47 protein-coding genes and 2 pseudogenes (1 of these 49 cut by a window edge) are annotated in these 56,792 nt (G+C 74.0%); 31 read left to right on the top strand and 18 right to left on the bottom strand.

Translation table 11 applies throughout. The features are described from left to right. Nucleotides 1-406: 406 nt before the first annotated feature. A complete protein-coding gene (locus ACIQE0_RS05800) occupies nucleotides 407-2,008 on the bottom strand; it encodes an MFS transporter (RefSeq protein WP_402329351.1) in 1,602 nt (533 codons plus the stop codon). 116 nt (nucleotides 2,009-2,124) lie between these two features. On the opposite strand from ACIQE0_RS05800, the gene ACIQE0_RS05805 reads away from it, so the two are divergent. The 7 genes from ACIQE0_RS05805 to ACIQE0_RS05835 all read left to right on the top strand — a co-directional run bounded on the left by ACIQE0_RS05805 (nucleotide 2,125) and on the right by ACIQE0_RS05835 (nucleotide 10,395). Continuing rightward, nucleotides 2,125-2,826: a TetR family transcriptional regulator gene (locus tag ACIQE0_RS05805; protein ID WP_366335732.1), complete on the top strand. Its 702-nt coding sequence runs from the start codon at nucleotides 2,125-2,127 to the stop codon at nucleotides 2,824-2,826. Between the two features lie 172 nt (nucleotides 2,827-2,998). Continuing rightward, nucleotides 2,999-4,213: an alpha/beta hydrolase gene (locus ACIQE0_RS05810; RefSeq protein WP_366335734.1), complete on the top strand. Its 1,215-nt coding sequence runs from the start codon at nucleotides 2,999-3,001 to the stop codon at nucleotides 4,211-4,213. Nucleotides 4,214-4,364: 151 nt separating this feature from the next. Beyond that, a complete protein-coding gene (locus tag ACIQE0_RS05815) occupies nucleotides 4,365-5,243 on the top strand; it encodes a DUF4429 domain-containing protein (protein ID WP_402329354.1) in 879 nt (292 codons plus the stop codon). A 94-nt stretch (nucleotides 5,244-5,337) separates the two neighbouring features. After that, nucleotides 5,338-6,753, top strand: coding sequence for a sensor histidine kinase (locus ACIQE0_RS05820; protein WP_366335738.1), 1,416 nt, complete (start codon nucleotides 5,338-5,340; stop codon nucleotides 6,751-6,753). Then, nucleotides 6,750-7,430, top strand: a complete 681-nt coding sequence (locus ACIQE0_RS05825; RefSeq protein ID WP_366335740.1) for a response regulator transcription factor — start codon at nucleotides 6,750-6,752, stop codon at nucleotides 7,428-7,430. Before ACIQE0_RS05820 ends, ACIQE0_RS05825 begins: the two co-directional genes overlap by 4 nt. A 213-nt stretch (nucleotides 7,431-7,643) precedes the next feature. Beyond that, on the top strand, nucleotides 7,644-8,810 hold the full coding sequence (locus ACIQE0_RS05830) for an alpha/beta hydrolase (RefSeq protein WP_402329356.1): 1,167 nt from the start codon (nucleotides 7,644-7,646) through the stop codon (nucleotides 8,808-8,810). 253 nt (nucleotides 8,811-9,063) lie between these two features. Next, nucleotides 9,064-10,395 carry an acyltransferase gene (locus ACIQE0_RS05835; RefSeq protein ID WP_402329358.1) on the top strand — a complete coding sequence of 444 codons (1,332 nt, stop codon included), beginning with the start codon at nucleotides 9,064-9,066 and terminating at the stop codon, nucleotides 10,393-10,395. A gap of 163 nt (nucleotides 10,396-10,558) precedes the next feature. Here the strand turns inward: ACIQE0_RS05835 and ACIQE0_RS05840 are convergent, their stop codons facing one another. Together ACIQE0_RS05840 and ACIQE0_RS05845 are read right to left on the bottom strand one after the other, a co-directional pair. Beyond that, nucleotides 10,559-11,587 carry an aldo/keto reductase gene (locus ACIQE0_RS05840; protein ID WP_402329360.1) on the bottom strand — a complete coding sequence of 343 codons (1,029 nt, stop codon included), beginning with the start codon at nucleotides 11,585-11,587 and terminating at the stop codon, nucleotides 10,559-10,561. A 6-nt stretch (nucleotides 11,588-11,593) separates the two neighbouring features. Further along, the gene (locus ACIQE0_RS05845) at nucleotides 11,594-12,106 is read right to left on the bottom strand and encodes a MerR family transcriptional regulator (RefSeq protein ID WP_402329362.1); all 513 of its coding nucleotides are present in this window, start codon (nucleotides 12,104-12,106) and stop codon (nucleotides 11,594-11,596) included. Between the two features lie 190 nt (nucleotides 12,107-12,296). Here ACIQE0_RS05845 and ACIQE0_RS05850 point away from each other — a divergent pair, with 190 nt between their 5' ends. Then, nucleotides 12,297-13,118: a serine hydrolase domain-containing protein gene (locus tag ACIQE0_RS05850; protein WP_366335750.1), complete on the top strand. Its 822-nt coding sequence runs from the start codon at nucleotides 12,297-12,299 to the stop codon at nucleotides 13,116-13,118. A gap of 25 nt (nucleotides 13,119-13,143) precedes the next feature. On the opposite strand, the gene ACIQE0_RS05855 is transcribed toward ACIQE0_RS05850, so the two are convergent. Beyond that, on the bottom strand, nucleotides 13,144-13,809 hold the full coding sequence (locus tag ACIQE0_RS05855) for a pirin family protein (RefSeq protein WP_366335752.1): 666 nt from the start codon (nucleotides 13,807-13,809) through the stop codon (nucleotides 13,144-13,146). Nucleotides 13,810-13,867: 58 nt separating this feature from the next. On the opposite strand from ACIQE0_RS05855, the gene ACIQE0_RS05860 reads away from it, so the two are divergent. The 5 genes from ACIQE0_RS05860 to ACIQE0_RS05880 all read left to right on the top strand — a co-directional run bounded on the left by ACIQE0_RS05860 (nucleotide 13,868) and on the right by ACIQE0_RS05880 (nucleotide 18,876). Further along, on the top strand, nucleotides 13,868-15,052 hold the full coding sequence (locus ACIQE0_RS05860; protein ID WP_366335754.1) for a helix-turn-helix domain-containing protein: 1,185 nt from the start codon (nucleotides 13,868-13,870) through the stop codon (nucleotides 15,050-15,052). A gap of 89 nt (nucleotides 15,053-15,141) precedes the next feature. Continuing rightward, on the top strand, nucleotides 15,142-16,095 hold the full coding sequence (locus tag ACIQE0_RS05865; RefSeq protein ID WP_402329365.1) for an ACP S-malonyltransferase: 954 nt from the start codon (nucleotides 15,142-15,144) through the stop codon (nucleotides 16,093-16,095). Nucleotides 16,096-16,108: 13 nt separating this feature from the next. Then, on the top strand, nucleotides 16,109-17,155 hold the full coding sequence (locus tag ACIQE0_RS05870; protein WP_366335758.1) for a ketoacyl-ACP synthase III: 1,047 nt from the start codon (nucleotides 16,109-16,111) through the stop codon (nucleotides 17,153-17,155). 109 nt (nucleotides 17,156-17,264) lie between these two features. After that, nucleotides 17,265-17,513 carry an acyl carrier protein gene (locus tag ACIQE0_RS05875; RefSeq protein ID WP_366335759.1) on the top strand — a complete coding sequence of 83 codons (249 nt, stop codon included), beginning with the start codon at nucleotides 17,265-17,267 and terminating at the stop codon, nucleotides 17,511-17,513. 76 nt (nucleotides 17,514-17,589) lie between these two features. Next, entirely contained in the window at nucleotides 17,590-18,876 is a 1,287-nt protein-coding gene (locus ACIQE0_RS05880) for a beta-ketoacyl-[acyl-carrier-protein] synthase family protein (RefSeq protein ID WP_366335761.1), read from the top strand. Between the two features lie 85 nt (nucleotides 18,877-18,961). On the opposite strand, the gene ACIQE0_RS05885 is transcribed toward ACIQE0_RS05880, so the two are convergent. Continuing rightward, nucleotides 18,962-19,852 (bottom strand): NAD(P)-dependent oxidoreductase, encoded by an 891-nt coding sequence (locus ACIQE0_RS05885; RefSeq protein ID WP_366335763.1) that lies wholly within the window; start codon nucleotides 19,850-19,852, stop codon nucleotides 18,962-18,964. 98 nt (nucleotides 19,853-19,950) lie between these two features. Beyond that, on the bottom strand, nucleotides 19,951-20,445 hold the full coding sequence (locus tag ACIQE0_RS05890) for a DUF3145 domain-containing protein (protein WP_366335765.1): 495 nt from the start codon (nucleotides 20,443-20,445) through the stop codon (nucleotides 19,951-19,953). 325 nt (nucleotides 20,446-20,770) lie between these two features. Between ACIQE0_RS05890 and ACIQE0_RS05895 the strand changes: the two genes are divergently transcribed. Then, nucleotides 20,771-21,712: an SGNH/GDSL hydrolase family protein gene (locus tag ACIQE0_RS05895; RefSeq protein ID WP_402329368.1), complete on the top strand. Its 942-nt coding sequence runs from the start codon at nucleotides 20,771-20,773 to the stop codon at nucleotides 21,710-21,712. 197 nt (nucleotides 21,713-21,909) lie between these two features. Continuing rightward, complete coding sequence (locus ACIQE0_RS05900; RefSeq protein ID WP_366335769.1) at nucleotides 21,910-22,611, top strand: DUF4097 family beta strand repeat-containing protein; 702 nt, start codon at nucleotides 21,910-21,912, stop codon at nucleotides 22,609-22,611. Here the strand turns inward: ACIQE0_RS05900 and ACIQE0_RS05905 are convergent. Beyond that, on the bottom strand, nucleotides 22,598-25,216 hold the full coding sequence (locus ACIQE0_RS05905; protein WP_402329370.1) for a beta-glucosidase: 2,619 nt from the start codon (nucleotides 25,214-25,216) through the stop codon (nucleotides 22,598-22,600). The genes ACIQE0_RS05900 and ACIQE0_RS05905 overlap by 14 nt on opposite strands. Nucleotides 25,217-25,747: 531 nt before the next feature. Here ACIQE0_RS05905 and ACIQE0_RS05910 point away from each other — a divergent pair. Further along, complete coding sequence (locus ACIQE0_RS05910) at nucleotides 25,748-27,250, top strand: nitrilase-related carbon-nitrogen hydrolase (protein WP_402329372.1); 1,503 nt, start codon at nucleotides 25,748-25,750, stop codon at nucleotides 27,248-27,250. Between the two features lie 344 nt (nucleotides 27,251-27,594). Here the strand turns inward: ACIQE0_RS05910 and rbsK are convergent, their stop codons facing one another. The 6 genes and pseudogenes from rbsK to ACIQE0_RS05940 all read right to left on the bottom strand — a co-directional run bounded on the left by rbsK (nucleotide 27,595) and on the right by ACIQE0_RS05940 (nucleotide 35,231). Then, nucleotides 27,595-28,515 (bottom strand): ribokinase, encoded by a 921-nt coding sequence (gene rbsK, locus ACIQE0_RS05915; protein WP_366335774.1) that lies wholly within the window; start codon nucleotides 28,513-28,515, stop codon nucleotides 27,595-27,597. 137 nt (nucleotides 28,516-28,652) lie between these two features. Further along, nucleotides 28,653-30,562: pseudogene (locus ACIQE0_RS05920) on the bottom strand (substrate-binding domain-containing protein). Between the two features lies 1 nt (nucleotide 30,563). Further along, entirely contained in the window at nucleotides 30,564-32,201 is a 1,638-nt protein-coding gene (locus tag ACIQE0_RS05925) for a sugar ABC transporter ATP-binding protein (protein ID WP_402329374.1), read from the bottom strand. 164 nt (nucleotides 32,202-32,365) lie between these two features. Beyond that, complete coding sequence (locus ACIQE0_RS05930) at nucleotides 32,366-33,367, bottom strand: LacI family DNA-binding transcriptional regulator (RefSeq protein WP_402329376.1); 1,002 nt, start codon at nucleotides 33,365-33,367, stop codon at nucleotides 32,366-32,368. Nucleotides 33,368-33,646: 279 nt separating this feature from the next. Next, a complete protein-coding gene (locus tag ACIQE0_RS05935) occupies nucleotides 33,647-34,075 on the bottom strand; it encodes an organic hydroperoxide resistance protein (RefSeq protein ID WP_366335780.1) in 429 nt (142 codons plus the stop codon). A gap of 133 nt (nucleotides 34,076-34,208) precedes the next feature. Continuing rightward, nucleotides 34,209-35,231 carry an NADP-dependent oxidoreductase gene (locus tag ACIQE0_RS05940; protein ID WP_402329379.1) on the bottom strand — a complete coding sequence of 341 codons (1,023 nt, stop codon included), beginning with the start codon at nucleotides 35,229-35,231 and terminating at the stop codon, nucleotides 34,209-34,211. A gap of 88 nt (nucleotides 35,232-35,319) precedes the next feature. Between ACIQE0_RS05940 and ACIQE0_RS05945 the strand changes: the two genes are divergently transcribed. After that, on the top strand, nucleotides 35,320-35,802 hold the full coding sequence (locus ACIQE0_RS05945) for a MarR family transcriptional regulator (protein ID WP_366335784.1): 483 nt from the start codon (nucleotides 35,320-35,322) through the stop codon (nucleotides 35,800-35,802). A 107-nt stretch (nucleotides 35,803-35,909) separates the two neighbouring features. Further along, entirely contained in the window at nucleotides 35,910-36,533 is a 624-nt protein-coding gene (locus ACIQE0_RS05950) for a disulfide bond formation protein DsbA (RefSeq protein ID WP_402329381.1), read from the top strand. Between the two features lie 2 nt (nucleotides 36,534-36,535). Here ACIQE0_RS05950 and ACIQE0_RS05955 read toward each other — a convergent pair whose 3' ends face one another. Then, nucleotides 36,536-38,140: an MFS transporter gene (locus ACIQE0_RS05955; protein WP_402329383.1), complete on the bottom strand. Its 1,605-nt coding sequence runs from the start codon at nucleotides 38,138-38,140 to the stop codon at nucleotides 36,536-36,538. Between the two features lie 191 nt (nucleotides 38,141-38,331). Between ACIQE0_RS05955 and ACIQE0_RS05960 the strand changes: the two genes are divergently transcribed. Further along, nucleotides 38,332-39,318 carry a TetR/AcrR family transcriptional regulator C-terminal domain-containing protein gene (locus ACIQE0_RS05960; protein WP_402329385.1) on the top strand — a complete coding sequence of 329 codons (987 nt, stop codon included), beginning with the start codon at nucleotides 38,332-38,334 and terminating at the stop codon, nucleotides 39,316-39,318. Here ACIQE0_RS05960 and ACIQE0_RS05965 read toward each other — a convergent pair. Continuing rightward, a complete protein-coding gene (locus ACIQE0_RS05965) occupies nucleotides 39,315-40,694 on the bottom strand; it encodes a helix-turn-helix domain-containing protein (RefSeq protein WP_402329387.1) in 1,380 nt (459 codons plus the stop codon). The genes ACIQE0_RS05960 and ACIQE0_RS05965 overlap by 4 nt on opposite strands. Before the next feature lie 11 nt (nucleotides 40,695-40,705). Continuing rightward, nucleotides 40,706-40,852: a hypothetical protein gene (locus tag ACIQE0_RS05970; RefSeq protein ID WP_366335794.1), complete on the bottom strand. Its 147-nt coding sequence runs from the start codon at nucleotides 40,850-40,852 to the stop codon at nucleotides 40,706-40,708. Nucleotides 40,853-41,184: 332 nt separating this feature from the next. Between ACIQE0_RS05970 and ACIQE0_RS05975 the strand changes: the two genes are divergently transcribed. From ACIQE0_RS05975 to ACIQE0_RS06030, 12 genes and pseudogenes are all read left to right on the top strand, one after another. Beyond that, the gene (locus ACIQE0_RS05975) at nucleotides 41,185-42,216 is read left to right on the top strand and encodes a DUF3068 domain-containing protein (RefSeq protein ID WP_402329389.1); all 1,032 of its coding nucleotides are present in this window, start codon (nucleotides 41,185-41,187) and stop codon (nucleotides 42,214-42,216) included. A 282-nt stretch (nucleotides 42,217-42,498) separates the two neighbouring features. Then, entirely contained in the window at nucleotides 42,499-43,791 is a 1,293-nt protein-coding gene (locus ACIQE0_RS05980) for a glycosyltransferase family 4 protein (RefSeq protein WP_402329391.1), read from the top strand. A 7-nt stretch (nucleotides 43,792-43,798) separates the two neighbouring features. Further along, complete coding sequence (locus ACIQE0_RS05985) at nucleotides 43,799-44,524, top strand: class I SAM-dependent methyltransferase (RefSeq protein ID WP_402329393.1); 726 nt, start codon at nucleotides 43,799-43,801, stop codon at nucleotides 44,522-44,524. Next, entirely contained in the window at nucleotides 44,521-49,128 is a 4,608-nt protein-coding gene (locus ACIQE0_RS05990; RefSeq protein WP_402329396.1) for an alpha-(1->3)-arabinofuranosyltransferase family protein, read from the top strand. The genes ACIQE0_RS05985 and ACIQE0_RS05990 overlap by 4 nt, the downstream gene beginning before the upstream one ends. After that, nucleotides 49,125-50,801, top strand: a complete 1,677-nt coding sequence (locus tag ACIQE0_RS05995; protein WP_402329398.1) for a condensation protein — start codon at nucleotides 49,125-49,127, stop codon at nucleotides 50,799-50,801. Before ACIQE0_RS05990 ends, ACIQE0_RS05995 begins: the two co-directional genes overlap by 4 nt. Next, a complete protein-coding gene (locus ACIQE0_RS06000; protein ID WP_366335805.1) occupies nucleotides 50,798-51,574 on the top strand; it encodes a class I SAM-dependent methyltransferase in 777 nt (258 codons plus the stop codon). The genes ACIQE0_RS05995 and ACIQE0_RS06000 overlap by 4 nt, the downstream gene beginning before the upstream one ends. A gap of 4 nt (nucleotides 51,575-51,578) precedes the next feature. After that, a pseudogene (locus ACIQE0_RS06005) lies at nucleotides 51,579-52,532 on the top strand (DMT family transporter); the annotation flags it as partial. A gap of 178 nt (nucleotides 52,533-52,710) precedes the next feature. Further along, nucleotides 52,711-52,929, top strand: a complete 219-nt coding sequence (locus ACIQE0_RS06010; protein ID WP_402329400.1) for a hypothetical protein — start codon at nucleotides 52,711-52,713, stop codon at nucleotides 52,927-52,929. A gap of 45 nt (nucleotides 52,930-52,974) precedes the next feature. Continuing rightward, nucleotides 52,975-53,247, top strand: coding sequence for a Trm112 family protein (locus tag ACIQE0_RS06015; protein ID WP_366335810.1), 273 nt, complete (start codon nucleotides 52,975-52,977; stop codon nucleotides 53,245-53,247). Further along, nucleotides 53,244-54,083 carry an FkbM family methyltransferase gene (locus tag ACIQE0_RS06020; RefSeq protein ID WP_402329402.1) on the top strand — a complete coding sequence of 280 codons (840 nt, stop codon included), beginning with the start codon at nucleotides 53,244-53,246 and terminating at the stop codon, nucleotides 54,081-54,083. Before ACIQE0_RS06015 ends, ACIQE0_RS06020 begins: the two co-directional genes overlap by 4 nt. After that, on the top strand, nucleotides 54,067-54,753 hold the full coding sequence (locus tag ACIQE0_RS06025; RefSeq protein ID WP_402329404.1) for a hypothetical protein: 687 nt from the start codon (nucleotides 54,067-54,069) through the stop codon (nucleotides 54,751-54,753). The genes ACIQE0_RS06020 and ACIQE0_RS06025 overlap by 17 nt, the downstream gene beginning before the upstream one ends. A gap of 236 nt (nucleotides 54,754-54,989) precedes the next feature. Then, entirely contained in the window at nucleotides 54,990-56,021 is a 1,032-nt protein-coding gene (locus ACIQE0_RS06030) for a rod shape-determining protein (protein WP_366335816.1), read from the top strand. A gap of 169 nt (nucleotides 56,022-56,190) precedes the next feature. Here ACIQE0_RS06030 and ACIQE0_RS06035 read toward each other — a convergent pair whose 3' ends face one another. Both ACIQE0_RS06035 and trxA read right to left on the bottom strand, forming a co-directional pair. Then, nucleotides 56,191-56,787: a histidine phosphatase family protein gene (locus ACIQE0_RS06035; protein ID WP_366335818.1), complete on the bottom strand. Its 597-nt coding sequence runs from the start codon at nucleotides 56,785-56,787 to the stop codon at nucleotides 56,191-56,193. Then, on the bottom strand, nucleotides 56,784-56,792 hold the final stretch of the coding sequence (trxA, locus tag ACIQE0_RS06040; protein WP_402329406.1) for a thioredoxin. It continues 615 nt past the right edge of the window; only the last 9 of its 624 coding nucleotides appear in the window; the start codon falls outside the window, past its right edge; the stop codon is at nucleotides 56,784-56,786. Before trxA ends, ACIQE0_RS06035 begins: the two co-directional genes overlap by 4 nt.

Below are 56,792 nucleotides of genomic sequence, written 5' to 3' on the forward strand. Positions count from 1 at the left end.
TGCGGGGTGCGGGGTGCGGGGTGCGGGGTGCGGGGTGCGGGGTGCGGGGTGCGGGGTGCGGGGTGCGGGGTGCGGGGTGCGGGGTGCGGGGTGCGGGGTGCGGGTGACTGTCGGGCGGTCGCAGCCGGGAGGGGTAGGGCACATCCCGGCCAACATCCCAGCCAGAAAACCCCGTTGGGCCGACGGCGAGAGGCGGCACGAGGCGGGGCGCGGGCGCCGCGAGGGCATGGCGGAGGCGGGTACCCGGCGTGGGCGGGGCGACGATGCACACCTGCGGCACAACCGCCGGCTCACCGCCCCGGCCCCATACGTACGACGGCGCGCGGCCGGCCGAGAAGGTGTCTCGGCCGGCCGCGCGCCGATGGGGCGGACCGGGTGGTGCCGCGGAACTCCGTTGCGGCGGCGGTCAGATGTGGCCGACGCCGGCGCCCGCCTCGGCGTTCGCCCCGCGCTTGGTGAAGAGCGCGACGACGGCGGCGAGGACCGCCACCCCGCAGGCGACCGTGAAGGCCAGGCCCATGCCGGAGACGAAGGTGTCGTGGGCGACCGCGGCGATCTTCTCGGCGAACGGCTTCGGGGTGCCCTTCGGCACCGGCGCGAGGCCCGCCGAGACCGCGTCGGACACCTGGGACAGTTGCTCCGGCCGCAGCGGCGGCAGGCCCGCCCCCTGCCAGTTGCCCGGCAGGTCGCGGTCGACGCGGGAGGCCATCACCGCGCCGAGCACGGCCGTGCCGAGGCTGCCGCCGACCTGCATCGCGGCCTGCTGCAGACCGCCGGCGACACCGGACAGCTCCAGCGGGGCGTTGCCCACGATGACCTCGGTGGCGCCGACCATGACGGGCGCGAGGCCCAGGCCGAGCAGCGCGAACCAGACGGACATCGGGCCGGTGGTGGTGCCGGCGTCCAGCCCGGACATGCCGAACATCGCGACGGCGGTGAGGACCATGCCGCCGACCAGCGGGATCCGCGGGCCGAACTTGGTGATCAGCGCGCCCGCGAGCGGCGAGCCGACGATCATCATGCCGGTCAGCGGGAGCAGGTGCAGTCCGCTGTCGACGGGGCTCATGCCGTGCACGTTCTGCAGGTAGAACGTCACGAAGAACAGGCCGCCCATGAAGGCGAAGGCCATCAGCACCATCAGGACCGTGCCCGCGGTCAGCGGCACCGAGCGGAACATCCGCAGCGGGATCAGCGGCTCACGGACCCTGGTCTCCAAGACGGCGAAGAGTCCGAAGAGGACGACCGCGCCGATCAGGAAGCCCCAGGTCGTCATGGAGCCCCAGCCCCACTCCGTGGCCTTGATCAGCGGCCAGATGAGGCAGAACATCGCGGCGGACAGCAGCACGATGCCGGGGATGTCGAAGGACCGGGGGGCGTTCTCCGCGCGGTGGTCCTTGAGGATCACCAGGCCGAGGGCGAGGGCGAGCACGCCGACCGGCACGTTGATGAAGAACACGGACTGCCAGCTGACGTGCTCGACCAGCAGCCCGCCGACTATCGGGCCGCCGGCGGTGGAGGCGCCGATGACCATGCCCCAGATGCCGATCGCCATGTTCAGCTTCTCGGCGGGGAAGGTGGCGCGCAGCAGGCCCAGCGCGGCGGGCATCAGCAGCGCGCCGAACAGCCCCTGGAGCACCCGGAAGAAGATCACCAGCGCGACCTGGCTGGAGAAGCCGATGGCGGCGGAGGCGGCGGCGAAGCCGAGGATGCCGACGAGGAAGGTCTGGCGGTGGCCGAAGCGGTCACCGAGCTTGCCGGCCGTGATCAGCGAGACGGCCAGGGCGAGCATGTAGCCGTTGGTGATCCACTGCACGTCGGCCAGCGAGGCTTGGAGGTCCTCCTTGATGGCCGGGTTGGCGATGGCGACGATCGTGCCGTCCAGCGCCACCATCATGACGCCGATGGCGACGGAGAAGAGAGTCAGCCAGGGATGGCCCCGCAGCCCCTTGCGAGGCTCCGGTACGGGAACTTCCGGCGCGACGTCGGCGACCGGGGTCTGTGAGCTCATACTCGCGAGGCTAATGTCAGCCACTGACAGTTGACAAAGCAATTCATGAGTCGGTAACTGTCATTTCCCTCACAGGTATCCTGAGCAGCGAGAACACCACGGAAAGGCGGCGCAGGATGACGGACCCGACGCCGCGGACACCCCCCTCCGGCGGGCTGCGCGAGCGCAAGAAGCAGCGCACCCGGGACGCCCTGATCCGCGCGGCGCTGGAGCTCTTCACCGAGCAGGGCTACGAGGAGACGACGATCGACGAGATCGCCGAGGCCGTGGACGTCTCCCAGCGCACCTTCTTCCGTTACTTCGCCAACAAGCAGGAAGTGGTCTTCGCCGTCCAGGACATGGTCGAGGTCCGGTTCCTGGAGGAGCTGCGCTCCCGCCCGGCGGACGAGCCGCCGCTCACGGCCCTGCGCAGCGCCGTGATGACCGCCTGGGACGAGATCGGCAGCGCCATCGCGTCGGTGGTCCCGGTGGACCTGCACATGCGCACGTTCCAGATGATCGAGTCGACGCCGGCGCTGGTCGCCGCGTATCTGCGGCGCTCCACCGAACTGGAGGAGCAGATCGCCCAGTTGATCGCCCGGCGCGAGGGGCTGGACGTGGACGCCGACCCCCGTCCGCGGGTGCTGGTCGCGGCGTTCAGCGGGGTGATGCGGGTGGCCGGAAAGGTGTGGGGCGAGGGGCACGACTGCAGCGTGGCGGCGATCCGCGAGGTGACCCGCTCCTACCTGGACCACATCGGGCCGGCCATCGAGGTCGACTGGCGCACGGACCGGACCCCCGTCAGCTCCGGTCGCGAACACGCCCACGACCAGGGGTAACACCCGCCTGTCAGTGCGTGATCGGTTCACGCGGCAACGAGATCGAGTGTGTGCGACCGAGCTCCGGACGCCCGCGCACCCTGTGCGTTTTGACACAAACCCCCTGCATCAAACGTGAGATGCCTCACCGCGCCCGACGGGCGCCCTCCCCCGTCTCCTAGGGTGGCCCGCGGTGACTTCTTTCCCGGGCCTCGGCCCCTCCTCCGGTTTCCTGCAGTCCACCGCGTGGCGTGCCTCGCTCGCCCTGCTGGTGGTGTTCGTGATGCTCGCCCTGACGGGCTGGACGGCCATCAGAAGCACCAAGGAGGACGCCAACCCGCTGGCCACCGCGAGGGCCGCCTGGCAGCAGGCCACGTTCCACGGACGGCCGCTGCCCGCCCCGGACGCCGCGCCGGCCGCCCTCCGCGCGTTCTTCGCCACTCTCGACCGGGCCGAGCGCCGGCAGCTGACGGACCGCTTCCCGCTGGTCGTCGGCAACATGGACGGCGCCCCCGTCTCCTTGCGGTACCAGGCCAACCGCTCGGCGATCGACGACGCCCGCAAGGTCGAGAAACGGCGCTCGGGCGACCACCGGCTCACGCCCGTCGGCCGCCAGGAGGCGGCCCGGCTGATGCACCGCATGGAATCGCTGATGAGCCCCGACCGCCAGATCCTGGCCTTCGACCCGGCGGGCAACGGCCGGGTCGCAGAGGTCTTCGGCGACCTCGCCACGGCCAAGCGGGTCTCGGTGGTGGTGCCCGGCGTGGACACCAACCTGTCGACCTTCGAGCGCACCGCCAGGGCGACGACCGCCCCCGTGGGCATGGCGAAGTCGCTCTACCGCGCCGAGCGGAACGCCAGCCCCGGCACCCACACGGCGGTGATCGCGTGGGCCGACTACACCACGCCTGCCGGGGTCGGCGTCGAGGCGGCCACCGGGCAGCTCGCCGCGGCCGGTGCGCTCCGGCTGCGCTCCCTGGTGAGCGCGCTGCCGTCTGGCGAATCGGTCTCGCTGTTCTGCCACAGCTACGGGTCCGTGGTGTGCGGGGTCGCGGCCCGGGACCTGCCGGACAACGTCACCGACATCGCGGTGGCGGGCAGCCCCGGCATGCGCGCCGGGAGCCTGTCGGGCCTGGGCACGCACGCCCGGGTCTGGGCGATGCGGGACGCCGACGACTGGATCCAGGACGTGCCGTACCTGGAGTTCGGCGGGCTCGGCCACGGCGCCGACCCGGTCGACCCGTCCTTCGGTGCCCGGATCCTGTCCGCCGAGGGCGCGGACGGGCACGCCGGGTACTTCGCGCCCGGCACCCAGAGCCTGCACAACTTCGCCCTGGTCGGGGTCGGCGCCCTCGGCTCGGTGGACTGCGCCGCGAGCGACCCCCGGTGCAGCACGGACCTGGCCTGACGACCGGCCGCCGGCCGCGGGAACCGCGCCCTGGCCCGGTGACGTGAACAGGGCAAGGGCAACCGCCGGGCGACCGGACGCCCCTCGACACGCGGAGCACTGGTGTCCGGAAGGGGGACGGGCGGGCAACCGCCCGCTTACGATGAGCCACATGGGTGATGTTCTGGCCGGTTTTCACGCCGTCTGGGAGTTCGACTCGGACTCCGTACTCATCCGCTTCGAACGGGGGATCCGCAGGCCGAAGCTGTTCCAGGCACTCGGCGAGCGACGCATCCCCTACGAGGCGCTGAGATCCGTCACGGTTTCCCAGGGCAGGCGCGGCACGGTGGTGCTGCACGCCGTGCCGCGGCGGGGCGCCGACCCCCTGATGGAGGCGGCGAACGGCCAGCTCAAGGAGGACGCCGACCCCTACCGCCTGGTGCTGCCCGCCGAGCGCGAGACGCTGGCCTCGTACTACGCCGACGAGCTGCGCGGCGCCCTGGGGCCGGGCGCCGAGGAGCCCGCCGAGCGGTATCTGGTGGCCGCCCCCGAGGCTCCGCTGCACTTCAAGGCATACGACGGCAAGGCGTCCTTCGACGGCAGCACGGTGGCCTTCCGCTGGTTCTGGACGGGCGCCTCGTCGGCGAAGTGGAAGAGCGGCGACCAGACCTTCGCGGTCGGCGAGTTGGCCGGTGTGGAGTGGCGCTCGCCGGAGATCTTCAACGGCTATCTGCGGCTGCTGGAGCGCGCTGCGCCCGAGACGCGGCCGGGCGAGGCGGACGAGAACCCGGCCGCGGTGGTCTTCGGGCTCGGCTACGGGACGGTGCACGAGTCCCTGCCGTTCGCGGCCGCCGTCCTCCAGGCCGTGCGGGCCGCCGGGGCGGCACCGGAGAGCGCGGAGCGGGCGCCGGTGTGGCGGGCCGGCGACACCGGCCGGAACCCCGCCGACATCGCCGACCGGATCCGGCACCTCGGCGAGCTGCACGAGGCGGGACTGCTGACGGACGCCGAATTCGGCGCGAAGAAGGCGGAGTTGCTGGCGGAGCTGTGACGGCCGGCCCCCACGTCATACCGTGGTACGGGATCGAAGCCCGCACCACGGTATGACGCCGGGGTGCGGACGGTCCGCTTACATTGATCCCGCGATGTCCACACGATCCCTCACCCCCGAAGACGAGCCGGCCGGCGGCGACGGACGCCCGCCGGCCCGCGCTCAGGCGCTGCGCGTCACCCGCCGGGTGCTGCGGGCCGCGCGGCCTCCGCTGCGCATGCTCGCCACCGAGCTCGGCACCCCCCACCGCCCCGGCACCCCGCTGTTCGGCAGCGTCCGGCGCCGCTGGGTGCGCGGGCTGCCGTACGTGGTGGCGTTCGGATTCGCGGTGTCGCTGCTGCCGACCGGGGTCCATCTCCTGCACCAGGACTACGGCATGGCCGGCGGCCTGGCCGGCGCGCTGGCCACCGCGCAGAGCGTGCCGCTGCTGCTCGCGGTGACCCGGCCGCTCCAGGCATGGTGGGTGATCTTCACCGCGGACGTCCTCTGCGCGGCCACACTGACCGGCGCCGACGGTGTCGCGGGCCGCCCGTGGCCATGGCCGGTCACGGTGATCGTCGGCTATCTGGCGCTGATGGTGGCGCTGTCGCTGCGCGAGCGCCGGCGCACCCTGATCGCGGTCTGGCTCACGACCGGGGTGGCGGGCATCCTCTCCGAGGCGGTCGCCCCCTCCGACAGTCAGAACACCTGGGTGCTGATGTTCGTGCTCGCCGGCGTGGTGCTGCTGCTCGGCGCCGCACTGCGGGAACGGGACGACGCCCAGCGGAAGTTGCAGGAGCAGGAGACCATCAGCGAGGCGGAGCGGGCCCGGCGCACCCTGCTGGAGGAGCGCACCCGCATCGCCCGCGAGCTGCACGACGTCGTCGCCCACCACATGTCGGTGATCGCGGTCCAGGCCGACAGCGCCCCGTACCGCATCAGCGGGATACCCGCGCAGGCCCAGGAGGAGTTCGGCGCGATCGCCACGTCGGCCCGCGAGTCGCTGGCGGAGATGCGCCGGCTGCTCGGGGTGCTGCGCAGCGAGGAGGCCGAGCAGCCGGGCGCCCCGGAGAAGGCGCCGCAGCCGGGGGTCGGGCAGCTGCGGAAGCTGGTCGAGGCGACCGTACGGGCAGGTGTGCCGGTCGAGTTGGTGCTGCCGGCCGAGCCGGTGACGCTCGAACCGGCGGTGGACCTCTCGGCGTACCGCATCGTCCAGGAGGCGTTGGCCAATGTGGTGCGGCACGCCCCGGGCGCACCGACCCGGGTCTCGGTGACGGCGACCGGCGACGCCACCCGGCTGACGGTGCTGGTGGTCAACGAGCCGCCCGCCCCCGCGATATCGGTGCCGCTGGAGACCAGCGGCACCGGGCACGGCCTGGTGGGTATGCGGGAGCGGGTGCGTCTGGTGGGCGGCACGCTGGACACCGGTCCGCTGCCCGACGGCGGCTTCCGGGTCGCCGCCCAGCTCCCGCTGTCCGCACCGCTTTCCCCGCCCGCCCCCCTCGCAGCGAAGGACTCCCCCGCCCCATGACGACCCGCGTGATCATCGTCGACGACCAGGCCATGGTGCGGGCGGGATTCGCCGCGCTGCTCGCCGCGCAGAGCGACATCGACGTGGTGGGCGACGCCGCGGACGGGGTGCAGGGCGTGGAGCTGAGCCGGCGGATGCACCCCGATGTGGTGCTGATGGACGTCCGGATGCCGGAGATGGACGGGCTGGAGGCGGCCCGCCGGCTGCTCGATCCGCCGGCGGGGGTCGTCCACCGGCCGAAGGTGCTGATGCTCACCACCTTCGACGTCGACGACTACGTCTACGAGGCGTTGCGCGCGGGCGCGTCCGGATTCCTGCTCAAGGACGCGCCACCGGCCGATCTGATCTCCGCGGTGCGGGTGGTGGCGGCCGGGGAGGCGCTGCTCGCCCCGTCGGTGACGCGCCGGCTGATCGCCGATTTCGCCCGCCAGCGGCCGGCGCCGCGCACGGACCGCACCGCGCTGCGGCTCAACGGCCTCACCCCGCGCGAGACGGAGGTCCTGGAGCTGATAGCCCGCGGTCTGTCCAACCAGGAGATCGCCGGGCGGCTGATCCTGGCCGAGCAGACGGTGAAGACCCATATCGGCCGGGTGCTGGCCAAGTTGGAGCTGCGCGACCGCGCGCAGGCCGTGATCTTCGCCTACGAGTCCGGGCTCGTCACGCCCGGGGCGCGGTGATACCCCCGTTTCGGGTTGTCCGCACCCTGCCTTCGGGATAACCCCACCCACCCCGAGAGGACAGCCCCCGACTCCTCCTCCCCGGGGACGACGGCCGGTCGGCACCCCGTACCCCGGTATCACCCGGGAGTTGGCCCCGCGGTGTGACGTCGCGCCCTGCACCGTCTTCTTACCTTTCCCTCCGCCACACCGCTGGAAGAGGGAGAGACCACCATGACCGTGCTGCGGAACGCCGTCCGGCGCAGCAGGCGGACACTCACCGCCGCCGTCCTCGCGCTCGCCGTCGTCACGGGGACCGGCGGCTGGGCGGCCGGTACCACGCAGAGGGCGGTCACCGGCCCGGCCCCCGGCGCCGCCGCCTGGCGCGCCGACCGCACGCTCGGCGTCCGGCTGCCGGACCCGGCGCACGCCTCGCCCGCCGAGGTCGCCCGGTTCTTCGCCGGCCTGACCGACGCCCAGCGGCAGGCGCTCGCCGCCCGGCACCCGCTGACCGTCGGCAACCTCGACGGGGCGCCCCTCGCCCTGCGGTACGCGGCCAACTCCCGTGCCCTGCGCGCCGAACGGCACCGCGAACTGGCCCGGGCCGCCGACCCGGCCGGCACCCCCCAGGACCACCAGCAGGCCAGGAAGGCGGCCGCGCGCTACGCCACGCTGCTCGCACCGGGCCGCCGGATCCTCGCCTTCGACCCCCGCGGGCGCGGCCAAGTGGCCGAAGTCCACGGCGACTTGGCGACCGCGCAGCGCACCGCGGTGATCGTGCCGGGCTCCGACATCGACCTGACCACGTTCGACCGCACCGCCAACCCGTACGGCACACCGACCGGGATGGCCACGTCGCTGCGCCGGCAGATGGCCGCCGAGGCGCCCGGCGTCCGGACGGCGGTGATCGCCTGGGCCGGGTACACCACCCCGGTCGGCCTCGGCCCGGACGCCGCGACCGGCCGGCTCGCCGAGGCCGGCGCCCCCCGGCTGACCCGCTTCCTGGCCGGCCTGGCCGCCATCGGCGCCCCCGCCCCGGCCGTGCTGTGCCACAGCTACGGGTCGGTGGTGTGCGGCCTGGCCGTCCCGCACACCGGCCGGGGCGACCTCTCGGACCTGGTGGTCTTCGGCTCCCCCGGGATGCGCCGGGACGACGTGGCGGAGTTGCGCACCCCCGCCCGGGTCTGGGCGGCGCGGGACGCCTCGGACTGGATCGGCGACGTCCCGAACGTCGAAGTGCTGGGCCTGGGGCACGGCATCGACCCCACCGACCCGGCGTTCGGCGCCCGCCGGGTCCCCGCGCGGCAGGCCGAGGGCCACACCGGCTATCTCGCCCCGGGCACGGACTCGCTGCGCAACTTCGCCGCGATCGCGCTGGGGCGCTACGCCGACGTGCGCTAGGACCCGACGCTCGACTCCCCTCGCTCGCATGGCAGAGGGGAGTTCGACGACAAGGCCCCGGGCCGGGCCGCGCGGGCCGTGAAGCCGCCGCCCCGCCCCCGAAGCCCTGCCCCTCCCCGGCCGGCTCCTGTCTGCGAAGCCCCGCCCCTTCTGTTCCCGCTCGCTCCCTCCCGAGAAGTCCCCTCCGCACGTGCTCTCCCCACTGGCCCCAAGGCCCCCTCCACGCCTGGACTTTCCGACCCAAGGACGCCTCATGAGCACCGAGCACCCCACTTCCGCCACCAGACCCACCGCCACCGCGCACCACCGCCCCACCCCTGGCCCGTCCGGTCCCCGACCGGCCATCGGCCCCCGCGCCGCGCTCCGTTCCCTCCGCACCCGGGCCGGCGTCGCCGTCCGCGCCGTCGACGCCCGCACCCCGGCCCACCGCGACCGGGCCATCGACGGACTGCGCGCCCTGGCCCTGCTCTCCGTCCCCACCGGGCACTGGCTGATCGGCGGCTTCACCCGGGACACCGACGGCACGCTGCACAACACCAGCCTGCTGACCGCCGTCGGCTCCCTCGCGCCGGCGAGCTGGCTGCTCCAGATGCTCGGCATCTTCTTCCTGGTCGGCGGCCACGCCTCGGTGCTGTCCCTGCGGCGGGCCCGCGCACGGGGCGACTCGACGGCCCAGTGGCTGGGCGGCCGGATCGCCCGCCTGGGCCGCCCGGTGCTGGGCGTGACCGCGGTCTGGGCCGCGCTGGTCCCCCTGCTGCACGGACTCGGGGTGTCCACCGCGACGCTGCGCACGGGCGCGACGCTGGTCATCCAACCGCTGTGGTTCGTCGGCATCTACGCGGTGGTCACCGCGCTCACGCCGTACTGCGCAGCGGCCGCGCGGCGGATGGGCGCCTGGAGCGCGCTACCGCTGCTGGTGTCGGTCGCCGCGGTGGACTTCCTGCGCTACGGGCCGTTCGCCGCGGCCGTGCCGCCCTGGCTGAGCCTGCTCAACCTCGTGCCCGGCTGGCTGTTCGGCTATCAGCTCGGCGTCTGCTGGGCCGAGCGGCGGCTCGGCCGGCGCACCGCCTGGACCCTGCTGCTGGGCGGTGCCGCGCTGTTCGCCGCGCTGCTGCTGTTCTTCCACTACCCAGCCAGCATGGTGGGCGTCCCCGGTCAGGACCGGACCAACTCCCATCCGCCGTCGCTGCTGGTCCTGGCGCTGGCCGCGACCCAGTCCGGAGCGGCGGTGCTGCTCCGGGACAAGGTGGCCGCGCTCCTGCGCCGGCCCGCCCTGTGGGCGCCGGTGGTCCTGATCAACGTGTGCGCGATGACGATCCTGTGCTGGCACCAGACGGCGATGTTCGCGACGGCCGTACCGGCGTCGTTCGTCGGCGCCGTCCCGGGCCTGACGGCCGTGCCGGACACGCTCGGCTGGCTCCCGGCGCGGCTGGCCTGGATGGCGGTCTTCGCGGTGGTGCTCGTCCTCATCGGGCGGGTCACCCGCCGTTTCGAGGCGCCGTGGACGGGGGTCGGGCGGACCCGCCGGGCGGCCGCGGCGGTGCTGGCGGCCGGCTTCGCGCTGTTCGCGCTCGGCTACGCCTGACCGGCGGCGCGAGACGCCCGCGGGGCGCCGGCCGACGTCGTGGCGGCCGAAGTCGTGGCGCTCTCCTTGGCGTTCGGCAGCGGCGCAACGGGCGCGCGGGGGCGCCGGGGCGGGCCGATCCCCGCCGCGGAGCCCCCGCGCTGCCCCCGTTTCTGCCCTGCCCTCAGCCCTGCTCCCGCGCGGCGGAGGTGAACGTCATATCGGCGTAGCGGTCCCCCGCCACCTTGCCGGCGATCGGCTCCAGCAGCGCCAACTCCGCCTCGCTCAGCACGATCCGGGTGGCGGCCGCGTTCTCCTCGACCCGGCCGGGCCTGCGGGTGCCGGGGATCGGGACGACCGCCAGCCCGTGGACGGCGGCCTGCTGCTGCACCCAGGCCAGCGCGATCTGGCCGGGCGTCGCGCCGTGCGCCTCGGCGATCGCCCGGACCGGCTCCAACAGGGCGGCGTTGGCAGCCGCGTTGGCACCGGTGAAGCGGGGCTGCTGGCGGCGGAAGTCGTCCTCGGTCAGTTCCTGGTCGGCGCGGACGAAGGAGCCGGTGAGGAAACCGCGGCCGAGCGGGGAGTAGGGGACGAGGGCCACGCCGAGCTCGCCGGCGACCGGCACCACCCCCGCCTCGATGTCCCGGCTGAACAGGGACCACTCGGACTGGACCGCGGCGATCGGGTGGACGGCCTGGGCGGCGCGCAGTTCGGCGCCGGTCACCTCGCTCAGCCCCAGGTGCTTCACCTTGCCCTCGGCCACCAGCTCGGCCATCGCGCCGACCGACTCCTCAAGGGGGACACCCACCTCGCGGCGGTGCATGTAATAGAGGTCGATCTGCTCGACGCCCAGGCGCCGGAGGCTGCCCTCGACGGACTGGCGGATGTAGGGGCGGTCGTTCCGGATGGTGCGGCGGAAGGGGTCCTCCGGATCGCTGCCCAGCGCGAACTTGGTGGCCAGGACGACCTCGTCGCGGTGCGCCCGGACGAAGGGCGCGATGAACTTCTCGTTCTCGCCGTCGCCGTAGACGTCGGCGGTGTCGAAGAGCGTGATGCCCAGCTCCAGGGCGCGCTCCAGGGCGGCCCGCGAGGCATCGGGGTCCTCGGTGGGGCCGTAGGCCCAGCTCATGCCCATGCAGCCCAGGCCCTGGACACCGACCTGCGGGCCACCGGTGCCCAGCCGGACGGTGTCGATCTTCGTGTCGTTCGCCATGAGAACTCAGACCCTCTCGGACGCCCGCCGGGCGTCGGCGTAGATACCGATCTTGTAATCCAGGACGTCGAGCGTGCCCTCCAGCTCGGCGATGCGCTGCCGCACGTCCTCGCGGTGCCGGGTGAGCAGGTGCTCGCGCTCGGCGAAGGTGCCCTCGCCCTCCCGCACCAGCTCCGCGTACCGGACCATGTCGGCGACCGGCATGCCGGTCAGCCGCAGCTTGGAGACCAGGTCCAGCCAGTCCAGGTCGCGGTTGGAGAAGCGGCGCTGCCCGGTGTGCGTGCGGTCCACGTGCGGCATCAGTCCGATCCGCTCGTACCAGCGCAGGGTGTGCGCGCTGAGCCCGGTGTGCTGGGCCACCTCGCTGATGGTGTACCGGTCGTGACCGGTCGGCTGCGGATGGGCGGGGCGGGTCGCACAGCCCCGGGCCGTCGCCGGCCGCGGCCGGGAGGACGCCACCTCGGGCAGACCGGCCACGGCCGGGCCCTCGGTCACCGGTTCGCTCTGGGTCACCGTCATGCCGCGTCTTCCCCCTACTCGTCCCCGGGAGCACGCGCCGCCCCGGATGCCGTCGCGCCGCCGGACGATCCGTCGGCGCCTCACGACCTGGACAACGCTAGAGAGTTGGAGTGCACTCCAGGCAAGCTCCGGCTCCGGGCAGTCTTGACCGGAATTTGAAGGCGTTGGGGCACCCCGTAGGCTCGGCAGCATGCAGAGCCTGGGGATGATCGAGAACTGGCCGGTGCCCACCGCGGCGGCCGCCGTCATACGGGCCGATGGCGCGGTGGCCGGCTCGCACGGCCCGTTGGAGCACCGCTTCCCGCTGGCGTCGGTCACCAAGCCGCTGGCCGCCTACGCCGTGCTGCTCGCCGTCGAGGAGGGCGCCGTCGAGCTGGACGAGCCGGCCGGCCCGGAGGGCGCCACGGTCCGTCATCTGCTCGCCCACACCTCGGGGCTGGCCTTCGACGAGGCGCGCCAGATGGCCGCCCCCGGCACCCGCCGGATCTACTCCAACGCCGGCTTCGAGGCGCTCGGCGACCACCTCGCCAAGGCCACCGACATCCCGTTCCCCCAGTACCTGCACGAGGCGGTGCTCGCCCCCCTGGGGATGACGTCGACCGAACTGGTCGGCTCACCGGCCAAGGACGGCGTCTCCACCGTCGCGGACCTGGTGCGCTTCGCGGCCGAGCTCCAGGCGCCGCGGCTGCTGGCGCCGGAGACCCTCGCGGCGGCGACCCAGGTGGTCTTCCCGGGCCTGACCGGTGTGCTGCCGGGCTACGGCCACCAGAAGCCCAACGACTGGGGCCTGGGCTTCGAGATCCGCGACGGCAAGGCGCCGCACTGGACGGGCGCCGGATCGTCGCCGCGCACGTTCGGGCACTTCGGCCAGTCCGGGACGTTCCTGTGGGTGGACCCCGCGGCCGGGGCGGCCTGTGTGGCGCTGACCGACCGGGCCTTCGGCCCCTGGGCCGTCGAGGCCTGGCCGGCGCTCACCGACGCGGTGCTGGCCGAACTCGCCGGAAACCGCTGACCCCGGGGCCCGGAGCCGGCCGGGCTCACCCGTACACCGGCTCCGTCCCCATCTCCCACACCAGACACTCCGCGCCCTGTGGTGCCACCAGCTCCAGCCCGCTCCCGTCGCTGATCCGCGCCGCGTCCCCGGCCACGAGGTGCTCGTCCCCGAGCCGTACCGCGCCCCGCACGACATGGACGTGGACCCGGGCGGCATCCGGGAGAGCGGTGCGCCCGTCCGCCCCGAGGCGGTGCACGTGCAGCGTGGCGCCGGCCCGCGGCAGCGCGTAGGGCCCGGCGAGTTCGCGCACCACCTCGTACTCCGGCTCACCGCCCGGGGCGTGTGGCGTCAGCCACATCTGCACGAAGCGCAGCGGTACCGTGCCGTCGTTCCGCTCCACGTGCCGCACCCCGCCGGCCGAGCTGAGCCGCTGGAGGTCCCCGGGGCGTACGGTCGTGGCACGGCCCGTCGAGTCGCGGTGGGTCAGCTCGCCCTCGACGACCCAGGTGACGATCTCGGTGTCCCGGTGCGGGTGTTCGTCGAAGCCGGCGCCCGGCGCCAGGCACTCCTCGTTGCAGGCGATCAGCGCGCCGAAGCGCAGGTTGCCGGGGTCGTAGTGGGGTCCGAAGGAGAACGCGTGCAGCGAGACGATGCCGGCGTCCGCCGCGCCGCCCCGATAGCGTTCCTCGCCCCTGCGCACCTGAATCATCGGGCCACCGTAGCCCCGGCGCTCCCCCCTCTCATCCCGATAGGGCAGGCTTGGTCCCGTGTCTGAACCCGCATCGCGCGACCCGCACCCACACTCCGCGACCCTCCGGCGGCTGGAGAACTCCTCCGGCAAACTGGCCGCCGCGGCGATCTCCCGTATGGACGCCACGCTGCCGTGGTACCGCGCGATGCCGCCGGAGAACCGCTCCTGGATCGGCCTGGTGGCCCAGGCCGGCATCGCCGCGTTCACCGAGTGGTTCCGGCATCCGGAGACCCCGCAGGCGATCAGCACCGACGTCTTCGGGACGGCCCCGCGCGAGCTGACCCGGGCGATCACCCTGCGGCAGACCGTGGAGATGGTGCGCACCACGATCGAGGTCATGGAGGCCGCGATCGACGACGTCGCGGCGCCGGGCGACGAGTCCGTGCTCCGCGAGGCGCTGCTGGTCTACGCCCGGGAGATCGCGTTCGCCACCGCCCAGGTCTACGCCCAGGCCGCCGAGGCGCGCGGTGCGTGGGACGCCCGCCTGGAGTCCCTGGTGGTCAACGCGGTGCTCTCCGGGGAGGCCGACGAGGGCGCGGTCTCCCGGGCCGCGGCCCTGGGCTGGAACGCGCCGGAGCACGTGTGCGTGGTGCTGGGCACCGCGCCGGACGGTGACAGCGAGCTGACCGTCGAGGCCATCCGGCGGGCCGCCCGGCACGCCAAGCTCCAGGTGCTGACCGGCGTCCTGGGCAGCCGGCTGGTGGTGATCGCCGGCGGTTCGGACGATCCGCTCAAGGCGGCCAAGGCGCTGATCGGCCCGTACGCCGCCGGGCCCGTGGTGGCCGGCCCGGTGGTCGCCGACCTGCTCGGCGCGACCCGCTCCGCGCAGGCCGCGGCCGCCGGACTGCGGGCCTGCGCCGCCTGGCCGGACGCCCCCCGCCCGGTGCTCGCGGACGATCTCCTTCCGGAGCGCGCGATGGCCTCGGACCCGGTGGCGCGCGAGCAGTTGGTGGAGGAGATCTACAGACCGCTGGAAGAGGCGGGGTCGGCGCTGCTGGAGACACTGAGCGTCTATCTGGAGCAGGCCAGCAGCCTGGAGGGCGCCGCCCGGATGCTGTTCGTCCACCCCAACACCGTGCGCTATCGGCTGCGACGTGTGACAGACGTCACCGGCTGGTCGCCGTCCGATGTGCGCTCCGCCTTCACGTTGCGTATCGCGCTGATCCTGGGGCGTCTCGCTGACTGTGAGGCCCAACCCTAGACTTTTGTCGAACGCCAACAATTCCCCCGATGGTTCTTCGTCCCTGTCCCCACGGGCGGGCGGGACCTCCCCCAAGAGAGAGTGTGAGGGTGCTCGTACTCGTCGCTCCCGGCCAAGGCGCTCAGACGCCCGGCTTCCTGACCCCCTGGCTCGACCTCCCCGGGGTCGAGGACCAGCTCCGCGATTGGTCCGCGGCCATCGACCTGGACCTCGTCCACTACGGCACCAAGGCCACCGAAGAGGAGATCCGCGACACCGCCGTGGCGCAGCCGCTGCTGGTGGCCTCCGCCCTGATCTCCGCGCGCCGGCTCTTCCCGACCGCCGGCGACCTCGCCGCGAAGGTCGGTGCGGCGGCCGGCCACAGCGTCGGTGAGCTCGCCGCCGCGGCCCTGACCGGCACCCTCTCCGAGGGCGAGGCGATGGCCCTGGTGCGCCGCCGCGGGCTGGCGATGGCCGAGGCCGCCGCGATCACCGAGACCGGCATGGCCGCGCTGCTCGGCGGCTCCGAGGACGTCGTCCTGCCGCACCTGGAGAAGCTCGGTCTGACCCCGGCGAACGTCAACGGCGCCGGCCAGATCGTCGCCGCGGGCACCGCCGAGCAGATCGCCGCGCTGGTCGAGGACAAGCCCGAGGGCACCCGTCGGGTCGTGCCGCTGAAGGTGGCCGGCGCGTTCCATACTCACCACATGGCACCCGCCGTCTCGGCTCTGGAAGCCGCGGTCGCCGAACTCTCCCCGGCCGACCCGCACCCCCGTTACGTCTCCAACAAGGACGGCCGGGTGGTCACTTCCGGCCAGGAAGTCGTGCAGCGCCTGGTCGGCCAGGTGGCCAACCCCGTGCGCTGGGACCTGTGCATGGAGACCTTCAAGGAACTCGGCGTCACCGCGCTCATCGAGGCCGCGCCCGGCGGCACCCTGACCGGCCTGGCCAAGCGCGCCCTGCCCGGCGTGCGGACCCTCGCCCTGAAGACGCCCGCCGACCTCGACGCGGCCCGTGAGCTGATCGCCACCACGGCGAACGCCGCCGCAGCATCCGCCGAATAGGAGCCCGTAGCGCATGACCTCGAAGATCAAGCCCGCCAAGGGCGCCCCGTACGCGCGGATCATGGGCGTCGGCGGCTACCGCCCGACCCGTGTCGTGCCCAACGAGGAGATCCTCAAGCACATCGACTCGTCCGACGAGTGGATCCGGTCGCGGTCGGGCATCGCCACGCGCCACTGGGCGGGCCCCGAGGAGACCGTCGCGACCATGGCGGTCGAGGCGTCCGGCAAGGCCATCGCGGACGCCGGCATCACGCCCGAGCAGATCGGCGCGGTGGTCGTCTCCACCGTCTCGCACTTCAAGCAGACCCCGGCCATCGCGACCCGGATCGCGCACCTCGTCGGTGCCGGCAAGCCGGCCGCCTTCGACATCTCCGCGGGCTGCGCCGGCTTCGGCTACGGGCTGACGCTGGCCAAGGGGATGATCACCGAGGGCTCCGCCGAGTACGTCCTGGTGATCGGCGTCGAGCGGCTCTCGGACCTGACGAACCTCAAGGACCGTGCGACGGCCTTCCTGTTCGGCGACGGCGCCGGCGCGGTGATCGTGGGCCCGTCCAAGGAGCCGGCGATCGGCCCGACGGTCTGGGGCTCGGAGGGCGACAAGTCCGACACCATCATGCAGACCGTCCCCTGGGACGCGTACCGCCCGACCCCGAAGCCCGGTGGCGACGGACCGGAGGAGCGGCCCGCCCTTGAGGAGGTCCCCTACCCCGCCATCACCCAGGAGGGCCAGGCGGTCTTCCGGTGGGCGGTGTTCGAGATGGCGAAGGTCGCCCAGCAGGCGCTGGACGAGGCCGGAGTCAGCCCGGACGACCTGGACGTCTTCATTCCGCACCAGGCCAACATGCGGATCATCGACTCGATGGTGAAGACTCTGAAGCTGCCGGAGAGCGTCATGGTCGCCCGGGACGTGGAGACCACCGGCAACACCTCGGCCGCCTCGATTCCGCTCGCCATGGAGCGGCTGCTGGCGACCGGGCAGGCCAAGAGCGGGGACACCGCGCTGGTCATCGGCTTCGGGGCGGGTCTCGTGTACGCCGCGACGGTCGTTACTCTCCCCTAGGCAGGATCTGCGCAGTCCGGCACCGAGCACGAGGTACCGGCCGCTGTGCGGGCCTTCACCGCTTCACCGTTACATCAAGCAGTTTCCCGCTATTTGAAGGAGCGCCATCATGGCCGCCACTCAGGAAGAGATCGTCAAGGGTCTCGCCGAGATCGTCAACGAGATCGCCGGCATCCCCACCGAGGACGTCCAGCTGGACAAGTCCTTCACCGACGACCTGGACGTCGACTCGCTGTCCATGGTCGAGGTCGTCGTCGCCGCCGAAGAGCGCTTCGACGTCAAGATCCCCGACGACGACGTCAAGAACCTCAAGACCGTCGGCGACGCGACCGACTACATCCTCAAGCACCAGTCCTGATCTGGCGCAGCGCATGTCGCCACCCCGCGGTGGCGCCGTCGATTCAGACCCCTCTACCCGTGGAGTAAGAATTCCCGTGAACGCGACCAATCGCACCGTGGTCGTCACCGGTATCGGCGCAACCACACCGCTGGGTGGCGACAGCGCTACGACCTGGGAGGGCCTGCTCGCCGGCCGTTCCGGCGTGACCCCCCTGGAACAGGAATGGGCGGCCGAGCTGCCCGTCCGCATCGCCGCGCAGGCGGCGGTGGACCCGGCCGAGACGCTGCCCCGGGCCCAGGCCCGCAAGCTCGACCGGTCGGCGCAGTTCGCGCTGATCGCGGCCCGTGAGGCATGGGCGGACGCCGGCTTCACCGTCAAGGCCGGCGAGCCGGACACCGCAGCCGGCCCGGCCGGCTCGGTCAACCCCGACCGCCTCGGCACCGTCATCGCCTCCGGCATCGGCGGCGTGACCACGCTCCTGGGCCAGTACGACATCCTCCGGGAGAAGGGCGTCCGCCGGGTCTCCCCGCACACCGTGCCGATGCTGATGCCCAACGGGCCGTCGGCCAACGTCGGTCTGGACGTCAACGCCCGCGCCGGTGTGCACACCCCGGTGAGCGCCTGCGCCTCCGGCTCGGAGGCCATCGGCTACGCCATCGAGATGATCCGTACGGGTCGCGCCGACATCGTCGTCGCGGGCGGTACGGAGGCGGCCATCCACCCGCTGCCGATCGCCGCGTTCGGCAACATGATGGCGATGTCGAAGAACAACGACGACCCGCAGGGCGCCTCCCGTCCGTTCGACACCGAGCGCAACGGCTTCGTCCTCGGTGAGGGCGCCGGCGTGATCGTCCTGGAGTCGGCCGAGCACGCCGCCAAGCGCGGCGCCCGGGTCTACGCCGAGGCGGTCGGCCAGGGCATCTCCGCCGACAGCCACGACATCGTGCAGCCGGAGCCGTCCGGCAACGGCATCGCACACGCGCTGCAGAACCTCCTCGACAACAGCGACCTGGCCGCGTCCGAGATCGTGCACGTCAACGCGCACGCCACCTCGACGCCGCAGGGCGACCTCGCCGAGCTGAAGGCGCTGCGCAAGGTCTTCGGCGACGACGTGGACCACATGGCGGTCTCCGCCACCAAGTCGATGACCGGTCACCTCCTGGGCGGCGCGGGCGGCGTGGAGACGGTCGCCACCATCCTGGCGCTGTACCACCGGACGGCCCCGCCGACCATCAACATCGAGAACCTCGACCCCGAGGTGGAGGCGGACATCGTCCGCGACGAGCCCCGGACGCTGCCGGCCGAGGGCCGGATCGCGGCGCTGAACGACTCGTTCGGCTTCGGCGGCCACAACGTGGTCCTCGCCTTCCGCACGGCCTGAAGGCACGGCCCCAAGGGGTAGACGTTTCGAGGGCCCGCCCGGTCTGGACGACCGGGCGGGCCCTCGTGCTCCGGGTGACGGCCGATCAGCCGTCGAAGCTGGCGAAGTACGCGGCCACGCCGTCCTCGCCGCCGTGGCCCTGCGCCTCGGCCCGGCGCAGGCGTTCAGCGGTGGCGGCCGCCAGGTCCATCCGTACGCCGGCGGCCTCACCGGCCTCGTTGATCAGCCGGGTGTCCTTGCGCGCCGCGGAGACCGTGAAGCTCGGCTCCAGGTTGCCGGCCAGCAGCAGGTCCGACTTCATCCGCAGATAGGGCATGTCCAGCGAACCGCCGGCGATCGCCTCCAGGAAGGCCCGCGGGTCGACGCCCAACCCCTTGGCGAGCGCCAGGGTTTCACCGGTACCGCCGATGATGGTGAGCACCCAGCTGTTGACGACGAGCTTGAGACGGCTGGCGGCACCGCTCGCGGCGTCGTCACCGACCCACTGGGTGCGGCCCCCCACGATGTCGAAGACCCGCCCGGCGCGCTCGCGCAGCTCCTGCGGCCCGGCCGCCAGGACGATCAACTGCCCCTTCTCGGCAGGCGCCTTGGTGCCCAGTACGGGGGCGTCGACGATCCGGAGGTCCCGTTCGGCGGCGAAGCGGACGAGCGGTTCCAGGGCCGCGGGCCCGACGGTGCTCATCTGGAGCCAGAGAGTGCCGGGCGCGAGGTGCGGGGCGGCCTGCCCCATGGCGTCGAGGGCGGCGGGGCCGTCGAGCAGCATGGTCAGGACGGCATCGGCGCCGTCCACCGCCTCGGCCGGGGTGTCGGCGACCCGGACCCCGTCGGCGGCCAGCGGTTCGGCCTTGGCACGGGTGCGGTTCCAGGCGCGGACGTCCAGCCCGGCGCGAGCGAGGTTGCGGGCCATCGCGGCACCCATGATCCCGGTGCCGAGGACGGCGACGGAGCGGACGGGGGAAGTGTTGTTGTCGGCCATGACGGCACGCTAGGGCTTGGAGCGGACTCGCAGTCAACTGGGCACCGTGTGTCGCGGGATGGCCCCGCACAAGGCTCCGTACGGCCGCGTGCGGGGCGTCAGACGACCTGGTGCAGCCAGCGGACGGGGGCGCCCTCCCCGGCGTACCGGAAGGGCTCCAGCTCGTCGTCCCAGGGCTTGCCGAGCAGCTTGGCGACCTCGGCGGCGAGTTCGGTCTCGCCGTCCGCGGAGCGGGCCACGGCGGCGCGCAGCCGGTCCTCGGGGATGAGGATGTCGCCGTGGATGCCGGTGACGGCGTGGAAGATGCCCAGGTCGGGGGTGGAGCTGTAGCGCTCGCCCTCGGCGGTGGCGCAGGGCTCGGCGGTCACCTCGAAGCGGAGCAGGTGCCAGCCGCGCAGCGCGGAGGCGAGCTTGGAGGCGGTGCCTGCCTCGCCCTGCCAGGAGAACTCCGCTCTCCAGGTGCCGGGCGACGCCGGCTGGCGGATCCAGTCGAGGTTGACGCGCACCCCGAGGACGCCCGCCACTGCCCATTCGACGTGCTGGCACAGTGCGCGCGGAGCAGAGTGGACGTACAGGACTCCACGTGTCATCACCGGGACCTCCCGTGCGGATCGAGGTTCGCCTTCCCCAGCGGCCTCGTGCCCGTTCCGGTCGCGGCCGGGACAGCTGTCGACATTCTGCCCCAGTGATCACTTCGGTACCAGCGTGCGAGGTGACCTACAGTAAACACCACGGGGCGGAATTTGCCGTAAAAGGGACAGGAAATGACGTGTTGTAATTTGTCTCTGCCGACTGCACGTACCGCCTCGGATCACCGACCGGCAGGCGCGGGGCAAAACTACCGCGCGGTGCCGAACCCGAAGTGACGTACCGTCGATACCGAAGAGATATCACTCGCACGCCGGAGGGGGACAGGGGATGACGACGACCACTCGGCCCGTTCGCCCTCGGCGTCACCGCCTCACCGCCCGCGCCGCACTGGCCTCGGCGACGGCCGGCGCGCTGCTGGCCACCCTCACCGCCTGCGGCGACGGCGCCGCACCGCACGGCCGCGCCCCGGTCAAGCCGCCCACCGCGAAACCGGCGCCGACCTGGCGGACGGACCCCCGCTCGATCGCGGCGCTCGGCGACTCCATCACCGTCGGTTTCGACGCCTGCACGGTGCTCTCCGACTGTCCGGAGGTCTCCTGGTCGACGGGCACCAGCCCCAAGGTGAACAGCCTGGCCCGGCGGCTGCTGAAGGAGAAGCCGGCCGCCCACAGCTGGAACTACGCCAGGACCGGCGCCCTGATGAGCGACCTGCCGCAGCAGATCACCCAGGCCGCGGCCCGCAAACCGGAGCTGGTCACGGTCCTGATCGGCGCCAACGACGCCTGCCGCAGCGACGTCCGCGCCATGACCGCGCCGGCCGCCTTCCGCACCGGTTTCGAGCGGTCCATGAAGGCCCTGCGCAAGGCCCTGCCACGCACCCAGGTGTACGTCGCGGCGGTGCCGGACCTGCTGCGGCTGTGGTCCGAGGGACGCAAGAACCCGCTCGGCAAGCAGGTGTGGAAGCTGGGCATCTGCGGGTCGATGCTGCGCGACCCGGACGATCTGGCGAAGCCGGCGCAGGACCGCCGGGCGCTGGTCCGGGAGCGGGTGATGGCGTACAACGCGGCGCTGGCGGACGTCTGCGCCCAGGACGCGCTGTGCCGTTTCGACCGGTCGGTCTTCGACTACCGTTTCACGGGGCAGCAGTTGAGCACCTGGGACTGGTTCCATCCGGGGCTGGGCGGCCAACAGGAGCTGGCGGAGCTGGCGTTCCGGACGGTCACCCGCAAAGAAAACCCCCTGAAGAGTGAGGCCGCGTCAGGGGAATGAGGTGACCCCACCCCCGAGGTGCCTCAGGGGAACCCCTAAGGGCACGGCGGTGCGGGTCATCCCGTGCGGGGAGGGGGAAGTTCATACCGTGCGGCGACGTGTGCGGGGTGCGGGGAGAGGACGATGAAGGTCGAGCGGTTCCGGACCGGTCCGCTCGCTCCGTACCGATTGTTCGCCACTGCCCCGGGGGAATCACCATGGCCCGTCTCCGTGCCGCCCATCTCGTCCTGCCCTGTGCGGCGTTGACACTGCTGACGACCGGCTGCTCGCTGGTGGTGGGCGGCCCGCTCAAGTCCACCCAGCAGACGTACGGCGTCGACGGCACGATCCGCACGGTGTCGGCGACGACGTACGGCGGGGACATCGAGATCGTGCCGGTGGACACCGGCGTCCCGGTCAAGGTGACCGAGAAGTTCAAGTACAACGAGGCCAAGCCGAAGACCACGCACACCGTCAACGACGGCCGGTTGACGCTGACTTCGGAGGACTGCTCGATCGGGCATCACTGCGAGGTGGGCTACCGCGTGCTGCTGCCGCGCAACGCCTCGGTCGACCTGCACACCAGCGGCGGGGACGTCACCGTCCGCGGTGCCGCCGGCGGAATCGCCGCGGAGACCAGCGGCGGCACCATCACCGTCGAGAACACCACGGCCCGCACCGTGAAGCTGAAGACCAGCGGCGGGGACGTGAAGGCCACGCTGGACGCGGTGCCCGACGACGCCTCGGCCCGCACCAGCGGCGGCGACATCACCCTCCGCGTGCCGAAGGGCAGCTACGCCGTCGACGCGGGCACCAGCGGCGGGGACCGCACGGTGTCGGTCCCCACGGACGAGAGCTCGGCGCACAAAATATCCGCGCGGACCAGCGGCGGGAACGTCTCGGTGCTCACTCGGCAGTGATCTGGGCGGCCAGCCGGAGGTCGGCGCTGCTGCGGCCGGCCTCGACGGTGTAGGTGCCCGGGATCCGGCGCCAGCCGCCGTCCGGTTCCGACCAGACCTCGAAGGCGCGTGCCGGCAGCGGGATCTCGGTCTCCGTGCTCTCGCCGGGGCCCGCCTCGACGGTCGCGAAGCCGACCAGCCAGCGGGCCGGGCGCTCCGGCTCGGCGGAGGTGTCGCCGGTCGGCGCGAGGTAGATCTGCACGACCTCGCGTCCGGCGCGGGCGCCGGCGTTGTGCAGGCGGACCCGGACGGAGTCGGGGGTGGTGTCGAGGCACTCGTACTCCCAGTCGGTGTAGCCGAGGCCATGGCCGAAGGGGTAGGCGGGCGCGGTGGTGGTGTGCTGCCAGGCGCGGTAGCCGATGAACGGCCCTTCGGTGTAGTGGAGCGTGCCGTCGGTGGGGGTGACGGTGGTGACCGGGGCGTCGGCCAGGCGGGCCGGCCAGGTGGTGGGGAGGCGGCCGCCCGGTTCGTGGGCGCCGAGCAGGACATCGGCCAGCGCGGACCCGGCCTCCTGACCGGGGAACCAGCTCAGCAGCAGCGCGGGCACCTCGTCGCGCCAGGGCAGTTCCACCGGGGAGCCGGAGTTGACCACCACGACGGTGCGGGGGTTGGCGGCGGCGACCCGGGCGACCAACTCGTCCTGCCGGCCCGGCAGCCGGAGGTCGGTGCGGTCGAATCCCTCCGACTCGACCTCCTCGGTGGTCGCCACGACGACGATCGCGACATCCGCGCCGGCGGCCGCGCGGACCGCCTCCTCGATCTCGGCGTCGCCGTCGAGCTGCGGTTCGCTGTGTCCGAGGACGAAGGTCAGGGCGTCGGCGCCCTCCCCCAGGCCGAGGCTCTGCGGTACGAACCGCAGGGTGAGCGGGAGTTCTTCCCCCTCCGTGAGGTCTGCGCCGATCCGGCGTTCGGCGGGGTTCAGCAGTGCCTCGAAGGGGTCGGCGCCCTCCTGCCCGGCCCCCTCTCCGTCGAAGAGGACCGTGCCGCCGAGGGTCAGCCGGAGCCGCCCGCTGCCGGCCACCGCCAGGGTGTGGGTGCCGCTGGTCCGCGGGGTGAAGCTGCCGGTGAGTTCGACGGCGTGCAGGTTCTGCCGTGTGACGCCGTCGGGGAGGGTACCGAGCGCCTGGACCCTGCCGTCGAACTGCTGGTGCTCGGCGAGCAGTCGGCCGTCGGCGGCGAGGTAGCGGGCGGACAGGGTGAAGCCGTCCCGGGCGTGCGGGACACGGGTCCGCGGGTCGGCGCCGGTCGCGAAGGCCACCTCAACGCCGTCGGGAAGCGCGGCGCGCAGACCCGCGAGCGGGGAGACGATCTGCGCGGGGAAGACGGTGGCGGAGCCGCCGCCGAGCACCCGGGCGTCGCGGGCGGCCGCGCCGATGACGGCGACCCGGCGCAGCGCCGCGGCGTCGAGCGGCAGCACCGGAGCGGCATCCTCCTCCGGTGCCTGGCCCGGCGGCTCGTTGCGCAGCAGGACGACGGCGCGGCGGGCCACCTCGCGGGCGACGGCCCGCCCGTCGATGCCCTGGGGGACGTCGGCCGGGGCCACCGCGGGCGGCACCCCGTCCAGCGCGCCGGTCCGGGCGGCGAGCACCAGTACCCGGCGCACCGCGGCGTCCACCTCGGTCTCGGCGAGCAGGCCCGCGCGGACGGCCGCCGCGAGCGGGGCGCCGAAGACCGTGCGGGGTCCCGGCATCGCGACGTCCAGGCCACCGCGCAGGGCCCGGACGGTGTGCCGGGCGGCCGTCCAGTCGGAGACGTTGCAGCCGTCGAAGCCCCATTCCCCGCGCAGGACTTCGGTGACGAGGTGGTGGTGTTCGGTCATCGTCGTGCCGTTGACCTGGTTGTAGGCGGTCATGACGCCCCAGGGGCGGGCGTGGGTGACGATGTGCTCGAAGGCGGCGAGATAGAGCTCGCGCAGCGGGCGCGGGGCGATCCGGTTGTCGACCGTGAAGCGGTCGGTCTCGGCGTCGTTGCCGACGAAGTGCTTGACGGTGGTGCCGACGCCGCCCTCCTGCACGCCCCGCACATAGCCCGCGCCGATCATGCCGGTCAGCAGCGGATCCTCGGCATAGCACTCGAAGTGGCGGCCGCCCAGCGGCGAGCGGTGCAGGTTGACGGTCGGCGCCAGCAGGACGTGCACGCCCTTGCGGCGGGCCTCCTGGGCGAGCAGCCTGCCGGCGCGGCGGGCGAGTTCGGGGTCCCAGGTGGCGGCCAGGGCGGTGGGGCTGGGCAGTGCCACCGACGGGTCCTCCGCGCTCCACAGCCGGCCACGGACCCCGATCGGTCCGTCCGACATCACCAGCGAGCGCAGTCCGATGGCGGGCACCGCCGGCAGGCTCCACATGTCCTGCCCGGAGAGCAGTCGGGCCTTGGTGTCGAGGTCGAGTGCGCCAAGTGCCCGCTCCACCACGGCGGAATAGTCGGGGGAGTTGACCCCGGACGCGGAGTCGGAGCCGGGCCGCGAGTCGGGGGCAGAGCCGGCGCCGGGTCCGGCGCCGGGGTCGGACTCGGTGTCGGGGGCGGGGTGGGGGTCGCGGGTGGCGTGATGGGCGTGCGGCTGATCGGTCATATGCGGCGCTCCCTTGCGTCATGCGTCGAAGTGCGGACCCCGGGCCGCATTCTGGTCCTCATACCGGACGGCAGGTAAGTGTCGTCACCCCTCCGTTATTCATGTGTCATGAGTGATAGGTGAGTTCAGGGGGAGAGTTGCGCCGGCTGGTGTGTGGACGAGAGCGGGATGTGGCCGGCAGTTCCCGAGGTGCAGGCGGGGGCCGTGGGAGGCGCGGTGCGCGAGGCGGGGGTCGGCGTCGGGCGGGGGGCGTACCGCGTGACGCGTCGGAGGCCGCCGCGGACCGGAGGCTCAGGGCCTGTCCGATGGGGCGGGCAGGCCCTGGCCAGGACCTGTCGGCGCACTCCCTTCTGCCGTGCGGTGCGCGGTGCGCGGCACGCCGTGAGGACACACCGTCCGGTCCGCGCTCCGGGCGGGCAACGGGAGTTCGGCGTCGGGGCCCGGCAACGCGCCGTGCCGAACGCGGCTGCCGCGGGCGGGAGTTATCCACAGGCCGCCGCGGGTGGAGGGCGGGGCGGGCATCATGGGCGCATGATCATTGCTGCCGCACAATTCCCCTCCGTACCAGGCGAGATCGCCGCCAACGCCACGCGGATGGCCGGGCTCATCGCGGAGGCCGCCGAGCGCGGCGCCGGGCTGGTGGTCTTCGCCGAACTGGCGCTGACCCACTACGACCTCCCGCTGATCGCCGCCGACCCGACGGGCCTGGCGGTGCTGCCGGACGACCCCCGGCTGGCGCCGATACGCGAAGCATGCCGGGCGGCCGGCGTCGCGGCGGTGGTCAACGGCCCCGGGCGCGGCGCCGGGGACGGCGCGAAGCCCACCATCGCGAGCTTCGTCTACGGACCGGACGGCTCCCTGCTCACCCGTTATGACAAGCGTCATCTGGCGGAGACCGAGAGCGCGGTGTTCGCACCGGGTACCGAGCACGGTCGGTTCACGCTCGGCGGGATCCGGTTCGCGCTCGCCACCTGCTTCGACAACTCCTTCCCCGAGGTGCCGGAGCGGGCCGCGGCGGACGGCTGCCGGGTGTATCTGTCCAGCGCGTTCCACAGCGAGGGGGAACGGGTGGCGCAATACAGCGAGTTGGCGCGCACGTACGGGCTGCACGTGCTGCTGGCCAACGGCATCGGGACCGGAAGCCCCGGGCCGGCCGCGGGGCTCAGCGGCTGCTGGCTGCCGTCCGGTGAGCGGGTGGGAGCGGCCGCCGAGGGGCCGGGCGGTGACGGCGCCGAGCTGGTGCTGAGCGACGTCCGGGACGCGATCACGCTGATGGCCGACCCGGCCGTGGCCGCGGTGCCGGTCCGGGAGTGCGGCGAGCCGCTGGTGGATGTGCGCATCGCGGCGCCCGGGCTGCTGGTGGGCGACGTCGAGGGCGAGGCGCCAGTCGAGGGTGAGGGCGGCGCGTTCGCGCAGCTGCGGGAGGGGGTGGTGCGGCGGCTGCTGGCGGCGCAGGAGGCGCTGCCGGACGGGCTGCGGCTCCGGTTCGTGGAGGGCTACCGTCCGCCGGCCCTCCAGCGCCACTACTTCACGCGGTACGGGAACGGACTCCGGGCCGCCCATCCCGACTGGGACGACGCGCGGATCCAGCGGGCGGCCAGCCGTTTTGTGTCCCCGCCGGAGATCGCCCCGCACAGCGCGGGTGGCGCGGTGGACCTCACCCTGGTCACGGCGGACGGCGCCGAGGTCGACATGGGGACACCGATCGACGCGTCCCCGGAGGAGAGCGGCGGTGCGTGCTACACCTCCGCACCGGGCCTGACGCCCACGGCCCGCGCCAACCGGCGGATTCTCGCCGCCGCGCTGCGCGGGGCGGGCCTGGTCAACTACCCGACCGAGTGGTGGCACTGGTCCTACGGCGACCGCTACTGGGCGCTGGCGACGGGTGCCGAGCACGCGCTGTACGGGCCGCGGGAGCTCGGCGGCGCGGAGACCGCGGCCTGGGCTGAGGGTGGGATCAGTGCGCCCGGCGGCGACGGAACGGGCGGCGGGAGCGGTGTGAAGGCCACGGCGGACGCGGGAGTCGAGCGGTGAGGTACGGGCGGGGCCGTCGGGGCGGGGCGGGGTGGCGGGCAACCGCCGTACCGCACCGCGTCGTCGGCCCCGCCTGCCCCGGGCCCATCGGCTCATCCGCGTCCGCGGGGGCGGGCTCGCCGGCGGGGTCGGGCTCGCCCGGTTCGCGCGGCACGCTCACCGCGGACGTCTTGCCCAGCTCACCCGGCTCGCCTGGATCGTCCAGCCCGGTCGACCCGCTCGGCGCGTCCGGCCCAGTCGCCTCAGCCGACCCAACCAGCTCAGTAAGCCCGGTCGCTTCAGTCAACCCGGTCGACTCCGCCGGCCCGGTCGGCTCAGCCCCCGGCTCCCCCGCCCCGCCCGTCTCAGGGCTGCTCGGGCGGCTCCGGCAGGTGGGCCAGTTCGTCGGCCGTGGGGTACGACGGCTGTGCGCCCGGCTTGGTGACGGCGGCGGCGCCGACGCGTACGGCGAAGCGGGCCGCCTCGGGGAGGGTGGCGCCCGCGGCCAGCCGGGTGGCCAGGGCGCCGGTGAAGGCGTCGCCGGCGCCCGTGGTGTCCACGGCCTCGACCCGGACGCCCGGGACGGCGGTGGTGCCGGAGGCGTCCAGCACCAGCGCGCCGTCGCCGCCGAGGGTCACCACGACCGAGCGGGCGCCGCGCTCGCGCAGTGCGGCCGCCCACTCGGCGGGGCTGCCGTCGGTGCGGCCGGACAGCTGCCGGGCCTCGTGCTCGTTGACGACCAACGGGTCGGCCGCGGCCAGGAGTTCGCCGTCGAGGTCCGCCGGCGCCGGGGAGGGGTTGAGGACGACGCGGGTGCCGGCCTCCTCGGCGGCCACGGTGGCCGCCCGCACGGTCTCCAGCGGGATCTCCAGTTGCAGGGAGACCACCGCGGAGGCCGCGATGACGTCCTTGGCGGCGGCCACGTCGTCCGGGGTGAGGGCGGCGTTGGCGCCCGGCGAGACGACGATGCTGTTGTCGCCGTCCGGGTCCACGATGATCATCGCGGTGCCGGTGCGGGCGCTCTCGTCCACGATGACGGGGGTGACGTCGGTGCCCGCGGCGCGCTGGGCGGCCAGCAGCAGTTCACCGTAGGCGTCCCCGCCGACCCGGGCCAGCAGGGCGGTGCGGCCGCCGATCCGGGCCGCCGCGGCCGCCTGGTTGGCGCCCTTGCCGCCGGCCGACTCGACCAGGTCCGTGCCGAGCACGGTCTCCCCCGCGCCGGGCCGCCTTGTCACTCGCACGGTCAGGTCCGCGTTGGCCGAGCCGACCACCAGGACGTCGTACATGCGCCGTTCCTCTTCTTCTCTGTCCGGGCGTCGTCCGCTTGTGTCCATACGCCGCCTGCCGTTCTGTCTTCCTGCCTGCCGCCGACCGGTGGGCACCGGCGGCGGTCGGCCCGCCCCGGTGCCCACCGGCGGCACCGTCAGCCGCCGAACGCGGCCGCGTTGGCCGCCGTCACCAGCACCACCGGCACCTTGACCGTCCGCGGCAGCCGTTCACCGCGGGCCGCCTTCAGCGCCCAATCCACGGCCTGCTTGCCGAGGAGCTCGGGCTGCTGGGCGACGGTGGCGGTCAGGGTGCCGGCGCGGACGGCCCGGACCCCGTCCGGGGTGCCGTCGAACGCCACCACCTTCACGTCCTTGCCGGAGCGCGCCCCCAGCGCCTTGGAGGCGCCGAGCGCCATCTCGTCGTTGGCGGCGAACACCCCGCCGATGTCGCGGTGTGCCTGGAGCATATTGGACATCACGTCCATGCCCTTGGTGCGGTCGAAGTCCGCGGGCTGCCGGGCGACGACTTCGATGCCGGGGTACTGCTTGATGCCCTCCTCGAAACCCCGGCCGCGTTCCCGGGCGGCGGAGGTGCCGGGCTGGCCTTCGAGGAAGGCCACCTCGCCCTTGCCGCCGAGCGCCTCGGCCAGGGTCCTCGCGGCGAGCCGGCCGCCGGCGACGTTGTCGGAGGCGATGGTCGAGCCGACCTGCCCGCCGTTGACGCCGCGGTCGATGGAGATCACCGGCACCTCGGCCCGGTTGGCGACGCCGACGGCCGGGACGGCGGCGTCGGAGTCCACCGGGTTGATGATGGCCGCCTTCACCTGCTGGCTGGTGAAGGTCTCCATCTGGTTGATCTGCTGCATCGGGTCGTTCTGCGCATCGGTGATGTTGATGTGCAGTCCGCGGGCGTCCGCCTCGGCCTGCGCGCCTTTCTTGATGCCGACGAAGAACGGGTTGTTCATCGTGGACAGGGCCAGCCCGAGGTCGGTGTCGCCGCCGCGGTCGCAGCCGGTCAGGGCGAGGGCGCCGGCCGCCAGGGCCGCGCCGAGCAGAGCGGTGCGCCGTCTCATCGCGCGCTCCGGCGCCGCAGGGTGTCCAGGAGGACCGCGAGCGCGATCACCAGACCGGTGGCGACCTGCTGCCAGAAGGCGGAGACGCTCAGCAGGTTCAGGCCGTTGCGCAGCACCGCGAGGATCAGCGCGCCGATCAGGGTGCCGGACGCCTTGCCGGAGCCGCCGGAGAGGCTGGCCCCGCCGATGACGACGGCGGCGATCGCGTCGAGTTCGTAGCCGCTCGCGGCCTGCGGCTGGGCGGAGGTCAGCCGGGCCGCCAGCACGATGCCGGCGACGGCGGCGAACAGCCCGGACAGCGCGTAGACGACGAGCTTGCGGCGCTTGACGTCGATGCCGGAGAGGCGGGCCGCCTCCTCGTTGCCGCCGATCGCGAACATCGCGCGGCCGGTGTACGTGCGAGCCAGGACCAGCGCGGCGATCAGCCCCATGGCGATCATCACCAGGACCGGTACCGGCAGCCAGCCGCCCAGGGTGTCACCGAGCGCGTTGACCGCTCCGGGGAAGGGGATCGGCGAGCCGCCGGAGATGACCAGGGACAGGCCGCGGCCGACCGACAGCATCGCCAGGGTGGCGATGAAGGCGGGCAGCCGGCCGTAGGCGACCAGGGCGCCGGAGAGCAGTCCGGACGCCGCGCCGACCGCGAGGCCGAGCAGCACCGCGAGCCAGACCGGCAGTCCCTCGCCGGTGGCGGCCCAGGCGACGACGGTGGCGGACAGTGCGGCGACCGAGCCGACCGACAGGTCGATGCCGGCCGAGACGATCACGAAGGTGACGCCGAAGGCCAGGATCGCGGTGACCGAGGCCTGGACGCCGACGTTGAGGAGGTTCTGCCCGTTGAGGAAGTCCCCGGACAGCACCGCCATCACCACGACCAGGGCGATCAGGCCGCCGAGCGGGCCGTTGCGCAGCACGGCCCGGGAGAACCACGGCCCGAAGCCGTCCGGGGCCGGGCCCCCGTCCGCCGCCCGTGGGGCGGCTGCCGTCTTCACCTCAGCGGACATCGGAGCCCTCCATTGCGCTCTCGTTCGTGTGCGTGCCCTCGGGGGCGCCGTGCGGGGACTGGAGCGCCAGCTCCATCACGGCGTCCTGGGTGGCCTCGTCGGCGGGCAGTTCGCCGGTCAGCCGGCCCTGTGCCATCACCAGCACCCGGTCGCTCATGCCGAGCACCTCGGGCAGGTCGCTGGAGATCATCAGCACCCCGCAGCCAGCCGCGGTCAGCTCGTTGACGAGCTGGTAGATCTCGACCTTGGCGCCGACGTCGATACCGCGCGTCGGCTCGTCCAGGATCAGCAGCCGGGTCTGCGCCAGCAGCCACTTGCCGATGACGATCTTCTGCTGGTTGCCGCCGGAGAGGGTGCGGGCGTGCTGCCCCAGACCGCTCATCCGGACCTTCAACTGCTCGGCGACGGCGGCCGCTTCGCGCCGCTGGCCGCGCCGGTCGACCAGCCCGCGGCGGGTGTCCCGGTCGAGCCGGGCCAGCGTCAGGTTGTCCTGCAACGAGGCGTCCAGCACCAGGCCCTGGCCCTTGCGGTCCTCGGGCACCAGGCCCAGCCCGGCCCGCATCGCGGCCCGGACGTCGCCGGCGGCCAGCCGCTCGCCGGCCACCTCGACGGTGCCCGCGTCGTAGCGGTCCACGCCGAAGACCGCCCGGGCGACCTCGGTGCGGCCGGCGCCGACCAGTCCGGCCAGCCCGACCACCTCGCCGGCCCGGACCTCGAAGTCGACGCCCTCGAAGACCGGCCGGGCCGGGCCGCCGCCGCTGCCCCTGGCACCGTGCCGGGTCAGCCCGCGGACCCGCAGCAGCGGCGCCCCCGGTTCGTCGGGGCGGCGTCGCGGGTACTGCTCGGCGATGTCCCGGCCGACCATCAGCCGGATCAGTTCGTCCTCGCCGGTGCCGGCGGGCACCTCGTCGACGGAGCGGCCGTCGCGCAGCACGGTGACCCGGTCGCCGAGGGCGCCGATCTCTTCGAGGTGGTGGGTGATGAAGATGATGCCGACGCCGGCGTCGCGCAGTTCGCGGACGATGCCGAAGAGCGTCTCCACCTCCTCGGAGGTGAGCACCGCGGTCGGCTCGTCCATGATCAGGATGCGGGCGTCCAGGCTGAGCGCCTTGGCGATCTCCACCATCTGGAGCCGGGCGATGCCGAGTTCGGCGACCGGGGTGTTCGGGGAGACGTCCAGGCGCACCCGGCGCAGCAGTTCGGCGGCGCGGGCCCGCATGGTCTTCCTGTCGACCAGGCCGAGCGCGGTGCGGGGCTGGCGGCCGAGGAAGATGTTCTCGGCGACGGTCAGCCCGGGGACGAGGTTGAACTCCTGGTAGATGGTGGCGATGCCGAGCCGTTCGGCGTCCTGGGCGGAGCGGATCTGCACCTCGCGGAGCCCGTCGGACGCGCCGCCGGTGCCCGGGTGGACGAGGATGCGGCCGCTGTCCGGGCGGTGGGCGCCGGAGAGCATCTTGATCAGGGTGCTCTTGCCCGCCCCGTTCTCGCCGAGCAGGACGTGCACCTCGCCGGCGCGCAGGCTCATGTCGACGCCGTCCAGCGCGCGGACGCCGGGGAACGCCTTGGTCACCCCCTCGACGCGCAGCAGTTCGCGGCCGTCCGGTACGTCGTCGTTGACGCCGGTCATGCGCTGCCCCTCTCTTCCTCGGTCGGTTTCCTCGGTCGGATTGCCCGGCGGGCCGGTTCTCCGGTGGCTTACCCGGCGGCCGGTCGGCATGCGTACGGGCCCGGTGGTGCGGGCGGTTCTGGCCGGCCGGGACCGTTCCGGTTCCGGCGGGTGGGCAGGTGTGGTCAGTGGGCGGGGGATTCGCCGCAGGAGCGGCGCGGCACCAGACGGGCGGGCAGCAGCACCGACCCGGTGGGGCGCCCCTCGATGCGCTCCAGCAGGGTGTGGACGGCGGCCCGGCCGAGTTCGCGGGTGGGCTGGGCGATGGCGGTCAGCGGCGGGTCGGTGTGCGCGAACCACGGCACGTCGTCGTAGACCACCAGCGCCATGTCGTCGGGGACGCACAGGCCGCGGGCGCGGAGTTCGTCCATCGCGCCGAGCGCCATCAGGTTGTCGGTGGCCAGCACCGCGTCCGGCGGTTCGGGGAGGTCCAGGAAGCCGCTCATCACCCGACGGCCGCCGGCCGGTTGGAGGTCGGGGGCGGCGCCGACCCGCTCGTCGGGCAGGGCGATGCCGTGTGCGGCCAGGGCCGAGCGGAAGAGTGCCAGGCGCTCCTCGCCGGTGGGGGTGCCGGCCGGCGCGACGATGATCGCGGGGCGGCGGCGGCCGAGCGCGGCGAGGTGGGCGGCGAGGTCGGTGAGCGCGGCCCGGCCGTCGGCGCGCACGCAGGGGGCGTCGATGCCGGGGACCGCGCGGTCCAGCAGGACCAGCGGGGTGCCGGAGGCGACGACCTCGCCGAGCATCGCCGAACCGGTGCCGGCCGAGCTGACCAGCAGGCCGTCGATCCGGCGGTCGAGCAGGGTGCGGATGTAGTCGTCCTGCTGGGCGGGGCGTTCGCCGGCGTTGCCGATGACCAGGCTGTAGCCGAGGCCGCGAGCGGCGTCCTCGACGGCGTCGGCCAGCTCGGTGAAGAACGGGTTGGTGAGGTCGCTGATCACCAGGCCGAGCGCGCCGGTGCGGGCGGTACGCAGGGCGCGGGCGACGTTGTTGGGGCGGTAGCCCAGGTCCCGCACGGCGGCGAGCACCCGCTCGCGGGTCTCGGCGACCGGACTGTTGCCGTTGAGGACCCGGGAGACGGTGGCGACGGAGACCCCCGCCCGCTCCGCCACATCCTTGATGTTCGCCATGGCACCGTCGCCGTCCCGCCGTCGTGAAGTCGTGTAATCGATTACGCCTGCTGCGCGAGGGCTACGAAATCGATTACATGGCGGGGCCGTCAAGACTTCGCGAACGTTGCCTGCATCACAGGGGGCGCGGGCAGGGCGGCGGTCGGGGGTGTGGAATCGACGGAGGGCCGCACCCCCGAACGGGGCGCGGCCCTCGTGGCCCTGGCGCCGGTGTCGGTGCCGGAGGCGGCTCGGCCGACCGCCTCAGCCGCCCCGACCGCCTCGACCGGCTCCGCCGGCTCAGGCGACGGTCAGCGTGACCTCGATGTTGCCTCGGGTGGCGTGGGAGTACGGGCACACCTGGTGCGCCTTGCCCACCAGGTCCGCGGCGGTGGCGGCGTCGACGCCGGGGATCGAGGCGACGATCTCGACCGCAAGGCCGAAGGCGCCGTCCGGGGTCTTGCCGATGCCGACCCGGGCGGTCACCCGGGAGCCGGCGACATCGACCTTCTCCCGGCGGGCGACGACGCTGAGGGCACCCTGGAAGCAGGCGCTGTAGCCGGCGGCGAAGAGCTGCTCGGGGTTGGTGCCGGCGCCGCTACCGCCTTGCTCCTCGGGCGGGTTGACGACGACGTCGAGCTTGCCGTCGTCGCTGGCGACGCGGCCGTCGCGGCCGTTCTCCGCGGTGGCGACGGCGGTGTAGACGACGTCGACAGTCTGGATGGACATACCGAATCCTCCTGCTGGTTCGCCGCGACTCGCGCCCACGCGTCGCGACGGCTTGCCGCCGAGCCTAACGGCGGGGGCGCGGCGGCGGGAGGCCGGTCTCACACTGCGGAGGAGGGCGTCGGCCGACTCGCCGTCAGTCCTCCAGACTCACCAGCATCTTCCCGGTGTTGGCGCCGCGGAGCATGCCGAGGAACGCCTCGACGCCGTTCTCGACACCGGAGACCTTGGTCTCGGTGTACTTCAGCTCGCCGGAGCGGATCCAGGCGGAGACCTCCTCGACGAACTGCGGCCGGAGCGCCTGGTGGTCGTTGACCAGCAGCCCCTCCAGGCGGAGGCGCTTGCCGATCACCAGCGGGAGGTTGCGCGGGGCGCAGCTGGGCTCGGTGGCGTTGTACATCGAGATCATGCCGCAAATGGCCGCGCGGCCATGGACGTTGAGCGCGCTGATGGCGGCTTCGAGGTGGTCGCCGCCGACGTTGTCGAAGTAGACGTCGATGCCGTCGGGGGCGGCGGCCTTGAGCTGGCCGGTGACGTCGCCGTTCTTGTAGTTGAAGGCGGCGTCGAAGCCGTACTCCTCGGTCAGCAGGCGGACCTTCTCGTCGGAGCCGGCGGAGCCGATCACGCGCGAGGCGCCCTTGAACCGGGCGATCTGGCCGACCTGGCTGCCCACGGCGCCGGCCGCGCCGGAGACGAAGACGGTGTCGCCCGCCTTGAATTCGGCGACCGAGAGCAGGCCCGCGTACGCGGTCAGGCCCGGCATGCCGAGGACGCCGAGGTAGGCGGTGAGCGGGGCGAGCGAGGCGTCCGCCTTGGCGGCGCGGTCGGCGTCGACGACGGCGTGCTCGCGCCAGCCCAGGCCGTGCAGGACGTGGTCACCGACGGCGAAGCCCTCGGCGCGCGAGGCGAGGACCTCGCCGACCGCGCCGCCGTCCATCGGCTGGTCCAGCTGGAAGGGCGGGACGTAGGACTTCACGTCGTTCATCCGGCCGCGCATGTACGGGTCGACGGAGAAGTAGAGATTCCTGACGAGGATCTGGCCCTCGGCGAGCTCCGGCAGCGCGACCTCGCGCAGCGCGAAGTCGTCGGGGGTGGGCCAGCCCTGCGGGCGGGCGACGAGGTGCCATGCGCGGCTGGACGTCGGCAGCGGTGCGGACATGAGCGCAATCCTCCAAATGCTTCAGATGGTGAAACAATCATGCGGCTGAATATTTCAGCTTGTCAAGCAATTGGTTATCCTGGTGTGCATGACACCGCGCCCAGACCCGCTGACCGTCGAGGTGGTCGAGCTCATCGGCACCGTCGTCGCCCGTTACCACGAGGAGTACGAGCGCGCCGCGGCCGAGCACTCCCTCACCGGGGCCCAGGCCCGGCTGCTGCGCGTGCTGGCGATGGAACCGATGCCGATGCGCCGCCTCGCCCAGTGCCTGAAGTGCGAGCCGTCCAACGTCACCGGCATCGTGGACCGCCTGGAGTCCCGCGGCCTGGTGGAGCGCCATCCCGATCCGGCCGACCGCCGGGTCAAGCTGGCCGTGCCGACCGCCGAGGGCCGCGCGACGGCCGAACGGCTGCGCACGTCGCTGGAGTTCGCCCGGGAGCCGCTCGGCCGGCTGACGGCCGCCGAGCGCACCCTGCTCAAGCAGCTGCTCCAGCGGATGCTGGGCATGGACGAGGAAGAGGCCGAGGCGGCCACGGAGCCGGGAGCGGGCCGGGCGAGGCCGGGCGCGTGAGGCCCCCAGGGCGCCGGCCCGGTGGCCGGCCGGTGCCGCAATTGGCCCAAGCGCGGCGTGGCAGGGTGCCCCAGGCCGACGGGCCGATAGCGCCCTAATCTGGTCCCATGACGCACCAGAGCCCCACCCGCCACTCCGTCGACTTCTACTTCGACCCCATCTGCCCGTTCGCCTGGATCTCCTCCCGCTGGATCCTGGAGGTGGAGCGCCTTCGGGACATCGACCTGCGGTTCCGGGTGATGAGCCTGTCCGTGCTCAACGAGGGCCGCGAGGACCTCCCCGAGAAGTACCGCGAGCTGCTGGACGCCGGCTGGGGCCCCGTCCGGGTGTGCACCGCGGCCGCCCAGGAGCACGGGGAGGAGGTGCTGCGCGCGCTCTACACCGCGCTCGGCACCCGGATCCACAACGAGGGCCGGGAGGACACCGCGGCCGTCATCGAGGAGGCGCTCGCCGAGGTCGGGCTGCCCGCGGAGCTGGCCCGCGCCGCGGGGCAGGACAGCTACGACGACGCGCTGCGCAAGAGCCACCACGAGGGCATGGACCCGGTCGGCGAGGACGTCGGCACGCCCACGCTCCACATCGACGGGGTGGCGTTCTTCGGCCCGGTCCTGATGGCGATCCCCCGGGGCGAGGACGCGGTGCGGGTCTTCGACGGCGCCCGGCTGCTCGCCGGCTACGACCGGTTCTTCGAGCTGAAGCGGACCCGCACCGGCGAATTCGACTTCAGCTGAGGTCAGTTGGGGAGGGCGGGAGCGGCGACTTTGGGTGCGCCGCCCGCGTCCTCCCCCGCGGCCGCCGTCGGCCGTATGCCGCGCAGCAGCACCAGCGCCAGGACCGCGGCCGCGGCCATCACGCCCGCGGCGCACAGGACGGCGGCGTGCAGCCCGTGGGTGAAGGCGTCCCGGGCGGCGGCCGTCAGGGCGTGGCCGACGCGGCCCGGAAGCCGGGTGGCGACCGCGAGCGCGCCGGACAGGGTCTCCTGCGCCGCGTCGGCGGCCCGCGCCGGGAGGCCGGCGGGCAGTGCGGCCCGGATGTCGGTGCGGTAGGCCGCGCTCCCTATGGTGCCGAGGATCGCCATCCCCAGGGCGCCGCCCAGTTCGGTGCCCGACTCCAGGAGGGCCGAGGCGGAACCGGCGCGCTCGGGCGGGGCGGCGCCGAGGGCCAGTTCGTTGCCGAGCGCCATCACCGCCACCAGCCCGCAGGCGTAGACCGCGGCGCCGCCCAGCACGAACCACAGCGGCGAGGACGGCTCCAACCAGGACAGCCAGAGGAAGCCGACGGCCCCCAGGGCGAAGCCGGCGGCGACGAGGTAGGCGCGGTCCAGGCGCCGGGCGAGCGCGGCGGACAGCGGCGCGATCCCGCCGACGGCGAGGCTCGGCACCATGTGCCACAGCGCGGCCCGCAGCGGGCTCATGCCCCGTACGGTCTGGAGGTACTGGGTCAGGAACACCGCGCAGCCGACGACCGTGAACATCGCCAGCATGTTCGCCAGCACCGAGCCGCTGAACCCACGGTGCCGGAAGAGCTCCAGGTCGAGCATGGGGTGGCGGGCGGTGCGCTGCCGCAGGACGAAGGCCGCGGCCGCCAGCAGGCCGGTGACCAGGGCGGCGGCCGGCAGCGCGGAGAGGCCGTTCCGGGCGATCTCCTTGATCCCGTAGACGGCGGGCAGCATCGCCGCCAGTGAGAGCAGCGCCCCCAGGAGGTCGAAACGGCCGGCCGCCGGGTTCCTGAACTCCGGGAGCAGCAGCGGGCCGCAGACCAGCAGCAGCGCCATCGCCGGGGTGTTGACCAGGAAGACCGAGCCCCACCAGAAGTGCTCCAGCAACGCGCCGCTGAGCACCGGGCCGAGGGCGATGCCACCGGTCACCGCCGCCGACCACAGGGCGATGGCCTTGCCGCGCTGCCGGTCGTCGGGGAAGAGGTTGCGGATCAGGGCGAGGGTGGAGGGCATCAGCGTGGCGCCGCCGACGCCGAGCAACGCCCGGGCGGCGATGAGCATCTCGGGGCTCTGCGCATACGCGGCGAGGCAGGAGGCCAGGCCGAAGAGGACAGCGCCGGACAGCAGCAGCCGGCGGCGGCCGATGCGGTCGCCGAGCGCGCCCATGGTGATCAGCAGGCCGGCCAGGACGAACCCGTAGACATCGAGGATCCAGAGCTGCTGGACGGCGCTGGGCTCCAGTTGGGCGGTCAGGAACGGCACGGCGAAGTAGAGCACCGAGACATCCATCGAGACCAGGAGACAGGGCAGCAGGAGGACGGCCAGGGCGGTCCACTCCCGGCGGCCCGCCGCCGGGGCCGGCCCCTCGGGCGCCTTTGCGGTATACGCGGTAAACGTCATGGCGGACAGCGTAAGCACCCGCGGTATACGCCACAAACTCCTTGCGGGAAAAGGGAGTTAGGAGTGCATCACACTAGTGCACCAACGGGGAAGGACGTGCCGCGACGGGGCGGCAGAAGGGCCGCTGCTAGGCTCCACCGCGCCCAGAACGCCGAAGGATGCGCTTGGCGCACTAGTACGGAGGACGCCGCGTGACCCCGTCCGCACCACCGCCCTACCGCCGGATCGCGGACGAGATCCGGGCCCGTGTCGACGCCGGTGAGCTGGCCCCGGGCGACCGGGTGCCGTCGACCCGGCGGATCACCCAGGAGTGGGGGGTGGCGATGGCGACCGCCACCAAGGTCCTCGCCGCGCTGCGCCAGGAGGGCGTCGTCCGGGTGGTGCCGGGAGTGGGGACAGTGGTCGCCGAACCGGCCGTCCCCGAAGCGGCTCCTGACACCTCGCCACGTCCGCTCCCGGGCGGCGAAGGGGGCGCGGCGAAGGAGCGGCGGACGCGGGAGGCGGACGGCGGGCTGAGCCGCGAGCGGATCGTCCGGGCCGGCATCCGGGTCGCGGACGCGGAGGGGCTCGGGGCGCTGTCGATGCGCCGGGTGGCGGCCGAGTTCGGGGTCTCCTCGATGGCGCTCTACCGCCATCTCGCCGGCAAGGACGAGCTGGTGATGCTGATGGCGGACGCCACGTTCGCCGAGGTGCGGCTGCCGGAACCGGCGCCGGCCGACTGGCGGGCCCGGATGGAGGCGGGCGCGCGGCTCCAGTGGGCGGTCTACAAGCGGCACCCCTGGCTCGCCCAGTACCTGTCGATCAGCCGGCCGCAGCCGATGCCGCGGGCGATGGCGCTCATCGAGTGGACCGTGGCGCGGGTCGAGGGGATGGATCCGCTGACGCTGCTGCACATGGCGGTGACGCTGCTGAACCACGTGCGGGCCGCCGCCTCCGGCTTCGAGGACGACAGGGAGGCCGAGCAGCAGACGGGGATGGACCGGGGCCAGTGGATGGCGTCCATGGAGCCGGCCTACGAACGCATCCTGGGCTCCGGCGCGTATCCCATGTACGCGGGGGTGGACGGGCTCGCACTCGACGCGGTCACCCTGGACACCGTCTTCGAGTTCGGGCTGGCGCGGCTGCTGGACGGGATGGCGGTGCTGGTGGAGGGGCGGGAACGGGGCGGGCGGGTCTAGGACCTGCCCCTTGGGCCGGCGTGGGTCCGCAGCGCCCCAGGGGGCCGGTCCGCACCGAGTTCGCCGCGCAGGCGCCGGGCCCGTAGGACCAGTTCCAGTTCGAAGCGGCGGTCCGGGTCGTCGACCTCCTCGCCCCACAGTTCGCGGATCTGGCGGAGGCGGTAGCGGACGGTCTGCGGGTGGACGCCGAGGCGGAGGGCGATCTCCGGGGCGCCGCCGCGGGTCTCCAACCAGGCGAGCAGGGTCTCGGCGAGCCGCCGGCCGTGGGCCGGGCCGCAGTGCGCCAGCGGGGCGAGCCGGCGGCGGGTGAGGTCGTCGATGAGTTCACCGGGCGGGAGCAGGACCAGTGCCTCGGTGTGCTCGGTGCACTGGAGGAGTTCGCCTGCGGGCAGCAGTCCGCGCTCCATCAGGTCGACGGCGGCGGCCGCCCAGCGCAGCGACTTGCCGGCGTCCAGCAGCGCTACGGCCGGCCCGATGGCGCCGGACCAGCCGGCCGCGGCGCGGGCCAGCAGCTCCCGGCGGCCCGGGGCTTCGGGGTCCGGCACCACCAGCCGGGGCCGTTCGCACTCCATGTCCAGCAGGATCCCGTCGGCCACCGCGGGCGCCACGGCCTCCCGGTCCGGGCGTAACAGCACCGCCACCGCGACCCGTTCGGGCAGCGGCCAGCCGATCAGCCGGGCCCGTTCGGCGAGTTGGGGATCGGGGGGCTCGGGGTCGGCAGGGCCCGGGGGCTCGTCCGAGGCGGGCGCGGCCGGGAGCGGATCGCCGGCGGCCGAGCGGGTGCGTCCCGCGCCCTCGCGGTGCCGGCGCCGGGTGCCCCGGGGCGCCGGGTCCCCTTCGGCGAACAGCTGGTCCATCAGGCGGCGTTGCATCCGGAGCCGTTCGCCGGCCTGGCGGGCGGCGGTCTCCGCGTAGCCGCGGACGGACTCGGCGACCAGCCCGTCGAGGTACTCGAAGCCGGACTCGGCCAGTTCGTACATCGCGGGGGCGGGGATGGCGACCTCCTGGCCGATCTCCGCCAGTCGCCGCCAGGCCATCCGCACCCCCAGCCGGTAGATCGCCTGGAGGGCGTCCAGGCTGCGGCCCTGGAGGACCTCGCCGCGGCCGAACTCCTGGAAGACCCGGGGGTGGACGTGCGGCCGGTCCATCCCGGTGGTGAGGTGGGCGACGAAGTGCTCCAGGGACTGGCGGATGCCGACCAGGGCCCGGGGCTCGCCCGACTCGTCGGGTATCAGGGGGAGTTGGGGGTACTCGCGGCGGATCTCCCGGAAGATCTCGTGTGCCAGCGAGGGGACCTCCTCCAGGGCGAGGGCGGCGAACCGGTGCACCTGATAGGACGGCACCTCCCGCCAGGCCGAGCGGACCGCGCTCCCCACGGCGGCGGCCCTTACGCGGCGGGCCGGCCGAAGGTCACCAGCGGCACGTTCGGTTGCCGGGGCGTGGCCTCCAGGGCGGCGACGATGCCCAGCGCGACGCCCACGGCCAGGGCGGCGGCGGCCAGTGCGGTCAGCGCGGCGGCGAGCGTGCGATGCATGGCGCGGCGGTCCCTTCGTCGGCAGCCGGTACCGGGAGAGCGGCGTGAGCCGGTACCGGAGAGCGGCACTGGAGAAGTACGTCGATGCGCGGACGGCCACGGGGCGGGCGGCCCGGCGGCCCCGCGGCCCGCTGGGGCCCGACGGCTCGAAAGACCGGCGGCGGTGCCGCGTTCCCACCGCGCGGCGCCGCATCGGTCACGGTGCCTGCCGAGTGTGGAAGGGCATTGACGCGCTGTCAAGGGTTCGCTTACGTTCCCGGCCCATGACGCCGCATCCCGGCGCCGCACGTGCACCAGGGCGTGTTCCCCCAACCGCTTCCAGGAGTGCCCGTATGCGTCCTTCCACCCCTCCCGGCCCCGCCGGACACCCCGGATCCGCCGGCCGTCCCGCGCCGGCCCCCGCCGCCCGTACCGCCTCGCCGTGGTCCCTGGCCCTCCTGGGCACCGGCGTGTTCCTGCTGGTGCTGGCCCCGCTGCTGGTCTGGTACGTGACCCCGCGGGCCGCGGTCACCCCCGTCGACGTCGATGTGACCACGGTCTTCACCGGCACCGGCAGCTACTTCGACACCGGCTCGCTGACCACCCGGGAACGGCAGCGGATCACCGTCACCCGGCACGTGCTCGGCGACGTCGCGGCCGCCGAGCGGAGCGGCCGGGCGGTCTGGGACGTCTCCACGACGGTCGACACCCCGCAGACGCTGCCCCTGAACGACCCGCGCCGGGCGTTCCAGTGGACCACCGGCCGCTGGGTCACCGACCGGCGCAGCAACGCCCCGGTGCACTGCTGCGGGGAGAGCCCCGGCCGGTTCGACGGGGACGCCTACCTCAAGTTCCCCTTCGACGTGGCGAAGCGGACCTACCGCTGGTGGGACGACACCCTCGGCGCGGCCGTCCCGCTCCGCTTCGCCGGCACCACACGGCTGTCGGGGATCACCGGCTACCGCTTCACCGGGACCGTGCCGGCCACCCGGACCGGCACCCGGCAGGTCCCCGGGCGGCTGGTCGGCCGGCCCGAACAGGGGCAGATCCAGGCCGAGGAGTGGTACGCCAACACCGGTATCAGCCTGGTCGTCGAGGAGCGCACCGGCCGGATCGTCGACGCGTCGATCTCGCCGCTCAAGACGCTGCGGGCGCCCGGCGCGCGGCGGGACGCGGTGGTGCTGCTGCGCGCCCGGAACCTCGCGTTCACCCCCGCCACCCGGCGGGCTCAGGTCACGCTGGCGCGGGCCGAGAGCGGGAAGCTGACGCTGGTCGGACGGACCCTGCCGGTGGTGGCCGCGGCGGGCGGCGGGGCGCTGGCGCTGGCCGGCGGGGTGCTGGTGGCCCGCGGCGGGCGGCGCGGTGGCCGGTTCTCACCGGTGTGACGAAACAACGCCCCTTTCCGGAGCGGTTTTTGTCATCCAGGTGAGTAGCCGGGGCGCTCAGGGGCGCGAACACTGTCCCTCCCAACCGGAACACGCCCCCACCGCACGAACACGCCCTCGTACTCGCAACACGCCCCGGTATCCGACCCCCGCCTCCCACCCGGGACACGTCCCACACCGACCGCCCCCACACCCGCCGACCCCCGCACGACCCGCACGACTCAGCACGCAGTACGTCGCCCCCACCGTTGGTACCGCACCCTGAGACGAGTTGGATCGCACATGCCGCAGCATGTCCCGCCCTCCGCACCGCCGGCCGCCGTTCCGCCCGCGGCGCCGGCGCCCCGTACGCCGTCCGCGGCCGCCGCTCCGGCCGCGGAGGCCCCCCGAAGTCCCCACCGGATCGTGTTCCTGGCCCGCCGCGACCTGGGCAATCCGGCCGCCGGCGGCTCCGAGCTGCTGGTGGACCGGATCGCCGACGGGCTCGCCGCGCACGGGCACCAGGTCACCCTGCTGTGCGGCGGACCCGCCTCCCCCGGGAGCCCCACCTCCCCCAAGAGCCCGGCCTCTCCCGGGGCCGGCGCACCGGACCCGCACCCGGCCCCGTACGACCGGCGGGAGGCCCGGAGTCCGGAAGGCACCGCCGCCCGCGCCTACCGCGTCCTGTCCGCGGGCGGCGACGCCGGCCACTTCCTGCGCGTCCCCCGCCAGGTGGCGCGCCGGACCGGCGGCTGCGACCTGCTGGTCGAGGTCTGCAACGGCATGCCCTACCTCGCCCCGCTCTGGCACCGCGGCCCCACCCTGTGCCTGGTCAACCACGTCCACACCGACCTGTGGCGGATGCGCTACCCGGCGCCCGCCGCCCGGCTCGGCCGCCGCCTGGAGCACTGGGCGCTGGCCGGCACCCACCGCGGCAACCTGATGGTCGCGGTCTCCGACTCCACCGCCGCGGCCCTTGCGGACCTCGGCGTCGCACCGGACCGGATCCGGCTCGTCCACAACGGCGTCGAGGAGCCCGGCCCGCTCCTCCCCGAGGACCCCGAGCCGCTGTTCCTGGCCATGGGCCGGCTCGTCGAGTACAAGCGGATCGACCTGCTGCTGCGGCTGTGGGAGCGGGTCCGCCCGGTCACCGGCGGCCGGCTGGTGATCGTCGGCGACGGCCCGGAACGCGACCGGCTGGCCGCCCAGGCCGGCCCCGGCGTCGTCTTCACCGGCCGGATCTCCGAGCGGCGCAAGCACCAACTCCTGTGCTCCGCCTGGCTGCTGCTGCACCCCTCCCTCGTCGAGGGCTGGGGCCTGGTGGTGATGGAGGCCGCCGCGCGGGGCACCCCCACCGTCGGCTTCGACATCCCCGGACTGCGGGACTCCGTCGCGGACGGCGCCACCGGGCTGCTGGCCCGCGGCGAGAGCGCCTTCGCCGCCCACTGGTGCACCCTGGGCCTGAGCGCCCGCCGCCGGCACACCCTGGGCGCCGCGGCCGCCGACCGCGCCGCCCGCTTCAGATGGAGCCGGACCGTCCGGAGCTTCCGGGCGGTCGCCGCGGAGGCCTGCCTCCGACCGCCCGCCGGGCGGTGACCGCCCCGTGCGCGACCCCTCGCTGCGCAGGTCCCTCGCCCTCTTCCACGCCTTCCTGAACGAACCGACCGACCCCGAGCACTGCTACCGGCTGCTCGCCCGGGACGCCGCCGACCAGGTCGAACGGTACGTCCCGCTGCGCGGCGCGGTGGTCGCCGACGTCGGCGGCGGCAGCGGCCACTTCACCGAGGAGTTCCGCCGCCGCGGCGCCCACGGCTACCTCTTCGAACCCGACACCGCGGAACTGACCGCCCGCGGCCGGCTGCCCGACGGCGCGGTGCTCGCCGACGGCTACCTGCTGCCGCTCGCCGACGGCGCCGCCGACGTCTGCTTCTCCTCCAACGTCCTGGAGCACGTGGCCGATCCGCAGACCTTCCTCAGCGAACTGGTGCGGGTCACCCGCTCCGGCGGACTGATCTACGTGGCGTTCACCAACTGGCTCTCCCCCTGGGGCGGCCACGAGACCGCGCCCTGGCACTACCTCGGCGCCGACCGGGCCCGCCGCCGCTACCAGCGCCGCACCGGCCGCCCCGCCAAGCACACCCTGGGCCAGAACCTCTTCGCCGTGCACGTCGGCCGCACCCTGCGGCAGGTCCGCGCCCGGGACGACGTCGCGCTGGTCACCGCCCGCTCCCGCTACGCGCCGTTCCTCGCCGAGGCCATCCCCCGCCTGCCCGGCGTCCGCGAGATCGCCACCTGGAACCTCCTCCTCATCCTCCGGCGGTTGCCATGACCCAGACGCTGAAGATGTCCCCGTCCCCCGGAGCGCCCGACGCCAGCGGCACCCCGGCCACCGCCCCCGCCCCACCGCCCGACGGACCCCGGCGCAGGCGCTGGCTGCTGGCCTTCTGGGCCGCCACCCTGGTCGCCTTCCTGATCCCCTCCCCGGGGAAGATGACGTTCGAGACGAAACTGGGGGTGGCCGCCGCCCCCTGGCGGTTCCTCACCGAACTCGGGCAACTCTGGCACGACCAGGCCGGCTTCGGCGGCCTCGCCGACCAGTACATCGGCTACGCCTTCCCGTCCCTCCCGTACTACGGCGCCACCCACCTCGTGGGCCTGCCCGTCTGGCTCGCCGAGCGGCTGTGGATGTCGCTGATCGTCACAGGCGCCTTCTGGGGCGCGCTGCGGCTCGCCGAACGGTTCCGTGCCGGCAGCCCGCGGACCCGGCTGCTCGCCGCCGCCTGCTACGCCCTGTGGCCCGCCTTCACCATCGTCGTCGGCTCCACCTCCGCCGCCGCGCTGCCCGGCGCGCTGCTGCCCTGGGTCCTGCTGCCGCTCACCGACCCGCGGCTCACCGCCCGTACCGCGGCGACCCGTTCGGCACTGCTGATCCCCTGCATGGGCGGCGTCAACGCGGCCTCCACCCTGGCGTCCCTGTTACCCGTCCTGCTGTACGCGCTGTCCCGCACCGGAGCGCGCCGCCGCGCCCTGCTCGGCTGGTGGCTGCCGGGCGTCGTCCTGGCCACCGCCTGGTGGACGGTGCCGCTGCTCCTCCTGGGCCTGCACGGCGAGAACTTCATGCCGTATATCGAGCAGGCCGACACCACCACCGCCACCATGTCCGCCACCGAACTGCTGCGCGGCGCCGGCAACTGGGTCGGCTACCTCGACTTCGGCACGCCCTGGCTGCCGGCCGGCCAGACCATGACCGGCAACGCCGTCGCGGTGCTCGGCTCGGCCCTCGCCGCCGCCCTGGGACTGGCCGGCCTGGCCCGCCGCGACCAGCCCGAACGGCGCTGGCTGCTGCTGACCGTGCTGACCGTCGCGCTGATCGCGCTGGCCGGCTACGGCGGCACCCTCGGCGGCCCCCTGCACGCCGCCTGGCAGGACTGGCTGAACGGCTGGCTGCGCCCGTTCCGCAACATCTACAAGTTCACCCCGGGCCTCGGCCTGGCGCTCGCCCTGGGCCTGGCCCACCTGCTGGGCTCCCTCCGGTGGAAGGGAACCGGGCGGCGCGCCACCCGCCTGCCCGTCCACCGGCTGCCCACCGCCGTGGCCACGCTGCTCGTGCTGCCCGCGCTGGCCCTGCCCTACCTGGGCGGCACCATCCTCCAACCGGGCGCGTTCGGGCGGCTCCCGGCCTACTGGAAGCAGACCGCCGGCTGGCTCAAGGACCACACCCACGGCAGCCGCTCCCTGGTCGTCCCCGCCACCGCGCACGGCCTCTTCACCTGGGGCTCCCCCATCGACGACCCCCTGGACGTACTCGCCCGATCCCCTTGGGCGCAGCGCGACTTCGTGCCCTTCGGGACGCCCGGCTCCCGCCGCGCCCTGGACGCCGTGGAAGGGGCCCTGCTCACCGGGGCCGAGGTCCCCGGCCTGCGCGACTACCTGCACCGGGCCGGCGTCCACGACGTCGTCGTCCGCAACGACCTCGACCCCGACCAGATCGGCTACGTCCCCCCGCAGACCGTCGAACGCACCCTGGAGGCGTCCGGCTACCGCAAGGTCGCCGCGTTCGGCCCGCTCACCACCGCCGGACGCATCCCCGCCGAGACCCCCGTCCAGATCCAGGGCCTCTACCCGCGCCGGCGCTCCGTGGAGATCTACCGGCCGCAGGGCATCGCCGAACCCGGCCCCGTCACCGCCCCCGCCGCCGCGGACACCGCCCAGCTCAGCGGCGGCCCGGAAGCCCTCCTCCAGCTCTCCGCCGACCCCGCGCTGCGCAACCGCGCCACCGTCCTCACCGGCGACCGCCACCCCGGCGTCGCCACCCCGCCGCTGCAACTGACCGCCGACGGGCTGCGCCGCGCCGACACCCGCTTCGGCCTGGTGAACAGCAACACCTCGTACACCTACACCCCCGACGAGACCAACCCGCCGGGCAGCGTCCAGGACCCCGGCCGGCCGCCCCGGCAGATCCTCCCCACCTCCGGCACCGCCCACCAGACCACCGCCGCCCTCCGCGGCGCCGCCTCGGTCACCGCCTCCTCCAGCGGCAACTGGCTCTTCTACCTGCCGCAGTACGACCCGGTCAACGCCTTCGACGGCAACCCCGACACCGCCTGGGCGGAGGGCAGCGCCGGCAACCCCGTCGGCCAGTGGATCCGCATCGCCTTCACCACCCCCACCACCATCCCTGCCAGCCTCTCCGTCACCCCGCTGCGCGGCGACGGGCTGCGCGCCGCCCCCACCTCCGTCCGCATCCAGACCGACCGCGGCAGCGCCGACAGCCCGCTGCGGCCCGACGGCTCCCGCCAGCAGGTCAAGGCCCCGCCCGGCAAGGCCACATGGCTCCAACTCACCATCCTCGGCACGCAGACCCCGCGCGCCGGCCTCTCCGGCGCCGGCTTCACCGAGATCTCCGTCCCCGGCGTCCAGGTGACCCGGCTGCTCCGGCTCCCCACCGACGCCACCGCGTCCACCGCCCCCTCCCAGGTCATCTCCCTCCACCGGGGCAGCGACCCCGGCGGCCTCTCCCCGGCCTCCGCCGAGGTCGGCCTGCACCGCCGGTTCGACACCGGCCGCACCGCCCCGTACGCCGTCTCCGGCACCGCGCTGGCCGTCCCCGGCCCGGCGCTCGACCGGCTGCTGGACCGGGTCGCCCCCGAGCAGAAGGACCGCATCACCGCCACCGCCGACTCCACCAGCTTCGGCTTCGGCCAGTCCCTCAGCCCCCGCAACCTCGTCGACGGCGATCTGACGACGGCCTGGATCGCCGGTGACAGACCCACCGTCCACCTGCGCTGGCCCGGCAAGAAGACGATCGACCGGATGGTGCTGGCCGCCGCCGGCGGCATCTCCACCCGCCCCGAGCAGATCCAGATCAACTCCCCCTACGGGGCGGCCACCGCGGGCGTCGACGAGAACGGACTGGCCCGCTTCGACCCGATCACCACCGACCGCCTCGACATCACCATCAGCAAGGTCAAGGAGCTGACCCTCAGCAACCCGGTCGCCGACCAGGCCCTCCAACTCCCGGTCGGCCTCAGCGAGATCTACCTCCCCGCCCTCGACTCCTACCGCACCCCGCCCCCGGCCCCCGACAAGCGCTTCTCCCTCCCCTGCGGCCAGGGCCCGCCGCTCGCCGTCGACGGCATCCTCTACGCGACCGAGGCCGGCGGCCGCGTCCGCGACCTCACCGACCGCCGCCCCGTCACCGTCCGCCCCTGCGACCCCGCCGTCACCCACGGGGGACTGCTGCTGCGCGCCGGCCAACACCGCGTGGAGGCCGGCGACCAGGGCCCGTTGGCGCTCACGGACGTGACGCTGCGACGGGGGACGGGGGCCGCGACCGCGGGGACCGACGAGGCGGCAGGGTCCTCAGGGGCCGCCGGAGCGGGCGCTACGGACGGGGCGACGCCCTCCGCCGCCGCCCCTGCCCCGGCCCGGACCACCACCGTCGAGGACTGGTCGGGCGACCACCGCACCGTCGCCGTCGGCGCCGGCCCGACCGCCTATCTCCAGCTCCACGAGAACGCCAACGACGGCTGGCACGCCACCCTCGACGGCGAGGAACTCGTCCCGCTCCGCGTGGACGGCTGGCAGCAGGCGTTCCTCGTCCCGGCCGGCGCCGCCGGCACCGTCCACCTCACCTACGCCCCGGCCACCTTCTACCACCTGGGCCTCATCGGCGGCGTCCTGGGCATCGTCCTGCTCCTGGCCTCCGCCCTGATCCGCCGCACCCCGCGCACCCCGCGCACCCCACCGCCCGCACCACGGCAACCGCCCGCCCCGTCCTGGGTCCTGGGCACGCTCGCCCTCACCGCGGTGGTCGCCCTGGCCGCCGGCCCGTACGCGCTGATCGTCGCGCCCCTGGCGCTGGTGGCGCGCCTGCGGCCCCGGGCGCTGGTGCCGCTGGCCGGCACCGCGACGCTCGCGGCCGGCATCATCGCGGCGCTGGGCGCGGGCCGCCCGCTCGGCGACCACGCCGGCGCGTTCAGCGGCCCCGCCCAGGCTCTGGCCCTCCTGGGCCTCACCGCCGCCGTCGTCACGGTGCCGACACCGGGGGGTGGTTCGGCTGGTGGCGGATCGTCTGAGGGCGGTTCGCCTGGTGGTTCGCCCCAGGGGGTGTCCGGGGGTCCGTCCGGGGGTGCTTCGCCTGGTGCCGGTTCGGCTGGGGGCGCTTCGTCCGATGACGGTCCGTCCGGCTTCGGTGCCGTGCCTCCGGCCCGTCCGCCGTCCGGGCCCCCGCCGCTCCCACGTCGCGACCGGGGGCAGAACGGGGATACGGGGACCGGGGCGACCGGGACGGGGGCGACCGCGACGGGATCGGGTGCCGGGGGCGGTTCCGGGACCGGGTTCGGGGCCGCTCAGTCCGGTTCCGCAGGCACGGGCCCCGGCTCCCCCGGCGCGCTCCGGCCGTCCGCCCCTGGGGAGGACGCCCCCCGATGACCGCCCTGCAACCGGCCCGACACGACCCATCTGAGGGAGGGGATTCCCGCTCACCCGACGGGCTCCCCCCAGAACCGATCCCTCCGAAACGGCCGTCTCCAGAAGGGCGTTCACCGGACGGGCGCCCATCAGGTGAGCTCTCACCAGACGGACGGGACGCCCCCGCCGCGAGCAGGCAGCGGCCCCTCCCCCGCACCTGCACCACGAGTCCCCGCATCCCCTTCCCCCTTGTGGACGAGATCTCCCGCCACTGCCTGGAGGACGACGAACCCGAGACCGTCCACGTGGAAGTGCACCTCCCCGGCCGGCTCGACCACGAACGCCTGCGCACCGCGTTCCACCAGGCGCTCGCCCGCCACCCCCGCGTCCTGATGCGCCAGGTGCCGGTCCGCTGGTGGCACCGCCAGTACACCTGGCAGCTCACCCCCGCCCCCGACGTGGACCCGGTCGTCTTCCCGCCCCCGGGCCCCGACGCACTCGCCCGCGCCCGGGTCCGGGCGCTCACCGACTGCCCTCCCCTGGACGCCTCACCACCGCTGCGCCTGGAGGTCATCGACCCCCCGCATGCCCCCCGGGACGGCCGGCACGAGTCCCCGCCCCGCGGCACGGTGCTCCTGCTCACCATCCACCACACCGCGCTCGACGGCCCCGCCGGCCTCCGCATCCTGGCCACCGCCGCCGAACTGTACGGCGGCACCCACGCCTCTCCGCCCCCACCGCCCACACCCACCACCACACCGACGCCCCCCACCCCTCACCACGTCAGCCACCCCGACCGCACCAACCACCTCCCCCTCGCCCGCCCGGCCCGCATCGCCCCCACCCGCCCGCTCCCCCACCAACACACCACCGGGCCCTCCTCAGAACAGCCCCAACAGGACACGAGCACGGCCAGCGGCAACGGCAACGGCAGCCGCACAGCCAAGGGCAACGGCGTGCTCCTCACCGACCTCCCGGTCCCCACCCGTCCCCCACACCCCACCGGCACCCGCCCCCCGTACACCGTCAACGACCAACTCCTCGTCGCCACCTACCTGATGACCACCCGCTGGAACGCGCTGCACAACCGCCCCACCGCCCCCGTCGTCATCACCATGCCCATCGACGACCGGCCACGAGGCCCCCAGATGCCCATCGGCAACGGCACCCGCCTGACCCCGGTCCACTTCCCACCCACCACAGCACCCACCACTCCTGGCGCCCAGACGGTCTCCCGCCTCCTCCACCACACCGCCACCCACACCCAAGCCCTGAAATCCGCTCCCGGCCCCCAACTCGCCTGGCCCGCCTCCCTACTGACCACCCTCCCCCTCCCCATCGGCCCGCGCCGCGCCCTCACCCGCGCCCTGCGCACCCTCGCCGCACCCTGGACGCCCACCACGCTCCTCTCCAACATCGGGCGCATCCCCTACCCCCTGGACTTCGGCCCCGCGGCCGGCCGGGCGACCGCGGTGTGGTTCTCCGCACCGGCCCGGATGCCCCGCGGGCTGAGCGTCACCACCGCCGCCACCAGCGACGGCGACCGCATCCACCTCGCCCTCCGCTGGTCCCGCACCCTCCTCGACGACGCGGCCGCCGCCCGCCTGCTCGCCCTCTTCCGCTCCTCCCTCGCCGCCACCGCCTGGCCGCCACCCGAAGGAGCCGACCCCCCGGCCGCAGGAGACACCCCATGACCGCCCTGCAGAACTTCTACGAGAACCCCGCGGTGCCCGTCGCCTCCGGCCACGCCCGCAGCCGACGCCAGGCCCGCCTCCTGGCGCGCGCCCTCGGCCCCGTACGCGCCGGGGCCCCACCCGCCACCGTCCTGGACATCGGCTGCGGGGACGGCACCGCCGCCGCCACCGCCGCGGACGCCCTCGCGGGCCACCGCGTCATCGGCGTCGACTGGTCCCAGGACGCCCTCCGCCGCGCCGCGCCCCGCATCGACCACGTCGTACGCGGCCAACTCACCGACGACGGCCTGCCGTTCGCCACCGGTTCCGCCGACGCCGTCCTCTTCAGCGAGGTCATCGAGCACCTCGTCGACCCGGACGCCGCCCTGGACGAACTCCGCCGCGTCCTCCGCCCCGGCGGCCACCTGCTGCTCTCCACCCCGAACCTCGCCGCCTGGTACAACCGCGGCCTCCTGCTCGCGGGCGTCCAACCCGTCTTCTCCGAAGTCAGCCTGCGCGCCATCCACGGCCGCCCGGGCACCCAGGTCGTCGGCCACCTGCGCCTCTACACCGCCCGCGCCCTCCGCGCCTTCCTCACCGCCTCCGGCTTCGACGTCATCCGCATCGCCGGCGCCCCCTACCACGACGTCCCCCGCCCCCTTCGCCCCCTCGACCGCGCCGCCTGCCACGCCCCCTCCCTCTCCTCCATCCTCCTGGCCCACGCCCGCCCCACTCCGTCACACCAACCCCGCCCCCACCTCGCCACACCACCCCAGAAGAAGGGAAGGAGGTAGGCCCATGCTCTGGTGGGGCGTGGCGTCCGCGCTGCTCGCCAACGTCCTCTACAGCACCGGCTTCGTGCTGGAGAAACGCGCCCTCGCCGCACTCCCCGCACTCAGCACCCGCCGGCCCGCCGGGCTCATACGCCACCTCCTGAGCAGCCCCCTGTGGCTCGGCGGCTCACTCGCCCTGGCCGCGGGCTTCGCCGCCCAACTCGCCGTGTACCGCACCCTCCCGATAGCCGCCGCCCAGGGCATCTTCATCTCGGGCCTGGTCCTGCTCCTGCTCCTGTCCTCGGTGCTCCTGGGCGAGCGCACCAGCGGCCGGGAACGACGGGGCACAGCGGCGATCCTGGTGGCACTCGTACTGGTCGTCGCCTCCCTCCGGGACACCGATGCCCAGACCGTCGCCCGCACCGCACCGCCCGCGATCCTGCTCACGATCGCCATACCGTCGCTGGCCGCGGGCCTCCTGCTGTACCGCTCGGCGGAGCTGCGCGCCCGACGCCGCCACCGCCTCCCCACCGCCGGCGTCTCCTACGGGGTGGCCGTCGGACTCCTCTACGGCGTCAGCTCGTTGGCGATCAAAGGCGCCTCCGGCCTGGTCAACCTCCACGACCTCCCGGCCACCGCGCCGGCGCTCCTCCACTCGCCCTACCCCTACCTCCTCCTCTTCACCGGGGCCACCGGCCTGGTCCTGTCGCAGACCGCCCTCCAACGCTGCCGGGCCTCCGTGATCGTCCCCGTCTGCACCACGGTGAGCTGCGTCTTCACCGTCGCCTTCGGCACCGTCGCCTTCGGCGAACCACTGCCCGGCGACCCCCTCCGCCTAGCCCTGCGCCTGGGCGGCACAGCCGTGGCCCTGACCGTCCTCCTCCTGCTGCCCCGCCATGAGCCACCCCCGCAGGCCCACCACCAGCCTCACCACGACGCGCCCGCACCAACGCCCACTCCAAGGCAGCCAAGGCAACCAAGCCGGTCAGGTCCGTCAAGACGCTCAAGACCCCCGACCACCCAACACACTTCCCCTCACACTTCCCGACGCGCCAACCAACCACCGGACCAAGCACATTGGGCCGACGACAGGAAGCCACGACGACCGAGAAGTCGGCGGCCGGGAGAGATGGCACACGAGAAACCCGCATGAGCACGTGCCGCACACGACGTACGCGGCGCACCCAACGCGCCCCACGGACGGCGCGCACCACCCATCGCGCACCACCCCATCCCGCACCGAGCACCGCGCCAGGAAGGGAGCAACCAGTGGCAAGTTCGAGGCAGAGGTCAACGTCGAGGCCGAGTTCGAGATTGAGGTCGAGGTTGAGGTCGAGATTGAGGTCGAGGTCGGCACGGAGGAATCACGCGGTTGAACCCGGCGCCGTCGAGCGCGGCGCGGACGGACGGAGGAACGCGTCATGAAGGCCGACGACCCGCTGCTGAAGATCCTCGCGTGCCCGATCGACAAGGGGCCGCTGACGCTGCTGCCCGACGAGGTGGCGCTCTACAACCCGCGGCTGCGTCGGCGCTATCCGATCCTCGACGGGATTCCGCAGCTGCTGCCGTCCTCCGGGGAACAGGTCTCGGACGCGGAACACGAGCGCGTGGCAGGCGAAGTCGAAAAACGTCGGAGGGCGACTGACGCCCCCTCGGCAGCCGGCCCCGGGCTCGGACCGAGGGCGGGATCGTGACGCTTGCGGCGCGGGTGGGGCGCCGGCTGCCGGGGCGACTGGTGTCAGCACTGGCGGCCGGGCTCTACCCGCGGTTCGAACCGGAGCTGGGGCGGCTGGCCGACTTCTGCCCCGCGGGCGGCACGGCCGTGGACGTCGGAGGGTGGTACGGCCCGTGGACCCGGCACCTGGCACGGCGCGCGGACCGCGTCGTCACCGTCGAGCCCGTCCCCCACCTGGCCCGGCTACTGGCCTCGCTCACCCCCGCCCACGTCGACGTCGTATCCGCCGCGGCCACCGACCACACGGGCTGCGCCACGCTCTGGCTGCCCCCGGACGGCCGCGGCGACCGCGGGGTCTCCTCGCTCGTACGCCGAGACGTGCACTCCGTCACCCTGGACGTGCCCTGCCTCCCCCTGGACGCGCTGGACCTCACCGCCGTCACGCTCATCAAGATCGACGTGGACGGTGGAGAACTGGCCGCCCTACGCGGCGCGGCGCGCACCATCGAGCGCGAACACCCGGTGCTCTTCGTGGAGTTGGAGACCCGCATCCAACCGCTCGCGCCCGTACTGGAGTGGACCTCGGCCCGCGGATATCGCGGCTGGGTCCTGCCCCGCGACAACTGGCTGCCGCTGGCCGACTTCGATCTGTCCGCCCATCAGTCCCGCACCTCCCACGTCGCCGAACACGGCCTGCTGCGGCGCTCCCTCGCCCCGCACCGCCGCTACGTCAATTCCGTGCTCTTCCTCCCCGACGGCGCCCGCCCCGGCACCGCGCGCACCGCGCCGGCCGCCTCCTCCGCGCCTTCCACGGCCGCCATTCGCGACCATGTCCATCATGAACCCCACCACTGACAACGCCCCGTCCCCCGACCCTTCGCGCGACCCGTCCCGCGGCTCCGGCACCCCCGCCGACCTGCCCGGACCGCTCGCCTTCCAACTCGTACTGCTGCGCCGCATGGCCGACCACCAGCCGGCCCTCGTCGAGGACGCCCTCCGCCAACTCGGGGTCTCCCGCGCGCAGATGCGCGAAGCCAACCGCCGCTGGCAGGCCCGGATGCACAGCCCCCGGGCGCGCGCCGGCGTCCAGCCGTACCGGGCGCTGCTCGGCACGCCCGGGACCGTGACCACCCGCCGCATCGGCGACCTGACCTGCGAGGCGCTCGCCTGGCCGGTCCCGCTCTGGCCGGACCTGCGGTTCGAGGTCCTCACCGCCCCCGGGGGCGGCGTCTGGAACGCCTGGCTGGTCCGCGCACCAGGCGCGCCCGCCCCCGACCTCCGTACGACCGCGGACCTCGCCCCGTGGTCCTGCACCGTCGACGAGGTCGCCCGCGCCTTCGCCCCGGCCCGCCCGCTGGAGGGCAGCGCCCCGACCCGCTGGCGCCTGGCCTGCACCGCCCCCGACCCGGACGGCGCCCCGCAGCACGTCGTCGCGGAGTTCACCTGGGGCCTCTACCAGCGCCGGGGCGACGGGACCGAGGAGACCGGGACCGGCGCGACGGAGCCGGCACCACACCAGACCTGACGGAAAGTCACCAACACCGCCGAGCCCTGGCACTCCCCCCGCTCACGGCGCTCGACTCCCCACCTCCGCACCCCGCGACGGCACCCCTCCCCCGCCCCATCCCCCAGGCGGACGCGCTCAACGAGCGGGGTCGGTGACCGGCCCGGAGGATGGCGCACGAGCGCCACGTGCGGGCGCTCGTGCCCAGTACGGCCCACCGCGGACGCCCACACCGGCCCATCGGGGAGGAATCCACCATGACCATCAGCCTCGCCCAACTGCGGCGCTGCTCGGCCGCCGTCGACCTCGGCGCCGCCCGGACCAGGGTGTACGTCAAGAACCAGGGGCTGGTCGTCGACGAACCGACCGCCGCCGCGGTGAACACCCGCACCGGCTCGATGCTCGCCGTGGGCGCCCAGGCCGAGCTGATGGACGGCCGCACCCCCGACTACATCCGGGTGGTCCGGCCGGTCTCCAACGGGACGGTCGTGGACATCGACATGGCCCAGCGGCTGCTGCGCCACCTGGTCGGCACCAAGCTGCGCAAGACCTGGCGGCGGCGCCCCTCCATGCGGGCCGCGGTCTGTCTGCCGTACGGCAGTGAGCCGCTGGCGCAGCGGGCGGCCGTGGAGACCCTGACCGGGCTGGGGGCCCGCCGGGTGGAACTGGTCGACACGCTGGTCGCCGCGGCGGTCGGCTGCGGGCTCCCGGTGGAGCAGCCGGAGGCCACGATGATCGTGGTGTGCGGTGCGGGCACCACACAGGTCGCGGTGCTCTCGCTCGGCTCGATCGTGGCAGCCGAGACCGTCCCGGTGGGCGGGAACGCCATCGACCACGCGGTGGTCCAGCACCTCCGGCTGCACCACGAGTTGATGCTGCCCAACCAGTCCGTGCGTCCGCTGCATCTGATGCTGTCCCGGGAGGGCGACCTCGCCCCCAGCTCCACCGAGGTGCACGGGCGGGACGTGGTCAGCGGGCTCGCCCGGTCCGTGCACGTGGACACCGAGCGGGTGCGGCGGGCCATCATCACCCCGCTGACGGCGATCCTCGACGGCATCGGTGCGGTGCTGCGCCGCTGCCCGCCGGACCTCGTCGCCGACCTGGGCGAACGCGGCATCATGCTGGCGGGCGGCAGCGCGCTGATCCCGGGGCTGGAGCCGATGATCCACGAGGCCACGACGATGCCGGTGCACATCGCGGACCAGCCCGGCACCTGCGCGGTGCAGGGGCTGGGCGCCATGATCGAGGGCAAGGTCCAGCCGCTGCACCTCGACCCGTTGGCGCCGTAGGCGCGCGGCCTCGCCCCTCAACGCCGCAGGCCCACCGCATCGCCCCACCGGCCCCGTAGCCGCACAACCGCCCACAAGAAGGCGCCCACGAGCCTCCTCACATAGGCGCCCACATCCACGGCCGCCCACAAGAGGACGTCTGCAAACAGCCCCTACAGACGTCAGCCCCCTACAGACTGCGGGCGTTCCACGCGACCACCGCCGGGCGGCCGTGTTCGGTGCCCAGGACGCCGACCGCGCCGGTGCCGAAGGTGAACAGGCCGCCCGCCCCGGCCGGCAGCCCCAGGCGGCGGGCGGTCAGTACGCGCAGGAAGTGCGCGTGCGCCACCAGCGCCACATCGCCCTCGCCGGCCTCCAGGTGGGGCGCGACCAGCGCCAGTACCCGGTCGGCCCGCGCGCCGACCTCCTCGGGGGACTCCCCGGGGTGATCGGCCGGCCCCGGGGCGACACCGTCGTCGAAGAGGTACCAGTCGGGCCTGCCGCGCCGGATCTCGGCGGTGGTCACGCCCTCGTCCCCGCCGTAGTCCCATTCCCGCAGGTCATCGAGGACCTGCGGGGTGGGCAGCCCGGCCAGTTCGGCGGTGCGCAGCGCCCGTGTCATGGGGCTGGCGTAGACCCGTGCGAGCTTCCGGCCCGACAGCAGCGGCCGCAGTGCGCGGGCCTGCTCCTCGCCGTTCGCGGTGAGCGGAAGGTCGGTCCAGCTGGTGTGGCGGCCGTCGCGGCTCCACGCGGTCTCGCCGTGCCGGACCAGCAGCAGCTCGCTCACTCGCC

The organism is Streptomyces sp. NPDC093097 (assembly GCF_044754325.1).
In the GTDB taxonomy this organism is placed as follows: domain Bacteria; phylum Actinomycetota; class Actinomycetes; order Streptomycetales; family Streptomycetaceae; genus Streptomyces.

Excerpts from the sequence above, each read along its gene's own strand:
- ACIQE0_RS05895 (WP_402329368.1), top strand. The coding sequence starts at position 20,771 with ATGACGACGACCACTCGGCCCGTTCGCCCTCGGCGTCACCGCCTCACC.
- ACIQE0_RS06000 (WP_366335805.1), top strand. The coding sequence starts at position 50,798 with ATGACCGCCCTGCAGAACTTCTACGAGAACCCCGCGGTGCCCGTCGCC.
- ACIQE0_RS06030 (WP_366335816.1), top strand. The coding sequence starts at position 54,990 with ATGACCATCAGCCTCGCCCAACTGCGGCGCTGCTCGGCCGCCGTCGAC.
- ACIQE0_RS05990 (WP_402329396.1), top strand. The coding sequence starts at position 44,521 with ATGACCCAGACGCTGAAGATGTCCCCGTCCCCCGGAGCGCCCGACGCC.
- ACIQE0_RS05905 (WP_402329370.1), bottom strand. The coding sequence starts at position 25,216 with ATGACCGATCAGCCGCACGCCCATCACGCCACCCGCGACCCCCACCCC.
- ACIQE0_RS05800 (WP_402329351.1), bottom strand. The coding sequence starts at position 2,008 with ATGAGCTCACAGACCCCGGTCGCCGACGTCGCGCCGGAAGTTCCCGTA.
- ACIQE0_RS05855 (WP_366335752.1), bottom strand. The coding sequence starts at position 13,809 with ATGATTCAGGTGCGCAGGGGCGAGGAACGCTATCGGGGCGGCGCGGCG.
- ACIQE0_RS05955 (WP_402329383.1), bottom strand. The coding sequence starts at position 38,140 with ATGACGTTTACCGCGTATACCGCAAAGGCGCCCGAGGGGCCGGCCCCG.
- ACIQE0_RS05850 (WP_366335750.1), top strand. The coding sequence starts at position 12,297 with ATGCAGAGCCTGGGGATGATCGAGAACTGGCCGGTGCCCACCGCGGCG.
- ACIQE0_RS06015 (WP_366335810.1), top strand. The coding sequence starts at position 52,975 with ATGAAGGCCGACGACCCGCTGCTGAAGATCCTCGCGTGCCCGATCGAC.
- ACIQE0_RS05900 (WP_366335769.1), top strand. The coding sequence starts at position 21,910 with ATGGCCCGTCTCCGTGCCGCCCATCTCGTCCTGCCCTGTGCGGCGTTG.
- ACIQE0_RS05930 (WP_402329376.1), bottom strand. The coding sequence starts at position 33,367 with ATGGCGAACATCAAGGATGTGGCGGAGCGGGCGGGGGTCTCCGTCGCC.
- ACIQE0_RS06025 (WP_402329404.1), top strand. The coding sequence starts at position 54,067 with ATGAACCCCACCACTGACAACGCCCCGTCCCCCGACCCTTCGCGCGAC.
- ACIQE0_RS05820 (WP_366335738.1), top strand. The coding sequence starts at position 5,338 with ATGTCCACACGATCCCTCACCCCCGAAGACGAGCCGGCCGGCGGCGAC.
- ACIQE0_RS05875 (WP_366335759.1), top strand. The coding sequence starts at position 17,265 with ATGGCCGCCACTCAGGAAGAGATCGTCAAGGGTCTCGCCGAGATCGTC.
- rbsK (WP_366335774.1), bottom strand. The coding sequence starts at position 28,515 with ATGTACGACGTCCTGGTGGTCGGCTCGGCCAACGCGGACCTGACCGTG.
- ACIQE0_RS05980 (WP_402329391.1), top strand. The coding sequence starts at position 42,499 with ATGCCGCAGCATGTCCCGCCCTCCGCACCGCCGGCCGCCGTTCCGCCC.
- ACIQE0_RS05835 (WP_402329358.1), top strand. The coding sequence starts at position 9,064 with ATGAGCACCGAGCACCCCACTTCCGCCACCAGACCCACCGCCACCGCG.
- ACIQE0_RS05815 (WP_402329354.1), top strand. The coding sequence starts at position 4,365 with ATGGGTGATGTTCTGGCCGGTTTTCACGCCGTCTGGGAGTTCGACTCG.
- ACIQE0_RS05945 (WP_366335784.1), top strand. The coding sequence starts at position 35,320 with ATGACACCGCGCCCAGACCCGCTGACCGTCGAGGTGGTCGAGCTCATC.
- ACIQE0_RS05825 (WP_366335740.1), top strand. The coding sequence starts at position 6,750 with ATGACGACCCGCGTGATCATCGTCGACGACCAGGCCATGGTGCGGGCG.
- ACIQE0_RS05870 (WP_366335758.1), top strand. The coding sequence starts at position 16,109 with ATGACCTCGAAGATCAAGCCCGCCAAGGGCGCCCCGTACGCGCGGATC.
- ACIQE0_RS05925 (WP_402329374.1), bottom strand. The coding sequence starts at position 32,201 with ATGACCGGCGTCAACGACGACGTACCGGACGGCCGCGAACTGCTGCGC.
- ACIQE0_RS05950 (WP_402329381.1), top strand. The coding sequence starts at position 35,910 with ATGACGCACCAGAGCCCCACCCGCCACTCCGTCGACTTCTACTTCGAC.
- ACIQE0_RS05910 (WP_402329372.1), top strand. The coding sequence starts at position 25,748 with ATGATCATTGCTGCCGCACAATTCCCCTCCGTACCAGGCGAGATCGCC.
- ACIQE0_RS05940 (WP_402329379.1), bottom strand. The coding sequence starts at position 35,231 with ATGTCCGCACCGCTGCCGACGTCCAGCCGCGCATGGCACCTCGTCGCC.
- ACIQE0_RS05805 (WP_366335732.1), top strand. The coding sequence starts at position 2,125 with ATGACGGACCCGACGCCGCGGACACCCCCCTCCGGCGGGCTGCGCGAG.
- ACIQE0_RS05935 (WP_366335780.1), bottom strand. The coding sequence starts at position 34,075 with ATGTCCATCCAGACTGTCGACGTCGTCTACACCGCCGTCGCCACCGCG.
- ACIQE0_RS05830 (WP_402329356.1), top strand. The coding sequence starts at position 7,644 with ATGACCGTGCTGCGGAACGCCGTCCGGCGCAGCAGGCGGACACTCACC.
- ACIQE0_RS05995 (WP_402329398.1), top strand. The coding sequence starts at position 49,125 with ATGACCGCCCTGCAACCGGCCCGACACGACCCATCTGAGGGAGGGGAT.
- ACIQE0_RS05970 (WP_366335794.1), bottom strand. The coding sequence starts at position 40,852 with ATGCATCGCACGCTCGCCGCCGCGCTGACCGCACTGGCCGCCGCCGCC.
- ACIQE0_RS05845 (WP_402329362.1), bottom strand. The coding sequence starts at position 12,106 with ATGACGGTGACCCAGAGCGAACCGGTGACCGAGGGCCCGGCCGTGGCC.
- ACIQE0_RS05975 (WP_402329389.1), top strand. The coding sequence starts at position 41,185 with ATGCGTCCTTCCACCCCTCCCGGCCCCGCCGGACACCCCGGATCCGCC.
- ACIQE0_RS05840 (WP_402329360.1), bottom strand. The coding sequence starts at position 11,587 with ATGGCGAACGACACGAAGATCGACACCGTCCGGCTGGGCACCGGTGGC.
- ACIQE0_RS05885 (WP_366335763.1), bottom strand. The coding sequence starts at position 19,852 with ATGGCCGACAACAACACTTCCCCCGTCCGCTCCGTCGCCGTCCTCGGC.